Genomic DNA, 57099 nt, shown 5'->3' on the forward strand with positions numbered 1-57099 from the left:
GGGTCTGCCTGCGGCAGCCCGCGTTCAATCAGGTGCGGCGATCGCTGGGCCGCTTTACATCGAGGCTAGCACCAATCCGCGCAGCGGTTCGTGCACCGGCCAGAGTTGGATTAAGGATCGTGCGAGAGAAAGTTACATGCGAGCAAATCAGGCGAGGGCTTGAGATCGGGGGCGACGGACTGCGACCGATGGATGAGGGCTGTCTTCTTCGAAGCGCGAAATCTTGTCGGCGAGCGACAGCGTGATATCGATTTCGTCGAGCCCGTTCAGCAGGCAATATTTGCGGAACGGATCGATTTCGAAATCGAAGATGTCTCCGGCGGATGAGGCGACCCGCTGCGCCGCCAGATCGATCACGAAGGACTGTTCGGATGCGATTGCCATCAAATGGTCGACTACCTGCTGGGGAAGCGTCAGCGTCAAGATGCCGTTCTTGAAGGCGTTGCTCGAAAATATGTCAGAGAAGCTGGGAGCAACGATGGCTCTGATGCCGAAGTCCGCGAGCGCCCATGCGGCATGTTCGCGGCTTGATCCGCACCCGAAATTGTCCCCGGCGATCAGGATCGGGCTGCCCGCATATTCGGGGGCGGCGAGGATGTGGCCGGGCATGTCGCGCAGCGCCGCGAAAGCCCCGGTGCCGAGACCCTGGCGGCTGATGGTCTTCAGCCATTCTGCACCGATGATCACGTCGGTATCGCAGTTTTTCATCCCAAACGGATAGGCGCGGCCGGCGATGTGCGTCAGCGGCGCGTTCATCGCTCGTCGCCCACAAGGTTGCGCACGTCGGCCAGACGTCCGGTCACAGCAGCAGCGGCGGCCATCGCGGGGGACATAAGATGCGTGCGCGCGCCCGGACCTTGCCGCCCCATGAAGTTGCGGTTGCTCGTAGAGGCGCAGCGCTCGCCGGCAGGGACCTTGTCGGGGTTCATTCCCAGACAGGCTGAACAGCCGGGCTCGCGCCATTCGAAGCCCGCTTCGACGAAGATGCGATCCAGTCCTTCTTGCTCAGCGGCGCGCTTCACCAGACCCGACCCCGGCACGACAAGGGCCTGACGGACCGACCCGGCGATACGGCGCCCGCGCAATATGGCGGCAGCGGCGCGCAGATCCTCGATCCGGCTGTTGGTGCAACTGCCGATGAAGATATTCTCGACCGCGACGTCCTGCATCCGCGTTCCAGGGACGAGACCCATATAGGCTAGCGACTTGCGCGCGGCGTCGCGCTTGGCGTCGTGCGCGAAGCTTTCGGGGTCCGGAACGACGCCTGTAATGGGCACGACATCCTCGGGACTGGTGCCCCATGTCACGCCGGGCGCGATGGTGCCGGCGTCGATGGCTATCGACTTGTCGAAGGTGGCGTCGGGATCGGTGGTAAGTGCGCGCCAGTACGACAACCAGCGATCCCATTCCGTCCCGGTCGGTGCCATCGGGCGTCCGCGCAGATAGGCGAAGGTCGCCTCGTCCGGGGCGAATAGCCCCGAACGCGCGCCCGCCTCGATCGACATGTTGGCGATGGTGAGGCGGCCCTCGATCGACATGTTCGCCATTGCAGAACCGCGATATTCGATGACATGGCCGGTGCCGCCGCCGGCACCGACCCGGCCGACAATGGCCAGCGCGACATCCTTTGGGCTGACCCCGAAGCCGAGCGTGCCGTCGATGCGCACTTCCATCGTGCGCGATTGCTTGAGAAGCAGCGTCTGCGTCGCAAGCACATGCTCGACCTCCGACGTGCCGATACCGAAGGCGAGGGCGCCGAGCGCACCGTGCGACGATGTATGGCTGTCACCGCAGACCAGCGTCGTGCCGGGCAGGGTGAAGCCCTGCTCGGGGCCGACGACGTGGACGATGCCCTGTTCGGGATCGGCGTCGCCGATGTAGCGGATACCGAACGCCGGAGCATTCGCCTCGAGCGCGGCGAGCTGCGCGGCGCTTTGCGGATCGGCGATCGGGATGCGCGCACCGCTTTCATCGCGGCGCGGCGTCGTCGGCAGATTATGGTCGGGCACGGCAAGCGTCAGGTCGGGCCGGCGCACTTTCCGCCCGGCGAGCCGCAGGCCCTCGAACGCCTGCGCGCTCGTCACTTCGTGGACGAGGTGTCGGTCGATGTAGATCAGGCACGTCCCGTCGTCGCGGCGATCGACGACATGTGCGTCCCATATCTTCTCGTAAAGGGTCCGCGGCGGAGCGCTCATATCGCCTTGGCGGCCTTCAGTTCGGAGATCTCGGTCTCGGTCATGCCCAGCAGGCCGCGATATATGTCGTCATTGTGCTGGCCGACCCGTACGGGAGCGGGCGTGCGGATGCTGCTCGGCGTGCCGGATAATTTGGGGAAGGCGTTCTGCATCCGGAACTTGCCCCAGCGTTCGCTCTCGACTTCAACCAGCGCCTCGCGCGCGGCGAAATGAGGATCGTCGAGCATTTCGGGCGCGCGATAGATTTTACCGGCGGGAACGCTGTGTTCGATCATCAGCGCTTCGAGTTCATCGACGGTCAGCGTCCGCGTCCATTCTGCGATGATTTCGTCGAGTTCGTGCAGGTTGTTGGCGCGGGCAATATGGGTCGCATACCGATCGTCGGCCGCGAGTTCGGGCCGGCCCATCGCGGTGCAGAGCCGCGCGAAGACCGCATCCTGATTGGCGCCGATCAGATATTCCCCGTCGCTGGTCGGGTAGACGTTCGACGGAGAGACGCCTTCGAGGATCGATCCGGTGCGTTTGCGGATGTGGCCGGATACCAGATATTCGGGCACCAGGCTTTCCATGACCTGAAGCACCGCCTCGTATAGCGCGCTGTCGACAACCTGGCCCTTGCCGTTGCGTTCGCGCGCGTGGAGCGCGGCGAGGGCGCCCATGCAGCCATAAGTGGCGGCCAGGCTGTCGCCGATCGATACGCCCATCCGGCTGGGTGCGCGATCGGGATCGCCGACGATATAGCGCCACCCGCCCATCGCTTCGCCGATACCGCCGAAGCCCGCGCGGCTCGAATAGGGTCCGGTCTGACCATAGCCCGACACCCGCACGATGATGAGGTGCGGGTTGATTTCGTGCAATATTTCGGGACCGAGACCCCAACGTTCGAGCGTCCCCGGCTTGAAATTCTCGATCAATATGTCGGCGGTCGCCGCGAGCTTGCGCACCAGTTCCTGTCCCTCCGGAACGCGAAGGTTGGCGGACACCGACTTCTTGTTGCGCGAGACGACCTCCCACCACAGCTTGGCGTCGCCATGGCCCCAGTGGCGCATCGGATCGCCGCCACTCCTGCCATTCGGGCCATCGACCTCGGGGGGCTCGACCTTGATGATCTCGGCGCCCATATCGCCCAAAAGCTGGCCGCAGAAGGGTCCAGCGATCAACTGGCCGAGTTCGACCACCCGGATGCCCTTCAGGGCACCCTCGTTCGTTTCATCCGTCATTTTCATGCCTTCCGCGATTATTCCGCCGCGACGTGATAGTCCGCCCAGCGCGGCTGCACCGGAGCGGGCAGGCCGGTCTCGGCCTCGCAATTCGCGCGCAGCGTTTCGATGTCGGGTCCGAAGTCAAACACTTCGATCGCTCCGCGCTCGCTGCGCATCGCATCGCGCAGCACCGTGGTCGCGGCGGCATCGACCCCGCCGTCCTTCCCGATCACCACGCCATAGGCCCGCGCGCCTTCGACCGAGACCAGCCCCTGCACGACCTCCTTTGCGACCAGCCCGGGGTCGCGGTCCAGGGGATCGCCCCAGCCGCCGCCGCCCCAGGTGACAAAGTGCAGCACATCGTTGGCTTCGACCTTCACATCCTCGACCTTGTTGCCCAGGATGATCTGCGATCCGTCGGGCTTTTCGAGTATCTTGCGCGCGCGCGCGCCCGGCTTGCCGCCATTGACGCCCCATGGCGGCACGAACCAGCGGTCGTCATGCAGCGCGATCACGCCGGGTTCGAGGAAGCGATACGACATGATGATGCCGTTGCCGCCACGATTGAGGCCCGCGCCGCCCGAATCCGCGACGGTTTCGTAACGTTCGATGACCAGCGGAAAATATCGTTCGAGAAATTCGTTGGGGACGTTGGTAAAGCCCGGCCACAGCGAATGGCCGTCGGGCCCGTCGCCCATCGGGCGGCCCGGAATACCGCCGAAACCGATCTGGAACAGCTGGAACCAGTCGCCCTTCTGGTCGGTGCCCGCATAGAAGAGGTGCGGCGATGAGGAGAAACCCGCGGCGTTGAGAAACTCCGGCGTTTTCTGGCCGAGCAGGCCGCCGAGAATGTCGAATATGCGGCCGAGCGCGTGCGTGCGACCCGACAGCGCAGCGGGAAATTTCGGCTTGAGCAGCGATCCTTCCGGAATGCGGACCTCGATCAGGTCATAGAAGCCGTCGTTGAACATGATCTGCGGGTCGAAGACCATGATCATGTAGATGCCGAAGAACATCTTGAACATATTTTCGTTCATATAGAAGTTGATCGACGCGATGGATTGCGGGTCGGTGCCGTCGAAATCGAGGATGACCGTCTGCCCCTCGCGCCACATCGTGCATTTGAGACGATAAGGCCCGAACCCCATGCCGTCATCGCACAGATAGTCCTGAAAGCTGACCTTCTCTTCCGACACCGCCTGCGACAGCAGCGTCTTCATCGCCCGGTGGTTGCGCGCGAGCAGTTCCTCGGTCGCCGAGGTGTAATTATCGATCCCGAAACGGTCGGCCATTTCCTCGACGCGGCGCGCGGCGACGCGGCACGACGCGATCAGCGCATTGAGGTCGGCGGCGCACCATTGGGGTGTCCGCGATTGGTGCAGCACCAGCTTGACCAGATCCTCGTTATATTCGCCGCCGCGATAGATTTTGACGGGCGGGATGCGCACACCTTCCTGAAAGATGTTCGTCGCGTGGATCGGCATCGATCCCGGCACCATGCCGCCGATGTCCGACTGGTGCCCGAACATCGCGGTGTAGGCGAGCAGGCGGCCATCCTTGAACACGGGCAGCAGGACCAGCCAGTCGTTCGAATGGCTAATCGCGCCCTCTACCGAATAGGGATCTGACAGGAAGAACATGTCGCCTTCCTCCACCGTGCCGTCGTAGCCGCGCAGGAAGCCGCCGATGAAGCTGCCGAACTGGCCGACGATCATCCGGCCCTCGTGGTCGGCGATCAGCGGAAAGGCGTCTCCCTGTTCGCGAATGCCGGGGGACATGGCAGTGCGCACCAGCGTCGCATCCATCTCGACGCGCGCGTTGCGCAGCGCATTTTCGATGATGTCGAGCGTGACGGGGTCGATCGCTACCTTGTCGAACGGGGTGTCGTTGGTCTGAATGATCCGTGCGGGCATGGTCTGGTTCCTCCTATTCGGATCAGGCGAGATTGATCAGGATGTTGCCGACGGCATCGACCGTCGCGATGCATCCGGTTTCGATCAGCGTGGTCGAGTCCATCTCGGTCACGATGGCGGGACCGGCGATGCGGTCACCCTGGCGCAGCTTGGCGCGGTCGTAGATCGCGGCCTCCCGCATGGCGCCGTCCATCCACAGATGGTGATCGCGGATCTTCGCGGCGGACGGGTCGCCATCGCCCTTGGGCAATTCGGCAGCGGGCAGGTCTAGCGTCTGGCCGAGGGCGACCGCGCGCAGGTTCACGATCTCATGCTCCGCCTCCATGTTGAATGTGAAGAGGCGATGATGCTCTTCATCAAAGCGCGCTGTGATGGCGGTAATGCCGCCGATGGCAAGGTCGGCCAGTGTGACGTCCATCGGCACCTCGAACGCCTGACCGGCATAGCGAATGTCGATTTCGAACTGGATCGTCACATCGTCGGGCGCGATGCCTTCCTGTTCCAGTTCGCCGCGGGTTTGCGCCGCCATCTCGTCGAGAACGGCGGTCAGTTCGGCGAGCGTGGTGTGCGACGCGAGGCGCGAGAAGCTGCGCGCGCTTTCGGTTCGCATGCGTGTCGTCGCGTCGCCAAGTGCGCAGAGGACGCCGGGCGACACCGGCGACACCGCGGGCCAGCTGCCCATCAGTCGCGCGACGGCATTGACGTGGAGCGGACCCGCGCCGCCGAAACCCATCAGTGCGAAATCGCGCGGGTCGTAGCCTTGTTGGACCGAGATCATGCGCAGCGCGCCGAACATATTTTCGTTCGCGATGTCGATGATGCCGCGCGCGGCAGCGTAAAGGTCGATGCCGAGCGCGTCGGCGATCGTCTGAACCGCCGCGGTCGCGCCCTCCTTGTCGAGCTTGAAACTGCCGCCGAGGAGGGCTTCGGGCAGGTAGCCAAGCACGACGTTGGCGTCGGTGACGGTGGGCTGGGCACCGCCCTTGCCATAGGCGACGGGCCCCGGAACCGCGCCCGCCGACTGCGGTCCGACGCGCAGGGCGCCGGTGAGTTCGGGGACATAGGCGATCGAGCCGCCGCCTGCGCCCACCGTCTTCACGTCGAGCGCGGAGGCACGCACCGACAGATGCCCGACCTCGGTGGTGCGGACGCGGCGCGCTTCCAGATTTTCGATCAGCGCAACGTCGGTTGAGGTGCCGCCGACATCGAGGGTCAGGATATTGCTGATCCCCGCGTTGCGTCCGACCCAGATCGCGCCGGTCACGCCGCCCGCCGGGCCCGACATCAGCAACGATACCGGATGTTCCTCCGATTTTTCGGAAGTCATGAGTCCCCCATCGGAGCGGAGCAGCGACAGCTTGCCCGCCATCCCAGCGCCGCGCAGCCGGTCGCGCAGTTTGCGAACATAGCGGCCGACGACCGGGCGCACTGCGGCGTTGGCAACGGTGGTGAGTGTGCGTTCATATTCCTGCATTTCGGGCAGGACGATATGGCTCAGCGACACCGGAATATCGGGCATGATCTCCGCAGCCAGTTCAGCGACGCGCGCTTCGTGCGCGCCGTTGAGATAGGCATTCATCAGGCTGATCGTCAGCGCCTCGACGCCCTGCTCCTTCAGCTTCAGCAGCGCCCCGCGGATGTCGCTGTCGTCGGTCGGGCGCAGTTCGGCGCCCTGTGCGGTCATGCGCCCTTTGATCTCGACCGTATCCTCGAGCGCGGCGAGCGGCTGCGGCTTCGGCCAGACGATCCAGCCCGCGAGACCGCCGGGCACGAAGCTGCGCGCGATCTGCATGATCTGGCGATAGCCCTCGGTCACGATCAGGCCGACGCGCGCGCCCTTACCCTCCAGCACCGCGTTCGTCGCGACGGTGGTGCCGTGCAGGAAGACCTCGACATCGGCGGGGGTGATGCCGGCCTTTTCGCAGATCGCATCGACCCCGTTCAAAATGCCTTCCGAACTGTCGTGCGGAGTCGAAGGCGTCTTGTGACGCCAGAATTCGCCGGTCTTTTCCTGGAACAGCAGCAGGTCGGTAAAAGTGCCGCCGACGTCGACGCCGAGACGATATGTCATGGGGTAAGTCCTTATGCCTGCAAGTTCGGAAAGGGGCCGGCGCGGCTGACGAGGGCAGGGAGAGGCGCTTCCATCTCGCCCGCGAGCCAATGCGCGGTGTCGATCGTCCGGCCGAGGTCGTAGCCGGTCGCGATGCTGGACCGGTCCAGCATGTAGAGCAGGTCTTCGGTCGCGATGTTGCCGGTTGCGTCGGGTGCAAAGGGACAGCCGCCGATGCCCCCGACGGACGCGTCGAGTGTTGCGGCGCCCGCTTCGATCGCCGCCCATGCATTGGCGATACCGGTGCCGCGCGTATTGTGAAGGTGGACGCGAACCGGAACGGCGCCGATCTCGGCGCGCACTTCGGAAACCAGCGCGAAAATCTGCGCGGGCACCGCCACGCCGATGGTGTCGGCGAGCGCGATTTCGACCGGGCCCGCGTCCGCGAGGCGCGCCGCGAGGACGATGACATGCGCCGGATCGACCTCGCCCTCGAACGGACAGCCGAAGGCGGCTCCGATCGCGACCTGCGCGCGGCGCCCCTCGCTACGCGCAAACCGGACGACGTCGGCGGCCATGTTGGCAGAGTCCAGCGACGTCTGACCCTGGTTGCGCTGCGCGAAGCTGTCGGATGCGACGCAGACGGCGCCGATTTCCTTCACGTTGGTATCAAGCGCGCGCAAGGCGCCTTTCTTGTTCATCACCAGCCCGATGGTGACGACATCATCGGGCAGCGAAAGGCCGGCAATGACCGCTTCGGCATCGGCCATCTGCGGCACCCGATCGGGGCGGGCAAAGCTCGCCACCTCGATGCGGCGCGCGCCTGCCGTGACCATGCGCTGGATCAGGTCGATCTTCTGCGCGGTCGTGAACAGGCGCTTTTCATTCTGCAGCCCGTCGCGCGGCGCGACCTCGACAATTTCGACTGCCGTCCGCATCAGGTCTGTCGGTCCAGCGACGCCAGATAGTGAATGGCATCGTCTTCCGCGACGACGTCGGCATATTTGGCTTCCATGTCGAACAGGTTGGCGTTGTGCGGATCGGGGTGGCGGTCACCACATGCGTCGGCGATGACGATGGTGCGAAAGCCGTGCGACATCGCATCGACGCAGCTCGCGCGCACGCAGCCACTGGTCGAAACGCCGCCGAGCAGAACGCTGTCGATGCCCAGCGCCGTCAGTGTGGAGGCGAGCGAAGTGCCGAAAAAGGCGCTCGGATATTGTTTCGACACGATCAGTTCGTCGGGTCGCGGCGTCAGTCCTTCGGGCCAATCACCCATCGGATTGCCCTGAATAAAATAGCGCAGCGGCTTCGATTTTTCGAAGAAGCGCCCGCCGTCGATCGCCGTGGGATGGTAGACGACGTTGGTCAGGACGACGGGAATGCCGGCCGCATGAGCCGCCTCGCGAACCCGCAACGCCGATGCCAGCGATGCGTCCGATTCCATATAGAGGTCGCATTCGGGGTCGTAATAGGCGCGGCACAGATCGATCAGGACCAGCGCCGGTCGCTTGCCGAAGCCGACGCGGCGGCCAAAGGCGCGCTGGTAATTTTCGGTGAGTTCATCGGTCATGCGTCATATCCGTAAAGCCAGGGTTGCGTCTGGCGCTGCTGCGCCTCGAAGGCCGCGACGCGCGGACCTTCGCGTTCGAGGATCAGGTCGATGTCGTCCCAGCCTTTGAGCAATCGCTCGCGGTCGCCCGGGGCGATGTCGAAGGCGAGGCTTTCGTCGTCGAAGGCGATCGTCTGCGCCGCGAGGTCGATATCGAGCGGTCCGCTCGCGGCTGCGAGGCGCTCGATCAGCGCGCGTGGCTGCGCGATGGCGAGGACGCCGTTGCGCAGACAATTAGCGGCGAAAATCTCGCCGAAGCTTTCAGCAATCACGCACCGGATGCCAAATCCGGTCAGCGCCCATACCGCTTGTTCTCGGCTCGACCCGCTGCCGAAATCGGCGCCGGCGATCAGGATCTGTGCCCCGGTGTAGCGCGGATCATCGACTGGATTGTTCGCGATCGGGGCACCGTCGGGCTCGAACCGGCGGTCGTGAAAGAAATAACGTCCCATGTCGCCGCGCCGCATCAGCAGCAGGAAGCGTGCGGGGAAGATGACGTCGGTGTCGATCCGGTCTTCCAGCAGCGGCAATGCGGGCGAGGAGAGGGCGGTAAAGGGCGTCATGCCGCAACCTCGCGCACGTCGGCGAGGTGGCCGGCAATCGCCGCGGCCGCCGCCATCGCGGGGCTCATCAGGTGCGTGCGGCCGCCCCGGCCCTGCCGCCCCTCGAAATTGCGGTTCGAAGTCGAGGCGCAGCGTTCGCCGGGCTGGAGGCGGTCGGCATTCATCGCGACGCACATCGAGCAGCCCGCATGACGCCATTCGAAGCCGGCGTCAGTGAAGATGCGGTCGAGACCCTCGGCCTCGGCCTGCCGCTTCACTGCGGTTGATCCGGGCACGACAATCGCGCGGGTGGTCGAGGCGACGCGGCGCCCGGAGGCGACTTCGGCGGCTATACGCAAATCCTCGATCCGGCCGTTGGTGCAGGACCCGATGAAGACGTGATCGACCGAGATGTCGCAAAGCGCCATCCCCGGCGTCAGGCCCATATAGGCGAGCGCGCGGCGGCGGCGCTGCGCCTCGCTTTCGTCTTCGGCCTCGTCGGGGTGCGGCACGCGCGCATCGATGGCGATCGCATCTTGCGGGCTGGTGCCCCAGGTAACTTGAGGGGCGAGGCCGGTGACGTCGAGCGTCAGCGAGCGATCATAGGCGGCGCCGGCATCGCTTGCCAGCGATCGCCAGTAATCGACCGCCCGGTACCACATCGCGCCCGATGGCGCGTAGGGCCGGCCGCGCAGCCATGCGAAGGTCGTCGCGTCGGGCGCCACCATGCCGATACGCGCGCCGGCCTCGATCGACATGTTGCACAGGGTCATTCGGGCTGCCATTGGCATCGCCTCGACCGCTGCGCCGCGATATTCGATTGCATGGCCCGCCGCGAAGCCGGTGCCGTGGCGCCCTATGAGCGCGAGCGCCAAATCCTTTGCACCGACCCATGGGCCAGGCGTGCCCTCGATACGAATTTCGAGCGTCCGTGCCCGTTGTTGCACCAGGCATTGGGTGGCAATCACCGTTGCGCAGTCGCTGGCGCCGATCCCGAACGCCAGCGCGCCGAACGCGCCGTGGGTCGATGTATGGCTGTCGCCGCACGCCAATGTAATGCCGGGTAGCGTCAAGCCCTGTTCGGGACCGATGACATGGACGATGCCCTGTCTTGCATCCTCAAGGTCGATGTGGGCGATGCCGAAGTCGCGGGCGTTGATCTTGAGCGCCGCGATCTGCGCCTCGGCGAGAGCATCGACGATCGGCCCACCGCGCGCGTCGGTCGGGACGGCATGGTCGGGCACCGCCAAATGCGTTTCAGCCCGTCGTGCGGCGCGACCGCTTTCGCGCAGCGCCGCGAACGACTGGTGGGTGCTCGTTTCCTGCAACAGATGGCGGTCGACATAGATCAGCGCCGATCCATCGCCGAAGTCGCGTACGACATGCGCGTCCCACAATTTCTGATACAGGGTGCGGCCGCTCATCGCGCGCCGCCGATATCGATGAGGAATCGGCCGATGTCTTTCGCTTCCTCGCCCGCAAGGCGCGTAAAAGCGTCCGCCGCGCATTCGAGCGGAAAGCGGCCGCTGACGGTCGATTGCAGGCTGAGCTTACCGCTGGCGATCAAGTCCATCGCCCTTGCCTGATGGTGTCCGGCGCGCACGCCGACGATGCGCAGTTCGCGGTCGACGACGTCCCAACTGGTCAGCGGCAATTGCCCGCCGCCGGTGAGCGCGACGATCGCGCCCGGCGCCGCGACGGCAAAGGCCTGAGCCATGCCCCAGTCGGATGCCGTCGTCTCGATGATCGCGGGAAAACCGCCGGGGCGATGCGCCATGGCGCGCGGCGCGAGGTCTTCGCCATGATGGGCGATTGACAGTGCCACCGCGCCCAATCCCGCTGCAAGCTTGGAGCGCCCGCCTGTTCCGCCGAGCGCGGTGACGTGCAGGTCCAGTGCGATCGCGGTTGCGATCGCGCCCAGTCCCATCGCCCCGACGCCGACGACTGCAACGTTATCGCCGGCGTCGAGACCCATTTGTTCATAAGCGTTGAGCGCATCGACGATGCCTGCGAGCATCGCCGCATCCTCGAACGCCACATTGTCCGGCAGCACGGCAAGTTTGCGCGCGGATACCAGCGTATATTCCTCGCAGCACGTCTGGCGGACGAGGGTGGCAAACGCCGGATCGAGGCACAGGTTGGTGCGGCCCGACGTGCAATTGGCGCAGCCCCCACAATGATCGAGCGCCAGCGCGGCGACCCGGTCGCCCGGCGCCAATCCCCCGACGCCGGGGCCGCAGGATTCGACGATTCCCGAAAAATCGGCCCCGATGCCGACCGGATATGCGGAGACATAGCGGCCATGGCGGTTCAGATAAGTCCCGACATCGGTGCCATATGGCGCATAGGTCATGACGCGCACCAGGACCTGGCCCGGCCCAGGGACGGGCACGGGCAGGTCGACGATCCGAAGATCGCCCGGTCCGAAAAGGCGCGCAGCGCGCATCAGGCCGCTCGGTCCGGCGCGAAAAGCCAGAGGATGAGCCGGCAGCCATTCTCGCTCGACAGCGCGCCGAAAACCTCGGTACCCGCGGGCCCGGCGCTATAGTCGCCGACTGCGAAATCCGCTTTTTCGCCCTTTACGCCGCCATCGAGTAAGCAGGCTTCCCATGCTGCGGGGCGCCCGGTCCCGCTCGCCGTCCAGCCGGCGGGAATATCGACCATCACCGTCCGTGCCCCGTCGCGCGCATCGGTCGACAGCGGCCGGATGCGCCATTCGGCAGGGAATTCGGGGTCGGCGATCCATTCGACCTCGTCGACCGGCAGGCTGTAAAGGTGACCGCGGCCATCGTCATAGGCGGGGAGGGGATATTCGTCCGGCTCGTCTGGCTCGTGGATCAAGAGCAGGGCAAGCGGACCGTCGCTGCGGATCAATGCGGTCGCACCCTCTTCGGCGCGTTCGTCATGTCCGTGGACAACCTGCGCGGGACGATAGAAATAGTCGCCGGCCTTCCAGTAATGCGTCCCCCCCACGGTCACCGACCCGGAGAGCATAAACACTTCCTCGAACGCGTGATGATAATGGGCGATGCCGCCGCCGTGCCAGCCAACGGGGATGTTCACCAGCGCGGTGACATAGCCCGACGCTTCGTCATAGCCGAGCCGCTTGCGCGTGATGCCATGCGTTCCGAGCGCCTCCCACTCGATTTCCGAGGGGCGGATGCGGGTGAGCGGCTCGGCGATCATCTGAGGGGCGGCCATGATCAAAACTCGCTCATCAGGCGGCCAAAGCCGTGGACGCGCTCCCCGATCCCGTTGGCGCGCAGCGCGTGCCAATAGGTGGCGGTGTTGATCGCGATGACGGGCTTGCCGAGCCACAGTTCGGCGGCGGCGGCGGCGCGCATCGCCGAGATATTGGTACCGCACTGGATGATCGCGTCGACATCGTCGCCGTCGAGGGCCTTGAAGGTGTCGATGATCCGCCGCTCCGACACTTCGGCGATTGCGGTCCACGACGGGCATTGCAGCGGAATGTCGCGCACCGTTTCATAGCCGTGATCCGACAGGAAATTGCGGACCTCTGCGTTGGCCGTCGGATAATAGGGCGAGAAGAAAGCGACCTTTTTGATGCCGCCATATGCCGCGAGCGCCGCAGCGGTGGCTTCGGACCCGGTCGATACGCCCAGGCCCGAGACCTGCTCGACATTCTCGCGCCATTTGACCGCCCCCTCGGCCCCGCCGAAGAATGTGACCGCCGACATGCCCATGACAAGATAGTTGGGCTTGCAGGTCAGCACGCCCTTCACGGTCTCGATCGTGTTGTCGCTGATCTCCCACGCTCCGGCCATGAAGCTTTCGTTCGACACCGCCTTGGTGTCGTTGACGACGATGCGGCTGTAGTGATTGGTCACGCCATGGACGCGCAGATCGTCGAAATCGGGCTGCACGACCGTGTTGGTCGATGGGCCAAGGACGCCGAACTTGATGCGATAGCCGAGCTGGTCGGCGTTGGGACGATCTTGACCTGTCATTGGATCTTCTCCGCGTCTTCAAGGCTTTCGAACATCGCCTGGCGCAGCAGATACTGGCGGCGCTGGGCAGGGTCGGCGTGAATAGCGGCCATGCGGTCGAGCCGCGCGCGATGCGACTCGCCGGCGCCCTGTTCGATGAAGGCCTTGTTGGCGATCGTCTGCGCCTGGATGAATTCGCGCGTCGCGTGACGGCGCTGGCGGTCGAACAGGCCTATCAGTTCGGCGTCGCCGCCCTTGCGCAGGATCCTCCACAACTTGTCGGCGAGGTTCCAGGCATCGTGGATGCCGCTGTTCATACCGAAGCCGCCCAACGGATTGTTCAAGTGCGCGGCATCGCCGATCAGCATCACGCGGCCGCGCGCAAAGCTCTCGGCGACGCGCTGGTGGACGCGATAGATGGCGCGGTGCGAGGTTTCGACGCGGTGCCCGGGAACGATCCGCTCAAACACTTCGGCGGCGCGCGCGTCGGATTTCAGCAGTTCATCGCTGTCGTCGACGCTGGCCGGCACCAGAATGCGCCACAAGGCCGGGACTCGCAGCAGCACGAGCCATTCGTCGGGGTCGGAGATGTAATTAACGTGCGCAAGGTCAGTGATAACCGTTTCGATCGGAAAGCTGGTCGAAAGGCTCAGGAATTTCTCGTCATAAGTGAAGCCGTCGAACTCGACGCCGATCTGCTTGCGCACCACCGATCGCGAGCCGTCGGCGCCAATCAGGAATTTCGCACGCACCTGTTCGTGCGCGCCATCCTTGTTCTCGAAGGTCGCTGTTACGCCTTCGCTATCCTGCTCGACCGCGACAAGGCGGGTGTTGAAGCGCACCTCGGCATTGGGGAGCTGGGGCAGCCGCTCGGTGAGCAGCAGCGACATATAATGTTGTTCGCATTGCAGGCGGAATGGGAAGCGCGCGCGGTCGGCGATTTCGCCCAGATCGAACTCGATATGCTCGCCGCTGCGACGGTCACGCATTTGATATATGGGCGCCTTCAATCCCCGATCGATCAGCGGCTGGGCCGCATCGATTTCATCGAGCATGTCCAGCGTCGCTGCATGGAAGGTCGATGCGCGCAAGTCGTGCGCGCACGTCTCCTCGGCTTCACAGATGATCACGTCGATTCCCATCGCCGCCAGCCGCGCCGCGGCTACCGATCCTACCGGACCGGCCCCGGCGATAATTACTTCCGTCTGTTGCACTGACCACCCTCTTGCGACGCAGCGCCAGCGCGCCGCCGTTGCCGTGACTTTCAGGTGCGGGCTATCGGTTTGCCACTGCGCCGTGGCCATTTGTTCGCCTGACGAATATGATAGCCCGACGCTCGCTTGCGGCGCGGTCGCCGTGCTAGCCTCACAAAGGTGGGAAGATTGATGGATCAGGAAAACAGCATCCGCTCGATTTCGCGCGCGCTCGCAGTGCTGCGCGCGATTAACCGGACCGGCTCGCTGACGTTGACCGAGATCGCGCAAGCGACCGAGGTCCCGTATCCCACGGCGCTGCGTATCGTGCGCGCGCTGGTGGAAGAGGGAGTGATCGAGCGCGAACCCGACCGTAAGCGTTATCGGCCGACGGCGCTGATCCAGGGGCTGTCTTATGGCTTCCAGAACCATGACGAGTTAGTGGTGACCGCGCGCCCGCACATCGTCGCGCTGACGCAAAAGGTCCATTGGCCGATCAGCATCGTGACGCGCGTCGGCAACGCGATGGTCGTACGCGATTCGACGAGCACCCAGACGCCGCTCACCTTCAATCATTATTATCCGGGCTGGCAGGTCCCGCTGACCGTATCCGCGTCAGGGCGCGTGTTTCTTGCGCATTCGTCGCCGGAAGTGCGGAAGGAACTGATCGCCTATTATCGCACTGACGCGGCCGGCGCGGAAGCTGCGACGCTGACGGCGTTCGAAGAGCAGGGCGAGGCGGAACGGATAGTGGCGCAAGGCTATGCCGCAGTCGCCCGCACCGGCTATTCGGCGAACCCCGGTCGCACCTCGTCGATCGCGGTTCCGCTGTTCATCGGCGACGCGCTGTTGGGCACCTTGACCCTGGTGTTTTTCGCTGCCGCGATGCCGCTTTCGGAGGCGGTGGATCGCTTCGTCGCGCCACTGCGTGAGGCGGCGGCGCGGATCGGTGCCGACATGCTGAAGCGTGCGCCGTCCTGATCAGCCGGCAACCACGCCGTCGTCGCGAATGATCGCGATACGGCGGAACGCCAGCGTCGCTAGGATCGAAACGATCAGCAGGCCGCAGCACAGGATGAAAGCCATCTGATAACTGCCGAAGCGGTCGGCGGCCGATGCCGCGATCCACACGCCGCTGCCGGAGGCAATCGCCTCGAACACGATAAAACCCCCGGCGATCCGCCCGAGGTTTGGCCCCGCGAAGACTTCCGAAATGACGACCTGCGTCAGGACATAGCATCCGGCCCAGCCGAGTCCGAGCAGTATGAGGCCTGCAAAGACGATCGACGGCATTGCCAGACTGAGGATAGCGGCGCCGGCGAGCAGCACGCACTGTTGGCTGGTCCAGACCGCGTGGACGCCCCATCGTTCGGCCGCGATGCCGACCAGCACCTTGCCGACCAGGCCGACGACGAAGACGGTGCTGACCCCGGTGGCGGTCAGCCGCGCCGACAGGCCGATGTCCTGCAGATAAAGGAAGAGATTGAGCAGGAAGGCGGTCGAGGAAAAGAAAGTCGCAAAGATCGCGACGAGCAGCAGCGCGACGACGACCGGCGAGCGGCGATACTGCGTCACGAGCTGTACCGGAACCGGCGGTGCGGGGTTGAGCGTCTCGCCGACGCGGAGCCGCGGCAGCAGAAACGCGACGATCGGCAGCAGCAGCAGCGGCAGCACGGCGAGGCCGGTCAGTACCTGTCGCCAGTCATATTGTTCGAGCGCGAGGACGATCAGGCTCGGAAAGATTGCCGAGCCGATGCTGGTCCCCGACAGCGCCACCGATATGGCGAGCGCGCGCTTTTCGTTGAAGCATTGGCGCACCATCAGCACGACGATGACGACATGCGCGCTGGCGTAACACATGCCGAGCAGGGCGTAGAGGAGATAGATCTGGCCGATTGTTTGCGCGTGACCATAGAGGGCAAGCGCGATCGCCAGCAGCGCGAGACCTGACAAGACGATCGTTCGCGGCGCGACGCGCGCGGTCAGGAAGCCGATGCCAAGGCCCGAAAGGCCCGACGCCATCAGGAAGATGCTTTCGCGCAGCTTCAGGTCGGCGCGCGAAATGTCCAGGCTTTCAAGCAGGGTCGTGTCGAGCGCGGGCAGGCCCGACGTGATAACGCCGTGGCAGACCGTCATCACCAGCAGCAGGGCGGACACTACCACCCAGCCGCTCCGCTCGCGTTTCATCGTGTCTGCCATGCTTGCCAATGCTGTGCCCTTCTTTCGCGGGAGAGGGAAGGATGATCGCTATGCGGTGGCGGCGCTACACCGTCGTCACCACTGTTCGTCAGGCGAATATTTCCGGCTCGCCGAATTGTCGATGACCGGGGCGGCCATAGAAGCAGGGGCGCTCGATCCGGCCCCATGACGCGGCCCGGCGGGCACATGGAGCATAATCTATGGCATATCCCGGTTTGCGCGCCCGGCTTGCGGCAGGTGATTTTATTGTGGCCCCCGGCATTCAGGACATGATCACCGCCGTCCTTGCCAACGACGTCGGCTTCGACGCCGTCTATGGCTCGGGCTATTGGCTGACGGCATCCGCGCACGGCCTGCCCGATGCAGGCATCGCCTCGGTGACCCAGATGGTCGACCGCATGGCAACGCTGGTCGAGATATCCAATGCGCCGGTGATCGCCGACGCCGACACCGGCTATGGCGGCCTGCTCAACGTCCATCATACCGTCCGCGCCTATGAAAAGGCCGGGGTCGCCGCGCTCCAGCTCGAGGATCAGGAGTTTCCGAAAAAGTGCGGTCACACGCCGGGCAAGCGGATCGTGTCTGCCGAAGAAATGGTGGAGCGCATCCAGGTCGCGCGCGATGCGCGCGGCAGCGACGACCTCATCATTATTGCGCGCACCGACGCGCGGCAGATCGAAGGTATGGATGGCGTGATGCGCCGGATGGAAGCCTATACGAAGGCAGGCGCAGACGTGCTGTTCCCCGAAGCCCTGGTTTCCGAAGAGGAAATGGCCTCGGTGTGCGCCGCTTTCGACCAGCCGGTGCTGGCCAACATGGCGTCGGGCGGCGTGACGCCGATCCTGTCGACCGACCGGCTGCAGGCGCTCGGCTTTTCTATCGCGATCTTCCCGGCGCTCGCCAGCCTCGCGGCGGCGGCGGCGGCGCATGCGGCGCTTACCGCGCTCAAGGACAAGGGCACCGGTACCGATCCAGCCGTCCCGCTCTACGACTTCCGCCGTTTTTGCGAGCAGATCGGCTTCAGCGACGTGTGGGATTTCGAAAAACGCTGGGCGCGCGACTGAGCCGCGCCCTGGATTGAACGAACAGATATCAGGAGGAACATATGGCCACTTGGCTGAAGCGCGGCGCCCCCCAGCAACAGCGGGCGGACATCCAGAAGAGCGTATCCGAAACCGTCGAGCGGATTTTGGCGGACATCGAAGCGCGCGGCGACGCCGCTGTGCGCGAACTCTCGCAGAAATTCGACGGTTGGAACCCCGAATCGCTCGTGCTCAGCGATCGCGAAAAGCAGGATTGCCTCGACCAGCTATCGAGCCAGGATTTGAAGGACATCGAATTTGCGCAGACGCAGGTGCGCAATTTTGCACAGATCCAGCGCGATAGCATGCTGGAGGTCGAGGTCGAGACGCTGCCCGGCGTCGTCCTCGGTCACAAGCATGTGCCTGTCAATGCCGCGGGCTGCTATGTCCCCGGCGGCAAATACCCGCTGCTCGCCTCGGCGCATATGTCGGTCATCACCGCGAAGGTTGCGGGCGTACCGCGCGTTATCTCATGCGCGCCGCCGTTCCAGGGCAAGCCCGCGCCGGCGATCGTCGCCGCGCAGGTGATGGCGGGTGCCGACGATATATATGTGTTGGGCGGGGTGCAGGCGATCGGCGCGATGGCGATCGGCACCGAGACGATCAAGCCCGTCGACATTCTCGTCGGTCCTGGCAACGCCTTCGTCGCCGAAGCCAAGCGCAAGCTGTTCGGGCGCGTCGGCATCGACCTGTTCGCCGGCCCGACCGAGACGCTGGTGATCGCCGACGAGGTCGGCGCCGACGGCGAGCTTTGCGCGACCGACCTGCTCGGGCAGGCCGAACATGGCCCCGATAGCCCGGCCATCCTGCTCACGACGTCGGAGAAACTTGCACGCGAGACGATGGCGGAGGTCGAGCGGTTGCTCCAGATCCTGCCGACCGCCGATCATGCACGCAAGGCGTGGGAAACCTATGGCGAAGTCATCGTCGCCGACAGCGACGAGGAAATGGTCGCGATCGCTGACGACATTGCATCGGAGCATGTCCAGGTGATGACCGCCGATCCCGACTATTTCCTGAAACACATGACCAACTATGGCGCCCTGTTCCTCGGCCCGCGCACCAATGTGAGCTATGGCGACAAGGTCATTGGCACCAATCACACGCTGCCGACCGGCAAGGCGGCGCGCTACACCGGCGGGCTTTGGGTGGGCAAGTTCCTCAAGACCTGCACTTACCAGCGCGTCACCAGCGATGCGGCGTCGGCGATGATTGGCGAATATTGCAGCCGTCTGTGCGCGCTCGAAGGCTTCGCCGGGCACGGCGAGCAGGCGAATATCCGTGTGCGCCGTTATGGCGGCCGCGACGTGCCTTATGCCGGACGCGCCGAGCCTGTGGTCGCCTGACCCGATCGACTTCCGCAGGAGGAAGTTGGCCCGCATCCCAATCGGGGTGCGGGCCCTTTTTTGTCAGACGCGGTGCAGGTCCCACGGACCGTCGTGCCATTCGAGGAGGACGCAGCCGCCCCGCGTCACTTCGTCGAAGCCATGGATGCTGCGCGCCGGGTTCCAGAGATAGGAGCCTGCGCGCATCGGACGCGTCGCGTCGGGCTGGATATCGCCTTTGAGGCAGAATATTTCCTCCTGCACCGGATGCCAGTTCGGGCCGCTGCCGCGAAAGCCCGCTGGAACGCGCAGCATTCGCGTATCGGCCCCCGTCTGGGGGTCGAGCCACAGGACGCGCCGCTCGAAACCGTCAAGCGGGACTCCGTCGATCACCGGGGTGAAGGGCGCGATGGCGGAAATGTCGGACGTCACGATGGCACCATGCGCTTCGGCGACGGGGCGATAGGCCTGTTTTGGGTCCTGGATCAGGATAAGCTCGCTTGGCTCGATCGCTTCCATCGTTGGCATCGCTGCGCCGGTGGGGACGACGACGAAAGCGCCTGCGGCAAGGTTGTGATCGCCGAAGCGGACGCGGCCCGACAGCAGCGCGAACTGCTGGACGGTGGAAACGGCAAGTGCCGTCGGGCTGGCCCAACCGGCGCGCAAGGTCACAATGGCACTGCGCAGGCTGCCGTCGTCGAGGCGGCGCAGCGCGCGAAGCTCGACGGGATCGTCGCCCCACAGCGCGGCAGTCTCGGGCGCGATGGCGTCGCGGTGGATGCATACCGAAATATCATGGGCAAGGTCGTCAGGCGTTGTCATCGCGGCATCTCCTTTATCAGCCGACGCGGATTGTTGCATGCCGTTGTGGACCGAACGATCATTGCTGCCTCTTTGCTCGCCTGGCGAATAAATTGCCTTTCGGTCGGGCAGGGCTTGGCGCGACGCCGCTAAAGTCGGATATTTCCGCAACGATAGGAGCGTGAAAGTGAGACCGAAAATCGTCGGGCTGGATGTCGATGCAATGGAGTGGGCGCCGTTGGGCCCGCCGGGGTTGTTCAGCAAATTGCTCAGCCGCGATCCCGATACGGGCGCGCGGACCGCGATGCAGCGGATGGATCCGGGACTGGGTTATCAGCCGCCGACGATCGCGCACTTCCACACGACCTATGAGGAAATCCTGGGAATAGCAGGGCGTTTCACCTTCGATCAGCGCACCTGGGTCGTGCCCGGCGCCTATGTCTTCCATCCGCCGCGCACCGTGCATGGCTTCGCGAGCCAGGTTCCGCAGGAAAGCCTCTTCCTCTCGCGCGTCGGCCGCGACCTCGACGTGAATCTGGTTCACGAGCCCGCGGACAATGATCTCTATGTGATCGAAGGCGACGTGCCGCCGCGCGTCCCCGCTGCGTTTGGGGATGCGAGAGTGATGGTCGGATGGAGCGAAGCGACGCTTCTCGGCCAGCCTGTCAGCGCCTGCCTGCTCAGCCGCGACCCCGAGACTGGCGAAGGCTCGGCGCTGGTACGGCTACCGCAGGGCTGGGAAAGCCCGTCGCAGTATCGCGACGATTATCTCGAGGTTTTTGCGCTCGGCGGCGGCCTTTCAGCCGATGGTGCGCCGGCGATCGCCGGGCGCGCCTATTTCTTCATCCCGCCGGGGGAGGCGATCCCCGCCTTTCGCGCCGAGCGCGACTGCGAACTCTATGTCAACTTCGGGAGCGCGTTCGCATGAGTGGAACTGCCATCGTCGTTCGTCCCGCGTCGGCGCTGGGCGCTCGCGCGGTTGCCGCGCTGACGGCGTCGGACTGGACGGTCATCGAGCTCGACGACGGCGACGAAGCGGGATGGGACGCCCTGATCGCGACGCTCGAACGACGCGGCGACGCGGTGCAGCTCATCGTGACCGCGCCGCCGGGGAGCGCGCCCGCCGACGACCCGGACCCTGCGATCGGTATCGCGTGGCGCGGCGCGAAATATGCGCTCCCGCTGTTTGCGCAGAGGGGCGAGGGCATATTGCTGACGCTCGGCTTCGTGCCGGAACCCGGTGGCGCCCTGCCGGGCAGCGACGCCGCCGCAGAGTCGATCCGCCTGCTGACCGCCGCCGCGTTGCTCGATGCCGGTAAAGCCGGCATCCGCCTGCGTTCGAACCGGCTTTTTTGCGCGCCCGATGCGGCGCCCGCGGCGATCGAGGAGGCCATCCGAATGTTCGCCGACGACCGCGGTCGATTCATGGCCGGCGCGGAGATAAGCCTGCGGCGCGGCGACGGCCCGGCCCGGCCCGGCCTCGCCGACAAGACGCTGCTGGTTACGGGAGCGACGTCGGGCATCGGCCGCGCCGCAGCGATCGAGGTCGGTCGCCAAGGTGGCTGGGTCGCGGTCGGCGGACGCAAGCTCGACCTTGCCGAAGAGACGCTGGCAGAGGTGCGCGCGGTCGGCGGCGACGGTATGGTAATCCGGCTCGACGTCACCGACGGTGCGGCGTGGGAGGAGGCCGCGCGTACGATCGGCTCGGTTCGCGGCGCGCTGCATGGTCTCGTCAACAATGCTGGCGAGGCGCGCAACCGGCCGATCGGCGAGTTAAGCTCGGACGATCTGGCCTTTCTGACCGGGATCAATTGTCGCGGTGTCCGGACGGGTATCGACGCCATGACGGCATTGCTCGCGAAGGATGGCGGATCGGTACTCAATATCGCTTCGGTCGCCGGCCTGCGCGCCGGGCCGGGCGGATCGGCCTACAGTGCGTCGAAAGCAGCGATGGTGGGCCTCTCTTGTGGTTTCGCGGCACGCTTTGCGGCCGCCTCTGTTCCCGTGCGGGTCAATAGCCTTTTGCCCGGCCTGATCTGGAGCGACAGCGTCGCCGATTCATTAGGGGAGCAAGGCGCGCGTGCCTTTCGCGCCATGATCGAACCCAAGACCCCGCTCGGCCGCGTCGGCGTGCCCGAAGAAGTGGCGAGCGTGATCGCCTACCTCCTGTCTGATGCCGCCGCCGCAGTGTCGGGACAGACAATCACAGTATCGGGCGGGCTCGAACTCGGTTTTCCCTGAAATCTTCCGCCGCACCTTAGCCGACAAAAAGGGGGCGCCGTTCGCAAGATACGGCGCCCCTTTTTTGCGCGACGAAAGGAAAGGCGGAACCCCGGCCGGATTGTGACCCGGTCCTGGGTTCCCAGTGGGAGAGCTCAGAAATCCTTGCTGAAGCGCAGCCCGAACGCCCGCTTGGCCGGTGCGGCGATGAATTCGCCATTGGGGCGGCTCGGGTTGAAGTTCCCATAATAGCGCGCAAAGTCCGGCGTCAGCTCGTTGAAGATATTGTCGACGAAGAAGAGCGCGGTCCAATCGTCCCCTTTGAAGCCGAACTGCGCGTCGGCAACCGTCTTGCTGGCCAGCATCACGCGATTATCGAAGCGGGCGTATCGCGACGAGCGGTAACGGCCCGACAATTCGACGAAGGCAGATGCGTCGCTGGTGACCGGCTGTTCGACGCGGATCGATCCCGAAAGCGAGTGCTTCGGAACCAGCGGCATGCGGTTGCCGCCGAACTGGCGGTCGGTGCCCGCGGGTGCCGGGTAGACGTCGCGCGCCGCGAAATCGACGAAGGTCGAATCGGCATAGGCATAGTTGAAGGTCAGCGTGAGTGCATCGGCCGGGCGAACGATGACGCCGATCTCGGCCCCCTTCACCTCGGCCTTGTCGGCGTTGATGATATAGTTGAGGCTGACCGCGGTGGCGTCGGGGCATTGCGCTTCGGGCCCGAACGGGCTGGCGGTGCCGTAACAGATCGTCGTCACCTGCACGTCGCGCCAGTCGGAATAATAGAGCGACGCGTCGAAAGAGATCAGGCGACCGCCGATCCGGCCCTTGGTCCCCAGCTCATAGGTCCACACCGTTTCCTGGCCGAAGGGGCGCAGCTCGTCGCGCACCTGCCCGACGTTGAAGCCGCCTGGCTTCGCCCCCTTGGCGATGCTGCCGTAAAGGTTGATGTCGTCGGTGATCGCGAGCTTGGCGTTGACGCGTGGCAGCCAGCTGTCGAAGGTCTCCTTGCCGCGGAACGTGATGTCGGTCGATCCGGTCTGGAAAAGGATGTTGAAGCCGGTCGCCGCTTCGGCGCGGATGATTTCGTGGTTGAAACGAAGTTCGCCGGTCAGCGTCAGGCCGGGCAGCACATCGGCGTCGACCGACCCGAACACCGAATAGGTGTTGGTGTTCAGCCGCGACGGACGGGGCGTGATACCGTCGCGCGTCTCGGTGACAAAGGCCTGCGATCCGATAAAGCGCGTATAATCGAGTTCCTCGTAATTTTCGTCGAAGATATAGCCACCAATGAGCAGGCGCAGGTTGTCGCTGTCATAGCTCAGGCGAAGTTCCTGGCTGAGCTGCTGCAGATCGGTGTCGAATTCGGCGATCCCGACGCACACGCCGGGCAGGCAATTGAGCAACCCGCCGGGAAGCGCCGTGCCCGAAGGGACATTGTCGCGCTTCGTGTCGAAATCGAACTGGATCGTCGATCCGACCTTGTTGATGCCGGTGACCGACGCGAGCGACAGCCCGCCGCCAAGATCGAGCGACATATTGGCAATGCCGCGCCAGGTTTCCGAGACATTGCCCTTGTAATCCATGTGCGACGAGATGCCGACCTGGCTCGGATCGAAGAGATCCTCGTCTATCACATTGACCCCGGTCAGGCTGATGTCCGGACGCTCGATCACATAAGCCGCGCTCGGCGTGACATGTTCGTCAACATAGTTGAGCGAGAATTTGCCCTCGAAGGGCCCGCTTTCGACGAGCACCGAGCCGCCGACGCCCCAGACCTCGCTGGCGCCCAGTCCCTGATGGTTGCCGGGATTGTTATAAAAGCCACCGAAATTTCGATAGGTGGCCGAAAGCTTGGCGGCGACCGTATCGCCGATCACCGGGCCAGTGATATGGGCCGCCAGTTCGCGCCGGTCATAGTTGCCGACCGCACCACTGACGCTGCCGCCGGTCGTGAATTCGGGATTCTTGCTGATGAACTGGATCGCACCCGCGAAAGCACTGCGTCCGAAATAGACGGTCTGCGGTCCCTTGACGACCTCGATCCGCTCGAGGTCCATTAGCGCCGCCGCCGTTTGCGAGCCGCTACCGCCGACCGTGGTGTTGAGGCTGACGCCGGTCACGTCGATGCCATCCACGATGATCGCGACGTTCGACCGCCCTTCGATCAGCGAGATGCCGCGCAGGCTGGGGCGGATGTCGGCAGGGGAGGCGCCCTTGTCGAATTGCAGCCCCGGCGTGAGCTGGGCGACCGCATCGACGCTGGCAAGGCCGCGATCCTGGATCGTCTCCGAGGACAGCGCGGTGATCGCGATCGGCACGTCGGTCAAGCTTTCGGTGCGCCGACGCGCGGTCACGACGATATCGTCGCCGGCGTCATTCGCGCTTGCCTGTGGCGCGGTTTCCTCGGCAGTCTGGGCCCGTGCGGCCACGGGCGTAAACCCGGCGACGATGGCGATGGCTGCCACGCCTTGAACGAGATTCGATTTGCGCATTCCCCATTATCCTTTTCTATCTGGACAGGGGAAACCTATGTTTCGCGCCGGATACGACCTAACAGCCTGCTGCATTTTGTTCGCAGTGCGAACAATCTTGTTCGCTCGGTCATAAATCTGCTCTCAGCGATAGGCTAGGTAAGAACATTTAAGTCATGATTATTACAGCCAATTGTCCGGTAGCGACAGCTAACCTGCGAATGTGAGGCTTTAGAAGCGGGAGCGATTGAGCACACACCATCGGGCGCATCTTGCCTTCCGAAACATTGTCCAATGCATTGGTGGGCGGCAGAAGGTGGAAGGTGATGTGCCGCGGCTGCGTTGAGCCGGTAGTCTTTTCGACCACTTTCGTGGCTTTCGAGATAGAACCGGACAGTCTCCAACCGGCCAACCTGAGTCAGGGAAGAGTGTTGACCCCGGCTATTTCGCGATGCCGCGGCAAATCCTGAAAGCTCAGAGTTGTCGAAAACCTGCAGATGTAGCGATCAGGGCGTCGGAGCACCCTCAGACCACGTCTTCGCAACGGCGAGATTGTCCTCCATATAGGAGATCAGGCGCCGCGACCCGTGGCGCCAACGATGTTGGGAAGGGCGGACAGGAGCTGATGCACAAAGCCGGTTGAAACCGCCTGATCAGGAAAACCCACTTTGGCCGGTGCACCTCGAGTGCGAGCAATTGGTCGGGACCCGATCCGCGCGAAAGGCATCATGGCCAGCGGCGCACCACAATGCCGCATCATAGGCCGGACACATGGCCGCACCAACCAGCAGGTCGCATCGTACCTAGAAACTGCTTGCCAACGGAGGGCCGTCCACACACGGCCAAGTTCGGAAATGGATATCGGATTGGCAAGTCCTGGTGCGCTAAACGGAGGATACGTTCGGCTGGCTTCGGCGCGCGCGATACGCTCGCGTCTTTTGACGGTTGCCGCAGCCGGTCGAAGAACACCAGCGGCGCGAACCCGGTTTTGATCGATCAAGAAACACCCATCCGCAATCTGGATCGGCGCACGCTTTCAGCCGGTCGAGTTGTCCCGTGATCGCAAGCAAATGGAACTGGACCAGCACCATGCCAAGGGTATCGGCGCCCGCCTGCGGAATGAGGTTTACTCGGCCTTCTGCATCAGTCTCGACCCTCAGTCCGTAGATCGATGCCGCAGTGTCGAGTGCCGGCGCGGCCGCCCTCCGCTCGGGTGGTGGAAGTTTCAGATAGGATCGCAGCGCGTTCCTGAGCGCAACGGCGTCGTGCCAAGCTCCGGCATCCACGTGTTCGCTCAGATCGTGCTGTTTGAACCAAGCGCCGAGACGAGCCGGCGTCTCGATTGCATCGCCACCGGTAAGGCGCATGTGGTCGACAACATAGCGCCGCTCGTCGAGCGTGTTGGCGAAATCATAGAGCAGCGCGGCGCCGGGCGGCACTTCATATCGGTCGGACAGCCTCATGACACCAGTATAGGAGTTTTTGTGGTTGACTCCAAGAGACACTATTAAATATGTTTAAATGGTGTCAAAGATTGTCTCACCCATTTCGACCCCAAGCCGTCCGTTCCACTTTCTGGAACTGCACGAGCTTGCCCATTCCATTCGCAGACGCGACATTTCGGCGACAGAGGCAACATCCTGCCTGCTAACTCGAATCGACGCACTGGACAGTCAGCTGCACAGCTTCGCCGCAGTGATGGCCGCAAGCGCTCTTGACCAGGCAGCGCATGCGGATGCGAGGCTCGCAGCCGGTGAAGCGGCGGGGCCGCTCCTCGGCGTCCCTGTGGCGGTCAAGGATTTATGCTGGACTGCTGGCCAGGCGACCGCTGCAGGCATGCCCCTTCATCGCGACTTTGTGCCGACCATCGACGCGACCATCGTGTCTCGCTTGCGCGCCGCCGGGGCGGTCATCATCGGCAAGACACAGCTCACCGAAGGCGCCTATTCGGATCACCATCCCGACATCGCCGCCCCGCGCAATCCTTGGGGAGGCGACTATTGGCCGGGCATTTCCTCAAGCGGCTCCGGGGTCGCGCTCGCAGCGGGCCTCTGCTACGGCGCGATCGGCACCGACACGGGCGGATCGATCCGCTGGCCGTCCGCGGCAAATGGTGTGACGGGGCTCAAGCCGACGTGGGGTCGGGTTAGCCGTCACGGCATATTTGCGTTGGCGCCATCGCTTGATCATGTTGGTGTGATGGCGCGCAGCGCCCGCGATGCAAGCTATCTGTTCCAGGCGATCGCGGGTTCCGACCCTCTCGATCCCACGGCCGTTCAGGCACCGGTCGCCGATTATGTCGGCGCGATCGATGCGGGCCTCGCTGGACTGCGTGTCGGCATCGATCCGGACTGGGTCGAGGCCGGAATTGATCCGGAAGTCGCGGCGGTCGTAGCAGACGTCGCCAGAGAGTTGGCAGCTTTGGGTGCGACCCTCATCGATGTGCGGCTGCCCGACCCTGAACCGGCCGTTGCGGCCTGGTTTCCGATCTGCGCTGTCGAAGCCGCGGTGGCGCATGAGGCGACTTACCCCAAGCGGGGCGCAGTCTATGGTCCGGTTCTTGCCTGGGTTCTCGACGCGGGCCGCGCGCTCTCCGCAATGGCCTATCAGCATGCACTCCTCGAACGTGCGACGTTCCGTGGGCGGTGGGCGGCCGCCACGCAGGGTGTCGACATGGTGCTGACCCCTGCGCAGCCAATGGTGCCGCTTACGCTCGAAACGATCAGCACCCTGGGGACGCAGCCCGAGCTGGTGGCGGCGCTTCAGCGCTTCACCTGTCCGTTCAATTTGACGGGCAGCCCCAGTCTGACCTTTCCCGGCGGCGCGGCATCTTCCGGCCTGCCCATCGGCGTCCAACTGGTCGGTCAAGATCTGGACGAGGCAAGCTTGTTTCGCGCTGTCGGCGCCTATCAGTTGGTGACGGCATGGCACCGTCGCCATCCCCAACTATGACGGTCCCCGTTTTATCCCAGCCCTTTGCTGAGAGCTCGCGTGGTTGGATCGTGGTCGCTGCGGCATTCGCTATCACTTTCGTCGGCTTTGGCAGCGCATATAGTTTCAGCGCTTTTATGGCGCCGTTGGCGGCGGAGTTCGGCGGGTCGCGCGCGAGCATCTCTCTTGTGTTCAGTTTTGCCGGATTTCTCTACTTCGGACTGGGTGCGATCAGCGGACCGCTTGCCGACCATTGGGGTGCGCGCCGGTTCGCGATCGCGGCAATGGCGTTGCTCGCCGCCGGGTTGATGCTGGCAGGATGCGCACGAAGCCTCGGCGAGGTTTCTCTCGCATACGGGCTGGGCGTCGGCGGGGGCATAGGCCTTGCCTATGTACCCGTTCTGGCGGCCGTACAGCGATGGTTCGTGGCTCGCCGGGCGCTTGCTTCGGGAATTGCGGTAAGCGGCATCGGGGTCGGTACATTGGTGGTCGCGCCGCTGGCGGCCTTGTCGGTCGAGCAGTTCGGTTGGCGCCCGACATTCTGGATACTCGGGGTAGGGGCGGCCATCGTCGGCGTCGGTATGGCGCTCCTCGTGAGGGATGCGCCCCGGGATGCCACGGCAAACGCGCATGATCGCGACGCAAGCTTGCGAACTATGGTTCTTACGCCGACATTCCTTCGCCTCTATCTTGCTTGCCTCGCCTGCGGCCTTGGAACCTTTATCCCGTTCGTTCACCTCGTTCCCTATGCGCAGGACCATGGCATGACGGCTAGCGGCGCAGCAGCGCTCATCGCACTGATCGGCGCAGGAAGCACCGCCGGCCGCTTCCTGCTCGGCGGGGTCGCCGATCGGATCGGTCGCGACCGCTTTCTCGTTGCGACCTATATCGCGATGGCGCTCTCAATGGGGCTATGGGTGTCGGCTTCGAGCAGCATCGGGCTCATCATCTTTGCGGTCTTCTATGGAATTTTCTACGGCGGGTGGGTCGCGGTGCTGCCGTCGGTCGTCGCCGATCGTTTCGGTACCGCGAAACTGAGCGGGGTTATCGGTCTGCTCTACACCAGCGTGGCGATCGGAACCCTCGTCGGCCCGGTCGCGGCCGGGCTGCTGTTTGATGCAACGCAAAGCTATCACCTCGCCATCGTCGCCTGCCTTGGCGCCAATTTGATGGCCGCGGCGATCGCCGCCTTCGACAATTTTCGATCGTCGCCCGGACCGGATTTGCCGAACATGTCCACGACCGTGGACAGCTAGGCTCGCCGCCCGCATAGGTCCGGAGGTCTAGACAGCGTCTGCTTTCCTCGTTTCACGACTGAAAGCCGACAATCAACAAACGGCCAGATTTACGGTTGACTGTCGGCGCATGGCGGTCCTTTTCGGGAGCGAGCCTCACCTATCTCAAAGTGCAGGTCTGACTCCCGAATGGTCAGCCCGACCTGTCGTCTCGCACGGTATCGAGAGGAAGGGAAAGGCGCGATCCATGTCTCACCGCAATTGAGCGAATGGAGACGGACATGATACCGAAAACCAATATGCAACCCGACCGGACGGGCCTCGATGAACTGGTGCCCTCGCGCTATGCGCTTCAGGTCGGCGACATCGAAGTGCTCGTGATCAGCGACGGCGTGCTGCCGATCCCCGCCGAGGTCCTGGCGCACAATGTCGAGCCCGACGTTCTCGGTGCCTGGCTGGACGATCAGTTTCTCCCGCGCGAAGTCGCCGAGTGGCCGCTCAATGTCCTCGTCGTGCGGAGCGGCGAGCAGACCATTCTCGTGGACGCGGGCCTTGGGTTCGATCCCAATCTCGAACTGGGGAAGGCCGGTCGCCTGATTCAGCGACTGGCGGCCGCCGGCGTCGAACTGTCGTCGGTGACCGACGTCGTGCTGACCCATATGCACATGGATCATATCGGCGGACTGGTCGTCGATGGCATAAAGGAGCAGATGCGACCCGACCTGCGGATCCACGTCGCGGCGACCGAGGTCAAATTCTGGGAAGATCCCGATTTCTCGCAGACCGCCATGCCCGACGGATTCCCCGATGCGCTTCGGCGGACCGCCAAACGGTTTATGGAGCTTTATCGCAGCCAGGTGCGGACCTTCGAAGAAACCTATGAGGTCGCTCCCGGCGTCGTGGTGCAGCGCACCGGTGGCCACACCCCCGGCCATAGCGTGGTCCGCCTCGCCTCGGGTGGCGAGCGTTTGACCTTCGTCGGCGACGCCATCTTCCAGGTCTCGTTCGATCGCCCGGGCTGGTATAATGGCTTCGAGCACGATCCTGCGGGAGCTGCGCGCGTCCGCGTGGACCTGATGCGCGATTTCGCCGCCAACCGCGAGGCCTTCGTCGCAACCCATCTTCCCTTTCCCTCGATCTTCCATGTTGCGGTTGCGGGTGACGCCTTCCGCTGCGTCCCCGCGGTCTGGGATTATTGATCGCACCTTGACGTGAATCGAGACCCCGGCGGTGGCGCTGTCCACCGACGGGGTTTTTTGTTGTCGTGCGGCGTGCCGACTGCCGCGCGGTCGAGCGAACGATGAATATTGGCAAAGCGCGGCGCTTGGCTGAGACGTCTGGGTTGAGTTGGTGCTCGCAATCGAACCGTCTCGACCGATCAGCTCATGCTCGCCGCCTCAAGGATCGCTTCCGCAAATGCCTTAGGTGCTTCCTGCGGAAGATTATGGCCGATGCCTCCGCTGATGGAGCGATGCACATATCGCCCGACAAACTTGCTCGCATAGGATAGCGGATCGGGATGCGGCGCGCCGTTGGCGTCGCCCTCCATTGTCACGCTGGGCACGCGAATAGCCGGCATCGTCGCGAGCGCTTGTTCGAGCGGATCGTAGCGGTTTTCTCCCGCTGCGAGGCCGAGCCGCCAGCGATAATTGTGGATGGTGATCGCGACATGGTCGGGATTGTCGAGCGCGACCGCCGTCCGCCTGAAGCTGGCCTCATCGAACGCCCATCGGGGCGACGCGGTGCGCCAGATCAGTTCGGCGAATTGTGCACGGTACCGTTCATAACCGAGCCGACCGCGTTCGGTGGCGAAATAATATTGATACCACCAGCGTTGCTCGGCCTCGGGCGTGAGGGGGCTCTCGTTTGCATGCTGGCTTCCGATCAGATAGCCGCTCACCGAGACCATCGCCCGGCACCGCTCGGGCCAGAGCGCCGCAACGACGTTGGCGCTCCGCGCGCCCCAGTCGAAACCGCCGATCACGGCTCGCGGTATAGCGAGCGCGTCCATCAGCGCGATAACGTCGGCGGCCAGTGCCGCCTGCTGGCTGTTGCGCGCGCTCGCATCGGACAGGAACCGGGTGCCTCCGAAGCCACGCAGATAGGGGATGACGACCCGGTGGCCTGCCGCAACGAGCAAGGGCGCGACCTCCGCAAAGGCGGTGATATCATACGGCCAGCCGTGAAGGAGGATGGTCGGCAACCCGGCCCGCGGCCCCATTTCGGCATAGCAGATGCGAAGATCGCCGGTGTCGACCTCAGCGAGCGCTGTCCAGGGCAAGGTAACGGCTGGAGCGCCAGCCCATGCTCCAAACGGGACCGCGATGCCCGCCATGGCCGCGATCGCGAGGAGATTGCGGCGGTCGCTATCGATGGCCGGGCCATTCGCAAGGACGTTGTCCTGCTCGGCAAGGCGGCGGGGCGATTTGCGGTGCGGGTGATCCATCGCGAGTTCTTTCTGTCTATGAGCATCAAAAATGGCGCCGGCGATGCTCCGCGCACAGCACCGAGACTTGGCCAGGCGCCTATACTGTCGCCATCCGATCGGGGCCGGTGCGCTTCGGGCTCGTCCGGGGGGGGGAGGGCGGGTCGGGTAGGTTGCGAAAGAGGGGGAGCCGGACAGATTGGATGCTCGACTGCCATTTCGTTGGCCGCAGGGTGAAACGGGAAAAAGCCGCTGCGTTCACCATCTCTGTCGCGTCCGGTTAACACGGCTCCCCAGTTCGCCCATGATCATGGCGTCGATGACCGGGATGCGCCGCTCTCCTGAGCGATCTTCGGGGGTTGATCGCGCCTGCCTCGCATCGCCGGTCACAGGCCGATCTAAAGCAACGTGAAAGGAGACGGGGTAGGTCCGAAAACCGTCCGGCGCACTGTACCAAGCAGGCTTCCGGCATCCCGGTTGGTACAGCAGGTTGGGCAGGTCTCGGGTCTGCAGCGTTGCGGCCAGCTCCTCTAATCCGATTGCAGGAGGCGCAGACCGCGCCGGCAACGGAAGGGCAAGCCGATGAAGATCGTCGTGATTGGAGGAACCGGGCTGATCGGTTCGAAGGTCGTCACCAAGCTGAACGACGCAGGGCATCAGGCGATTGCCGCGGCGCCCAACACAGGGGTCAACACGATCACCGGCGAGGGCCTCGCCGACGCACTGGCCGGCGCCGAAGTCGTCGTCGATCTCGCCAACTCGCCGACCTTCGAGGACGAGGTCGCGATGGACTTCTTCCAGACCGCGGGGCGTAACCTCAGCGAAGCCGAGACGGCCGCGGGCGTGCGCCATCATATCGCGCTGTCGGTCGTCGGCACCGAGCGCCTGCAGGCCAGCGGCTATTTCCGCGCCAAGCTCGCGCAGGAAACGCTGATCCAGGATGGCCCGATCCCCTACACGATCATCCATGCGACCCAGTTCATGGAGTTCCTGCGCGGCATCGCCCAGTCGGGGGTCGTCGGCGACGAGGTCCGCCTGCCGCACGCCTTCATCCAGCCGATGGCCGCCGAAGATGTCGCCGAGGCCGTGGCAGCCGTTGCGCTCGCCGAACCCGCGAACCGGACCGTCGAGATCGGCGGTCCCGAGAAATTCCATCTCGACGAGCTGATCGCCCGCGTCCTGCAATATGACAAGGATCCGCGCCCGGTGGTTGCCGATCCCGCTGCGCCTTATTTCGGCGTCATGATCGACGACAATTCGCTCATTCCGGGACCGGCGGCGAAGCTCGGCGCCACCCGCTTCGACTGGTGGCTCGAAAACGTCCCGCCGCCGCCGCGCAAATAAGCGGGCGAACAGCCCCGTCGCCGCTCGTCACGCTCGTTCGGAAAGATCCCGTCATGCTCAGATATTGCTGTCTCAGCCTTGCTCTCCTCATGGGGCTCGGTGCGATCGCCAACGGTTTGTACATGCTCGTCGCACCCGCCGGCTGGTATTTCGCGGTGCCGGGGGTGACCACGACCGGCCCGTTCAACCAGCATTTCATCCGCGACATCGGGCTGATCTTTATTTCTCTCGGCGGCGCCTTTCTGCTGGGCACTGTGCGGTCCGAGCATCGCGTCCTGTTCTGGACCGCGCCGACGCTCTGGCTCTGGGGCCACGCCTTGTTCCACTATTGGGAGGTCGCGGTCGGGATTTGCGGACCCTCCGCGCTCGCGCGCGATTTTCCCGCCGTCACGCTCCCCGCCATTCTCGGCACGCTGCTCGCGGGCTGGGCGGTGGTCGACGCCCGGCACCGCCGCGCGCGCAGCATGATGACGCTTTTCATTCCCCAAGCCAAATGAAGGAAAATCTGATGACCCCCCGTATGAACATATTCCAGACCGCTCCCGAAGCCATGAAGGCGATGCTCGAAGTCGAGAAGGCGATCGAAGCCTCGGGCGTCGATCATGGGCTGCTCGAGCTGGTCAAGCTGCGCGCATCGCAGATCAACGGCTGCGCCTTTTGCATCTATATGCACAGCAAGGATGCGACCAAGCATGGCGAAAGCGACATGCGCATCCATCTGCTCGACGCCTGGCGCGACTCGCCGCTGTTCACCGACCGCGAGCGCGCGGTCCTGGGTTGGACCGAATCACTGACGCGGGTCGCCAAGACGCACGCCCCCGACGCCGATTACGAGCTGCTCAAGGCGCATTTCGACGACAAGGAAATCGCGCATCTGACCGTCGCGATCGCCGCGATCAATTTCTGGAACAAGGTCCAGATCGGGCTGCGCGCGGTTCATCCGGTCGAAGCCGCCGCCGCCGCGGCCTGAAGCCCCCCCGACATCGGAGCGCCTGACCCTGTGCTCCGATGTCGACCCGGCCGCTGGGGTGCCTCCCTCCTCCCCGGCGCTCCAGCGGCCCCCTTGCAGGATCCTGTCCGATGAAGCTCTATTATTGCCCCTGGGCATGCAGCCTTGCCGCCCACATCATCCTCCACGAAGCGGGTGAACCGTTCGACAGCGAAAGCGTCGACCTCAAGACCAAGATCACCGCGAGCGGCGCCGATTTCAACGCGATCACGCCCAAAAGCTATGTGCCCGCGCTGCGGCTCGACGATCAGGAGCTGGTGACCGAGAATATCGCTGTGCTCGATTATCTCGCGCAGATCTATCCCGGTTTCGGCGTGCCCGGTGCGCTGGGCCGGACACGGCTGCTTGAGGCGCTCGCCTATATTTCGACCGAGATCCACAAGAGCTTCAAGCCCTTCTGGCATCAGGGAAATGACACCCAGAAGGCGGCTGCCAGCGCCTATATCACGGCGCGGCTGCGCTATCTCGGCGAGACGATGAAGGGCGCCTATCTGTTCGGCGATGCGCCGAGTGCTGCCGACTTCTATGTCTTCGTCATGACGAAATGGGCCGAGCGCTTCGGCGTCGAGCTGCCAGCCGAAATTGCCGCCCTGCGCGACCGACTGGCGGCGCGGCCCGCAGTGGCGGCAACGCTCGCCGCCGAGGGACTGGCCTGATAGGGGCCGCGAGGACGGCGTGTCGGACAGCGGCTCTTCGGGCGGCGGCACCGGGACGCGACGGGGCATGCCGTCGGCGCGGATGGAAGCGCTGACCGACGGCGTGGTCGCGATCGTGATCACGGTGATGGTCATCGAACTGCGCGTTCCCGGCGACGGGTGGGCCGGCGTCGCCGCGAGCATGCCGCTGCTCCTCGTCTATGCGCTGAGCTTCGTCAACGTCGGCCTCTTCTGGAACAACCATCACCACCTGCTGCAGGCGACGGGGCGCATCGACGGCCGGGTGCTCTGGGCCAATCTCTTCCACCTCTTCTGGCTCAGCCTCATTCCCTATACGATCCGCTGGCTCGACGAGAGCGGCTTTGCCGCGCTCGCGGTGGCGGCTTATGGCATCGTCCTCGGCATGGCGTCGATCGGCTACGAACTTCTCGTCCGCGCGATCATCGCCTCGCATCCCGCCAATGCCGCGATCGCCCGCGCGGTCGGCCGCGATATCAAGGGCCGCGTCAGCGTCGCGTCCTATGCGGTCGCGGCGGCGCTAGCCTTGGTGCATCCCGGGATCGCGCTTGCGATCTACCTGTCTATCATCCTGCTGTGGTTCGTGCCCGACCGCCGGATGGAGCGCATTTTGCGCGACTGACCGCGCGGTCGCTCCGGCTTGGTACAGTCGCCTCGACCAATCTTGCGCCTGCCGCGCGCGCGGCGTCCGGCTATTTTGATGGCATCTTCCGGCGCGAGCGATGGACCCTGCGATGAGTTTTCCCTGGGCGAAAAATTACGAACCCAAGCATCCGCTCATGCGGTGGCTCGACGAGAAGCTGCCGCTCCCGCGCTTCGTCTACAACGCGACCGGCGGCGGTTATCCGGTGCCGCGCAATCTCAATTTCTTCTGGAACTTCGGCGTTCTCAACGGGATGGCGCTGGTGATCCAGATCGTCACCGGGCTGGTGCTCGCGATGCACTACGCCGCCAACAGCGGCATCGCGTTCAACTCGGTCGAGCATATCATGCGCGACGTCAACGCGGGTTGGCTGATCCGCTACATCCATATGAACGGCGCATCGCTGTTCTTCACGTCGGTCTACATCCACATGTTTCGGGGGCTCTATTACGGATCATACAAGGCGCCGCGTGAAATGGCTTGGCTCATGGGGCTCGTTATCCTCCTCCTGCTGATGGCGACGGCGTTCATGGGTTATGTCCTGCCATGGGGCCAGATGAGCTTCTGGGGCGCCAAGGTCATCACCGGGCTATTCAGCGCGATTCCGCTTGTCGGCGAGCCGATCCAGACCTGGCTCCTGGGTGGCTATGCGCCCGACAATGCCACGCTCAACCGCTTCTTCGCGCTGCATTATCTGCTGCCCTTCGTGATTGCCGCGGTGGTCGTGCTCCATATCTGGGCGATTCATATTCCGGGATCGAACAACCCGACCGGGGTCGACGTCAAGGGTCCGCAGGATACGGTGCCCTTCCATCCTTTCTATACCGCCAAGGACGGCTTCAGCGTCGCGCTGGTATTGACGCTGTTCGCCGCGCTCGTCCTCTTCTTCCCCAATGCGCTCGGCCATCCCGACAATTATGTCCCGGCCAATCCGCTTTCGACGCCCGCGCATATCGTGCCCGAATGGTATTTCTGGCCCTTCTACGCGATCCTGCGCGCCTTCACGGTGGATCTCATCCTCCCGGCAAAGCTGCTCGGGGTGCTGGCGATGTTCACCTCGATCTTGCTGCTCTTCTTCCTGCCGTGGCTCGATACCTCGCCGGTGCGCTCGGGCAATTATCGCCCGCTGTTCCGGAAATTATTCTGGTTGGGTCTCCTGCCCTGCGTGTTCGTCCTCGGCTATTGCGGCGGCGCGCCCGCCGAGCAGCCCTATGTCGTGATCTCGCAGATCGCCGCCATCTATTATTTCGCGCATTTCCTGATCATCCTGCCGATCATCGCGAGAATCGAGAAGCCGCTGCCGCTGCCGACCTCGATCACCGCATCGGTGCTTGGCGTTGCGGGTGAGCACGCCGTCGATGTTACCGCACAGGGCGGGGAATGACCTGATTTCCGGAGACTGCAACAATGCCCACCCGTCCGTTCGACTTCCTCAATGCCGCGGGCGAGCGCCTTTCGGGCCGTCTCGAACTTCCCGTCGGACCGGCGCGCGCCTGGGCGCTGTTTGCGCATTGCTTCACCTGCGGGAAGGACAATATCGCTGCCGTGCGTATCTCGCGCCGTCTCGCGGGCGCCGGCGTCGGTGTGCTGCGCTTCGATTTTACCGGGCTCGGGCGCAGCGAAGGCGATTTTGCCGACACGAGCTTCAGCCTCAATATCGCGGACCTCGTGGCCGCCGCCGACGCGATGGCCGCGGCCGGCATGCCGGTGCTGCTGCTTGTCGGCCATAGTCTCGGCGGCGCCGCAGTCATGGCGGCGGCGGGATCGCTGCCGGATGTCCGGGCGGTTGCAACGATCGCGGCGCCGTTCGATGTCGCGCATGTGCTGGCCCAGCTCGACCCCGACGCACTGGCGCGGATCGAGGCCGACGGAGAGGGCGTGGTGGCGATCGCCGACCGGCCGTTTCGCGTCGGCCGAAAGCTGATTGACGATTTGCGGCAGCAGGAACAGGGTGCCCGCATCGCCGCATTGAGGCGCCCGCTGTTGCTGCTCCATTCCCCGACCGACGCGGTGGTCGGCATCGACAATGTGACGAGCATCTATCTTGCCGCCCGCCATCCCAAGAGTTTCGTGTCGCTCGAAGGCGCCGACCATCTGCTGACCAATGGCGACGATGCTGCCTTCGCGGCCGACATGATCGCCGCCTGGGCCGGGCGCTACCTGCCGCCGCCGCTACCGACGGCGACCGGGCCGTTCGATGCCGAAGCCGAAGAGACGGGGCTCGGCAAGTTCCAGCTCGCGATGCGCGCTGGCAAAGCGGCGTTTATCGCCGACGAGCCCGAGAGCGTCGGCGGATTGGGATCGGGACCGACGCCCTTCAACCTGTTGTCCGCCGCGCTGGCGGCGTGCACGACAATGACGCTGCGGCTTTACGCGACGCGCAAGGGCTGGCCGGTCACGCGTATCAGCACCGGTGTGCGCCACCACAAGGAGACCGGCGCGACGCTTCCCGACGTGTTTTCACGGCGCATCGAGATCGAAGGCGCGCTCGACGAAGCGCAGCGCGCCGAGCTGGCCCGTATCGCCGATCGTTGCCCGGTCCACCGCACGCTCGAGACCGGCGCGCGCTTCGAGCCGACCGAAGCGGGCTGGGCGGTGACGTCGCAGCGCGAAGACTGATCAGGAGCAGACCATGAAAATCACCGTCATCGGCGGGACGGGACTCGTCGGCCGCCAACTCGTCGAACGCTTGCGCCAACAGGGTCATGACGTGGTCGTCGCGGCGCGCTCGACCGGCGTCGACATCGTGACCGGCGAAGGGCTTGCGGACGCGATCGAAGGCGCGGGGATCGTGATCGATACCTCGAACTCGGGTTATGCGCGCGCCGACGACATGGCGCATTTCTTTGCAGACGCCGGTCGGCGGCTGCTACGCGCCGAGCGCGAAGCGGGTGTGGCCCATCATGTCGTCTTGTCGGCAATCGGTACGAACCGGCTCCACGGCGGTTACTTCGTCGCCAAGAAAGCACAGGAGGAACTGGTGCGGGATTCGGGACTGGGCTTCACCATCGTCCGTTCGACCCCTTTCTTCGAATTCATCTACAAGATCGTCGATGCCGGCGGCGAGGGCGACGGCGTTCGCATTCCGCCGGTCCAAATGCAGCCGGTCGCTTCCGCCAGCGTCGCCGCCGCGCTCGCAGATATCGCCCTCGAGCCGCCGGCCGGCGGCGTTGTCGAGGTCGTCGGCCCCGATCGCCGCATGCTTCCCGATCTGGCGCTCGAAATCCTGACCGCCAACGAGGATCCGCGCCGGGTTATCGTCGATTCCGAAGCGCTCTATTTTGGGGCGCGCTTCGAGGGCGAGCCGCTGGTCGGCGGCGAGCGCCCGCGCATGGCGCCGCTCGATTTCGAGAGCTGGCTTCGCGCGTGGATCGCCTCGGCATGACCGAAAGGCGCCGGTTCGCCGGGCGTCTAGCCTTTCGACGCGATTCTCTTCGCGGTTGAGCATCGCCCGCTCGCCTGGCGGCGATGGTCGGCTCAGCCTGCAATAATCTCCGCATATCCGGGGTGATCGCGGAAGAAGCTCTGCAGGAAGGCGCAGCGCAGGATCGCCTTGCGGTCGGACTGGCGGATCAGGTCGAAGGCGCCCGCCGCGAGCTGGGTGCCGATGCCGAGTCCGGAAAATTCGGACGGCACGTCGGTGTGAAAGAGGACCAACCGGCCTTCCTCGTCGAGCCGGTAATAGATTCCAGCCGTGCTGCCGTCGGGCAGGTCGAGCTCGAAGCGATGTTCTTCGACATTCTCGAAGACGTTGATGTCCATGGCAAATTCTCCTTCAGCGCTATCGCAAAAAGACTAGGCGCTCCGGCGTCCGCCGACAGGCCCAAGCATTGCCGAAGTCGCTGTACCGTCGCAGCCCGAGCGATCCTTTCAGGCGGCGCGGGCGGGGAGGGGCACCGCCGCGGGGCAGTCGATGAGGCGAGCAAGCGCCTCGCAGGCCTTGGCGGCGATCGGCTCGCGCATGTTGGTGATACCGAGCACGAGGCCCGGACGCGCCTTGCCGGGGTCGGCGCTCCACAGCGATAGCGGCGCGGGGGCAATGCCGAGCGCTGGCGCTTGGGCGGCGAGCGCGACGTCGTCGGTGCCTGCGGGAAGCGGCATGATCGCCGCAAGCCCCCCATTCTGGTCGAGAAGGATGGCGTTACCCAGATATCGTGCAAGCATGTCGCGGCGCTCGCGATAAAGTGCTTTCATATGCCGCATGTGGCGCAGGAAATGGCCGTCGCCGAGAAAGTCGGCGAGCGCGAGCTGGGTCGCGGGATTGGGCGCGGGATTGAGATGCGCGGCCACCTCCGCGAACTGCGCCGCGAGCGCGATGGGTGCGACCAAATAGCCGAGCCCGAGCGCGCCGCTAATCGTCATGTCGAAACTGCCGATATGGATGACGCGACCGGCGGGATCGTTCGCCGCAATCGCCGGAGGCGCGCGGCCATCGAGGAGCAACTCACTGGCCTGGTCATGTTCGACGATCCAGCCCCCTTTGCGCTCGGCCCAGGCAAGCAGCGCCGCGCGCCGCTCGGCCGACAATGCTGCGCCGCCGGGGCCTTGCAGACCCGAGGTGACGATCGCCAGCGCCGCATCCGGGGCAGCGTGAATGGCGCGATCGACCCGCAGACCCTGCGCATCGACCGGAACCGGCATGGTATCGACGCCGGCAAGGCGCAGCGCCTTACGTGTCACGGGACAGCCCGGATCTTCGACCCAGGCGCGGCGCCCGGCCATGCCGAGCGTGCTCAGCGCTAGGCCGAGGCCGCCCCGATAGCCGCTGGTCAATATGATCTGGTCGGGCAGGCACCGGATGCCGCGGGTGATCGCCAGCTGCGCGGCAATCTGGGCCCGCAACTCGGGCGTCCCGCGCGGATCGGAGGCGGTGACGGGCGCGATGGCGTTGGCGCGCACGGCGCGGGTGCGAAGCCGGGCCCAGAGTTTGGCGGGAAACGCATCCTGCGCCGGCACCCCGATCTGGAAGGGCAGCGGTCGCAAGCCGAATTCGCGCCCGGCGTCCTGGAGCGGGCAGGCGATCTCGACCGTGCGGACCGCGACCGGGCGCGGCGCCGGCCGATCGGCGACCCGGGTACCGGCAGCTCCGGCGGAAAAGACCAGCATTTCGTCGATCAGCGTCTCGTAAGCCGCCTTGACCGTTCCCCGCGAGACCCCCAGCTGGGTCGCCATGTCGAGCCACGACGGCAGCCGTGCACCGGGGCGGAGCCGCCCCTCGACGATCGCGCTGCGCAACGCGGAAGCGATCTGCTGGGTGAGCGGCACGGCGCGCGATCGATCGATAGCGAGGCCGGCTGCTGCCGGATTCCATGGTATAGTCATCGCTCAACCTCATGGTGCTGGTAAGACCGGGTGATGCCCAAAAACTAGGGTTCGCCCGCCAGCGCTGTCGAGCCGGGGGGGACCTATGCGATGGTTGGGGGTCGGCTGCCTTCGGGACTAGGCCCGGTTGAGCGCAGACGAAGCGCGAGCGGTCCGCTTGGTACAATCGCTTCGGCGCCACTCGCGTCTGCCGACGCGAATTCGGCCCCTTTAGACTTGTGCGCACCGGGACCGCCCAAGGTCCGCCGCAAGGGGTTAGCCAGATGCCGGAGATCGATGCGCTGAAAAGCGCCAGCCGCGAGAAGCTGCTGCACGCGCTCTACGAAGCCGCCGAGCTCGAACAGAATCTGATGTGCACCTATCTCTACGCCGCCTTCAGTCTGAGGGACGGCGAAGCCGAAGGGCTGAGCGGCGCGGAAGCGGAGGCGGTGGAACGCTGGCGCCGGGTCATTCTCGACGTGGCGATCGACGAGATGAGCCATCTCGTCGCGGTGTGGAATATCACGGCAGCGCTCGGCGGCGCGCCGCGGTTCGGGCGCACCAACTTCCCGCTCGCGCCCGGATATCTGCCTGCCGGCATTTCGGTAAAGCTCGCGCCGTTCGGCGCGGCCGTGCTGCAGCACTTCATTTTCCTCGAGCGGCCCGAAGGGTCGGGTGAGGCCGATGGCGATGGCTTCGCGACGTTGAACGGGTCGACACGGACCCCGATCGCGCCGCGGCTGACGCCGGCGGCGTTTGATTATGCGACGATCGGATCCTTCTATCAGGCGATCGAGTCCGGCCTCCGCGCTTTGGTCGCCGAGCGCGGCGAAGAGGCGGTTTTCTGCGGCGATCCCGCGTTGCAGCTGTCGCCCGACGAAACCACGCTCGCGGGCGCCACTCCCATCTCATCGCTTGACGCGGCGCTGGCCGCGCTTGCCGAAATCGTCGTCGAGGGCGAAGGCGCACCCAGCGACCGCGCCAACTCGCACTTCCAGCGATTTCTCGGCGTGCGCGAAGAACTCCGGGCCTTCACGGCCGAAAACCCGAGCTTTGCCCCGGCGCATCCCGCCGCGGTCAACCCGGTGCTGCGCAAGCCGCCCGAGGCCGCAGGGCGCGTCTGGCTCGAGGACGCCGACGCGGTCGCGGCGGTCGATCTCGCCAATGCGATCTACGCTCTTTCACTGCGCCTGCTTGCCGGCGCCTATGGGCTCGTTAGTCCGTCTTCCGACAAGTCACTCTACGTCGGCTGCGCGATCGGGCTGATGCATGCGCTCGGGGCGATCGCCGAACGCGCCGCCCGGCTTCCTGCCGGACCGTCGAATCCGCACTGCCATGCCGGCGTCTCGTTCACGGCGCTGCGCGAGGCCGCCGCACTGCCCCAGGGTGTGAGCGCGCGGCAGATCTATGTCGAGCGGATGGACGAACTGAGCGCGGTCGCCGCCGCTCTCGATCCGGCCGACCCGCGCTGTGCACACGCGGCCCGGATTCTCGAAAAGCAGGCCGACCGGCTCCGCACTGCGCCGGGTCCGGTGCGCGCAGCGAATGAACCCGCTTCGCGCCCGTCCGATCAGGCCGCCTCAAGCGCGGGACCGGTGCAGACTGACGCGCAGGACCCCGCCGATGGCCGCGAGGTGACGGTCTATTTCGATGGCACGCGCTGCATCCACGCCCGCGTCTGCGTGACGCAGGCGCCTGCAACCTTCCTGGCCAATGTCGAGGGACCATGGATCGTCGCCGACGCCACCGATGCCGAGCAGCTCTGCGGCGTCATTCGCCAATGCCCGTCGGGCGCCTTGTCCTACGCGCGGCGCGGCGGTGCTGCGGAGCCGGTGCCGCCCGTCAATCTCGTCACGCTGCGCGAAAATGGTCCTTATACCGTGCGCGCCGATCTACAGCTGGCCGGTGAAAAGATCGGCGTTCGCGCGACACTGTGCCGCTGCGGCGCGTCGAAAAACAAACCCTATTGCGACAAATCGCACGATCATGTCGGCTTCGTCGCGACGGGCGAGCCGCCGAGTATCGATACGCGCAAGCTCGCAGACCGCGGCGGCGTGCTGGCGATCGAGCCCGAAGACGACGGCCCGCTGCATGTGACGGGCAATCTGGAAATCCTCAGTGGAACGGGACGAACAATCGCTTGCGTGCCCAAGGCGCGGCTCTGCCGATGCGGCGGCAGCGCCAACAAGCCTTTTTGCGATGGCACGCACCGCCGGATCGGTTTCCGGACATGAGCCTGTCGGGTTCAGGTCCGGTGCGGCGCCAGCGTCTCGGCGAGAAAATCGGTAAACACCCGCAGGCGCAGCGGCGCGAAGCGGCCGAACGCGTGCAGGGCCCGGACGGGGACCGGCGCGAGCGGCGCATGCGTCATGATTTCGACGAGCCGGCCGGCGGCAAGGTCGTCGGTCACCGCGATACGCAGAAGCTGCGCGATGCCGGCGCCGTTCAAGGCCGCGATCCGCATCGCCTGCCCCGAGTCGGTGTCGAAGACCCCCTCGGGCAGGAGGCGGGTGCCATCGGCGAAGCGGATCGGATAGGCCTGCGCGCGCAGACGGTAGCGAATGTGGGCGGTGGCGCCCAGTTCCTCTTGGGTGGCAGGCGTGCCGGCGCGCGCGAGATAGGCCGGCGCCGCGACGAGCACGAGCGGCAAGTCTCCGAGCGGGCGCGTGATCCAGTCGCTGTCCTCGACCGGCCCGGCGCGGAGCGCCACATCATAGCCTTCGCGGACCAGATCGACATGACGGTCGGTGATGCTGATTTCGAGACGGATATCGGGAAAACGCGGCAGGAAATCGCGCGTGAGCGCGTCGACGAGCGCTGGGCCGAGGATGCCGGGGAGGCTGACCCGCAGCGTGCCGCGCGCCTGTCCGGTCTCGGCGAGCGCCTCGTCGGCGTCGTCGAGCGCGCGCAGCAGCGGCGCAACCCGTTCGTAATAGGCCGTGCCGTCGAGCGTCAGCGCGAGCGAGCGCGTCGAGCGGAGGAACAGTTTGACGCCGAGCCGCTGTTCGAGACGCTCGACGCTCTTCGAAACCGCAGACGGGGTAGTGCCGGCGCGGCGCGCCGCGGCGCTGAACGATCCGGCTTCGACCGTCCGGACGAAGGCCTGCAGGCCGGTGGCGTGTTCGGGTCCTACTGTCATTCGATAGCTTATGGCAAAGACGATGTGCCACCGTCCAATCTAATCTTCCATCATGGAATGCACATATCCGCCTCTCCCAGCAACGAAAGAGGTGGTTCATGACCAGTTTGAATGGAAAGATTGCCGTCATTACCGGCGGCAACAGCGGCATCGGCCTCGCGGCAGCGACGCTTTTTGCTCGCGAGGGCGCCGAAGTGGTGATTACCGGTCGACGTCAGGACGCGCTCGACGCCGCGGCGCATACGATCGGACCGAGGGCGACAATCGTCCAGGGCGACGTCGCCGATCCCGCGCATCACGAACGGGTGGCGGCCGTCGTCGCGGACCGATTCGGCGGCGCCGACATCTATATGGCGAACGCCGGCTTCAACACCATCACCGCGTCGCACGCGGTGTCCGAAGATGAATATGACGGGCAATTCGGGATCAACGCGCGCGGCACTTTTTTTGGCGTGCAGAAGATTGCGCCGCTCCTGCGGGATGGGGGTTCGATCATTCTCGTGGGCTCGCTCGCGAGCGACAAGGTTCTCGACGGCCATGCCGTCTATGCCGGCACCAAGGCCGCGATCGGCGCCTTTGCCCGCAGCTGGGCGCTCGAATTCAAGTCGCGGCGGATTCGGGTCAACATGCTCAGTCCCGGGCCGACCGAGACGGCCATCCTCGAGAAGCTCGGCGTTCCCGCCGCGGAGCGGGCGTCGTTCATCGACATGATGGCGGGCGCCATCCCGCTCGGGCGCCTCGGCCAGCCCGAAGAACTGGCGCGCGCCGCGCTTTTCCTCGCGTCGGACGCGAGCAGCTTCGTCACCGGCATCAACTTGCGCGTCGATGGCGGCATGGCGCTGCTCTGATTTTCCCGATCTTCGCTTCGAACAGAAAGACAGAAAAATGAACATTCCTCCCATCGACCCCGCGATCGAAACCTTGATCCACGACGTCGTTCACGACGGCAGTGCTTATGACATCGAGAGCATGGAAACGCATTATGCCGCCGATCAGAGCTTCCTGATCCTCGGTTCCGACGGTCATGTGACGCGCGTCGCGCGCGACGACTCGATCGCCGAGTTCCGAGCCCGCCGCGATGGCGGTGAACCGCCACTCTCGACCGAGCACCGCGTGCTGCACGTCGAGCAGCAGGGCGATCACGCGACGGCGATCCTGTTTCGCCGCATGAGCCCCGAGGCGCCCCCGGCCATGTACGAGCTGCGGCTCCGCAAGGACGGCGATCGCTGGATGGTCGCGGGTGAAACCGTGACGCCCTGGCCCGGCGGCATCGACGGCAACTTCCTTCCGCCCCGCCAAAACGCGGGCTGAGAAGCCGGCGCGGTCCGCGCGTCCAGGCTGCCCGCCCGCGATTGGGGGCAGCCTGGAGGCAGGGGCTGCGGCCAAATCCGACGCCAACGAACAACGAAGAAAGACCAGAATATGAAGCCTTATTTTCTCCCCCTCTCGCTTGGCCTCGCATCGCTCTGTGCGATCGCGACGCCGGCTTCCGCGCAAACCTTCGAGGGTCCCTATGTCGGGGCACAGGCGGGCTGGAGCCAGAACAAGCTCGGCACTGTCGAAACCGACGGCGGCGCCGCCCGGATCGATGACTCGCGCGACGCCGCGACCGCCGGCATCTTCTTCGGCTATAATATCCAGCCGGCCAACCGCATCGTGCTCTCGGCCGAAGGCGCGGTCAATTTCGGGTTCGACGACGGCGTCAGCCGTTCGCAGAGGGATGCAAACGCGCGCATCAATCCCGAATATGGTTTCGATCTCGGCGTTCGCGCCGGCTATCTGGTAACCGACAACACGCTCGTTTATGCGCGCGGCGGTTATGAAAATATCCGTGCCTCGGTGCGGCTGCGCAACATTCAGGGCGCCTATAGCGACAAGGACAATTTCGACGGCTGGTCGGTGGGTGGCGGTGTCGAACGCGCCGTGACTGACCGGATCTCGGCGCGCGTCGAATATCGCTACAGCGACCTTGGCGGCAGCGGGACGAAGTTCGAGCGCCATCAGGCGCTGTTCGGCATTGCTTATCACTTCTGATCGCCCTTGGAGCCCGCTGCGCCCGGCGTCGGAGATGATCCGGCGCCGGGCGAGGTGGGCGCCGCGTCGCTTGTCTCAGCAAACATGGAGTAGTATAGTCGAAGTTATGGCTCATCTCACCGCCAGCGTCGAATATGGTCTCCATTGCCTGCTAACGCTTGTCGACGCGGGTCCGGCGCCGCGCAGCGGCAAGGACCTCGCGCTGTTCCAGGGCATATCCCCGACGTTCGTCGCCAAGATTCTCGCGAAGCTGGAGAAGGCGGGAATCGTTCGAGCGGCCGAAGGCGTGCGCGGTGGTTATCTGCTCGCCCGGGCGCCCGACACCATCAGTGTCCTCGCGATCGTCGACGCGATTGAGGGACGCAAGCCGCTCTTCGAATGCCAGGAAATCCGCGCCCGCTGCCCGCTGTTCGGCGCGGAGCCGCCTGTGTGGGCGAGCCGCGGGGTCTGTTCGATCCACGCGGTGATGCTCAAGGCCGAGAAGGCCATGCGCGATGCCTTGGCGAGCGAAACGCTTGCCGATATTGCCGGGCAGGTGGACCGCAAGGCGCCGGTCGAATTCGGCGCCGAAACGAAGACATGGTTCGACCAGCGGATCGCGGCGCGCCTGCCGCGGCGTCCCGCCCCTTCGAAAGCGCTCGCGACATGATCAGCACCCTCGCCGAAGAAGATCCCCCGCTCGTCCTCGTCGTCGACGATGACGAGGATGTGCGCACCGCGATCGGAGAACTCATGCTCTCGGTCGGGATCGAGGCGGTCTGTTACGGATCGACGCGCGAGCTGATCGAGTCGCCGGTACTCGATCGCGCGGGTTGCCTTGTGCTCGACGTCCGCATGCCCGGATCGAGCGGCCTCGATCTTCAGCAGCATCTTGCGACCGCGGGGATTGCGAAACCGATCGTCTTCCTCACCGGGCATGGCGACATTCCGATGACCGTCCAGGCGATGAAAGCGGGTGCGGTCGATTTTCTGACCAAGCCGGTGCGCGATCAGACCTTGCTCGACGCCGTCACCGCGGGTCTCGAACGCGATATCGCCGAGCGGGCGAGCGCCGAGGTCGTGCAGCAGCATGTCGAACGTTTTGCGACGCTGACGCCGCGCGAAAGCCAGGTCATGCGCGAGGTATCGATGGGCCGTCTCAACAAGCAGATCGCCTACGACCTTGGTATTACCGAGATTACGGTGAAGCTTCATCGCTCCAACGTGATGAAGAAGATGCAGGCTGCATCGGTCGGCGAATTGATCCGCGCCTGGGAAAAATTGCCGCAGGAACTGCGCGAAACCGCCGCAGCCTAGCCTTTGGTATGGTTATAATGACGGCCAAGCTGCGCGACATGGAGACCTCCGGCTTCGAGGGCCGTGTCAGAGAGGATCGAGCCGCTTGCCCGAGAATTATTGCATCGCGATCGTGGACGACGATGAAGCCATTCGCGACGCCCTGTCGGATCTTCTGATGGTGTCGGGATTCGCCTGCGTCGCCTATGATAGCGCGGCCGCCTTTCTGGCGGGCTCCGCCGCTCGTGATTTTGCATGCCTTGTAACCGATGTGCGGATGCCCGGCATGAGCGGGATCGAGCTGCTCGCGCATCTTCACGACACCGGCGCCTCGCTGCCGGTCGTTGTCCTGACGTCCGTTCTCGACGACACGACGCGCGCGCGGGCGCTGGCGCTTGGCGCGCATGCCTGGCTGACCAAGCCGGTCGCCGACGATCGGCTGCTCGCAGCGATCGGGTCGGCGATCGAAGCTGGCGCCCTTCCATGACGGCGCTGGTATCGCCCGCCGCTCCTGCGCCGGACGATCCCGGCTTCGCCGAATTGGCATCCGAAAGTGTCATCCTGTTCGATATGACGGGCCGGGTCCGGTACTGGAATCCGGCCGCGGAAATCCTGTTCGGCTGGCCGCCGCTGGCAATTGTCGGACGAACGCTCGCCCATCTTTCGCCGCCCGCGGACGCCGGCGGCGGCTGGCGGCAGCTCCTTCAGGAGGGGCGCTGGCAGGGCATTGTCCAGCGCCGCAGTCCGGCAGGCGCCTATGTCGGGGCAGCGGTGCGCCAGCATGTCCGGTATCATGATGACGGTACGCCGCGCGACATCGTCGAATATGGACAGGGCGTCTCCAATGGCAAGCGCCCCGGCTACCCCGACGACCAGGTCAACGACGCACGGCTTGCCGCGACATGGGAAGTCGACATTTCCGGCGCCTGGGACGCGATCGCTTCGGTCGCGGGGCAACACGAGGCGTTCGAGCCAGCCGCGCTGGACTCGCGGCTGCGCGCCGTAGTCCAGGCCGCCCGCATCGTCGAGGTCAATGATCGGACCGCGCGGCTCGTGGGCGGGAATCGTGGGCGCGGCCTGATGGTCGGTCAATCGGTCGCCGATTTCTGGCCGGTCGGCAGTCGCGCGACGCTGGGCGAGTTGATCGTCGAGGCCGCCTGCTGCGGGACCGACGACGCGGTGCACCGGCGCGCGCTCGCTTCGGACGGAATCCTGCGCGATCCGACGCTGAGCGTCTGGCGGACAGGCAGCGATGCGGAGCCCGACCGGCTCTTTGTAGCCGTCAATGGCGCGGCCGACGACGACCGCTCCTATCCCTATCTGCGCGCCAGCGAGGCCCGCTACCGCAAGCTCATTCATTTCATGCCGGTGGCGTTCTGGCAGGTCGATGCCAGCCGGATGGGCAAGATTTACGCCGAGCTGCGCGCGCGCGGCGTGACCGACTTCGAGCGCTATCTCGAGGAGCATCCCGAGCTTGTTGAACTGGCCGCGACGACTGTCCCGGTGACCGACGTCAATCGCAGCGCGATCCAGCTGATCGGGGGATCGAATGCTCAGGATCTGATCCAGCCCGTCGGCTACCTGTTCGCACAGAGCCTCGACTCGCTTCGGCGGGTGATGATCGGGCGATTCAGCGGGCGCCAGAATTATAGCGAGTTCATGAAGGTCCGCCGCCTTGATGGCCGCATCCTCGACGTGCGTTTTTCGGTGACCTATCCCGAACCGCTGCTTGAGCTCGATACGACCATCTTCAGCCTCGAAGACGTGACCGACCGATTGCGGATGGAATCGCAGCTGCGCCAGATCCAGGCCGACTTCAGCCACGCGGCCCGCATTTCGACGTTGGGCGAATTGACCAGTTCGATTGCGCACGAAGTGAACCAGCCGCTCGCGGCGATCATGACCAATGCCGAGACCAGCCTGCGCTGGCTGGCGCGGTCCGACATCGATCTCGAAAAAGTCCGGCAATTGACCGCACGCATAGCCGCGAGCGCCCGTAGGGCGGACGACATTGTCGGCCGGATTCGCGGCATGGCGGCGAAGCAGCCGCCCGAGCTCGTTGCGCTCAATCTGAACGAGGTTGTCCAGGAGAGCCTGCTGTTCGTCCGTCATGAGGTCGATACACGCGCGATCCGCGTCATGGCGAGCTACGCCCGCGGGCTCAAGCCGGTGACCGGCGACCGCATCCAGTTGCAGCAGGTGGTCGTGAACCTGCTGATCAATGCGATCCAGGCGGTCGAGGCGCGGGGTGAGACCGACCGCGAGATCGCCCTTGCTACCGGCGCCGATCCCGATGGCGTGATATGGTTCAGGCTGCGCGATACGGGGCCGGGTGTGGCACCCGAGCATCTCGGCCGGATATTCGAGGGCTTCTTCACGACCAAGGACGACGGCATGGGTATCGGTCTTGCCATCTGCCATTCGATCGTCGCCGCGCACGGCGGATCGATCACGGTCGAAAACCGGCCCGACGGCGGAGCGGAATTTCGGGTCTCGCTGCCCGGCGAAACCCGCGCGGCGCGCGGCGGTCAGGCTGCGGAACGCAAGGCCAGGACGAGCGCTCCGACCGCACCGTCGGACGACTGAATTTTCGCTCGATTGCCATGGGACGCAGGTTGGTCGTCGCTCGCGTCTTCCACCGCGGGGAGCCGCAGCTGAATGCTGGTTCCGCCGCCTGGCTCGCTGTCGATCGAAACATTGCCGGCGTGATCGTGCGCAAAGCGCTCGACCGTGGCGAGGCCCAGCCCGGTTCCCGCTTCGCGCGTCGTGAAAAAGGGCTCGAATGCGCGGGCGCGATCGTCTGCGCTCATTCCGGCGCCGCTGTCGGCGACCTCCAGTAGAACATGCCGGCGGTCACGATCGGTGCTCACCGCTACGACGATCAGTCCTCCATCGGCAATCGCTTGGTTGGAATTGCGCACCAGGTTGAGGAGAGCGCTTTCGAGCTGCTGGCGATTGCAGCCAAGCTGCGGCAAATCCGGCTGCAGATGAACCGAGAGTATGACGTCGGCGGCGATGCTCCATCGCAGCAGCGGTTCGATCGCGCGGATGCACTGTGCCGGGTCGAAAGCTGAGCGGTCGTCGGGCTGCGAACGCACAAAACCAAGCAGCGCCGTCACCATGGTCTCGACATGGCGGAGCGCGACGGCGGCGCCGGCAAGCGTCGGTCGCAGGTCTGCCGTATTGGCGACGAGATCATGGGCCTGCAGGATGTTGCCGGCGCTCGTCAGCGTCTGGACGCTGTTCGCGAGATCGTGTGCGAGGCCCGCGGTCATTAGTCCGACCGCCTCGAGTCGGCGCTGCTGATCTGCCCGTGCATCGATCGCCAAGTCCGTAGCTGACATCTGCCTTCCTTTCCCAAGCCGTTGCCCCAACGTGGCAGCGTTTCTCGTTGGGGGGCAGTCGCCTCAACGGCGGGGAGAGATCGTACCGAGGCAGGTCCGCGCCGGCTGCTGCGACGCACCGACCTATGCTTCGGTATGGGGTCGCCGACACCAAAGTTGCGGTCGGGGGATGCTTTGACTGGATAGGCGGCGAAGCGGCATCGCGGCATTGCGGTCCCACGGATTTCAATCGCTTCGACAGAAAAGGCAGGGACGGCTGCTATGGCAACGCTTCGCACCTTCATCGCCGCACGGCGCAAGACGGCCGGTGTGCTCCTTCTTCTCACCGCGCTCGGCGTCGGGGTCGCGGCCTGGCTTTGGGCCAGCGCCGGCGCGGCGGCTTCGACCGACAATGCCTATGTGCGCGGCGACATCACCTCGCTTGCGCCGAAGGTCGCGGGCTATGTGACCGCCGTCGAGGTCGCCGACAATCAGGCCGTGAAGGTCGGCGATATCCTCTTCCGAATCGACGATCGCGACTATCGCGCGAAGCTCGCGCAGGCCGATGCGAATGTCGAAGCGGCGCGCGCCCGGCTGGCGAATGTCGCGCAGGAGACCCTGCTCCAGCAAGCGTTGGTGCGGCAAGCCGATGCCCAGCGCCGTGCGGCGGTCGCCGATCTCGGACTTGCCAGAAAATCAAGCGCGCGGCGGCGCGATCTCATTGACGGCGGGGCGGTCAGTCAGGCGCAGGTCGACGAAAGCGATGCCGGACAGAGCCGGGCGGAGGCAGGGGCCGCCGCCTCGTCTGCGACCGTCGAGGCGCAGCGGCAAAAGATCGGCGTACTCGGCACGCAGCGCGAGGCGGCCATCGCGGCGGTCGCGCAGGCCGAGGCCGCGCGCGACCTAGCGCGGATCGATCTGGAGAACACCGTAGTGCGGGCGCCGATCGCCGGCGTCGTGGGAAATCGCCAGGTTCGGGTCGGGCGGCTCGTAGCGCCCGGCAGCGCGCTGCTCGATATCGTGCCCGTCGCCGCGCTCTATGTCGTTGCCAATTTCAAGGAAACCCAGCTCGAGCATATCCGCCCCGGCTTGCCGGCGCGGATCGAGGTCGATGGCTACCCCGGCGAGACCGTCGAGGGCGTCGTCGAGAGTCTTGCGCCGGGCAGCGGCTCCGCATTCAGCCTGATTCCCTCCGACAATGCGACCGGCAATTTCGTGCGGGTCGTCCAACGTGTGCCGGTGAAGATCCGTCTGCGCGGCAATCCGCTGCCGGGTCGGCTCGTTCCCGGCTTGTCGGCGCGGGTGGAGATCCGGCGCGGCAAAGAACCGTGACGGCGTTCGCCGTCCCAGGCGCTCGCGTCGAGACCGCGCTGTCGCGCGGCCTGTTACTCGTGGCTGTCATATTGGCGAGCCTCACCGAGGCGATCGCCAGCACGCTGCTGTCGCTTGGCCGCGCCGACATCATCGGCGATATCTATGCGACGCCCGACGAATTCGCGTGGCTCGACGGCGGCTACACCGCGTTCAAGCTGATCGGCTTTGCGTTGGCGCCCTGGCTGCTCACCCGCATTGAAGCGCGTCGCACCTTGCTCGGCGCAACCTTGGTCATGGGGGTCGCCTGCGCGCTCGGGGCGCTTGTCGTGCATCTCGATATCCTTATTTTTCTGCGCCTTGTGCAGGGACTTGCCGGCGCGATCCTGCTGGTCAGCGGCCAGGCGCTCCTGTTCTGGAGCTTTTCCGCGGCCCGCCAGCCGGCCGTGCAGGCGCTGTTCGCGATGGGAGCGGTGGTCGCGCCCGCGACACTCGCGCCGGTTCTGCAGGGATGGCTGATCGACACGCACGACTGGACCTGGATCCTGTTCGGGGTCTTCCCGGTAGCGCTCGCGGCAGCTGGTCTGTTGCTGCTGAGCGAAGCGCCGCCGCCACCGGCCGTACCGCATCGCGACCTCGACTTGGCGGGTCTCGCGGGTCTGGCGACCGCACTCTTCGCGGCAGCCTTTCTCCTCAGCCAGGGCAACCGTTGGGACTGGCTCGAGGCGAGCCGGATCAACTGGTCGATCGGTCTCGTCTTCCTGGGCGGGGTGCTGTTCGCCGTCCGCCAGCGCCGCGCTGCTGAGCCGCTGTTCGATCTCGCAGTATTCCGGACCGAGGATTTCGCCTTTGCCTTTGTCGTCAGTTTCGTCGCGGGCGCCGCGCTTTTCGGAAGCGCGTTCCTGATACCCGCCTTTGCGCTTTCGGTGCTGGGCTTTACGGCGACCGAGGCGGGGGCATTGCTGCTGCCGAGTGGAGCGCTTTTCGCCGCGACGCTGCTGCTCGCCGCCACGCTCATTCAAGCGCGCTGGATTTCCCCGCTTATGACGGTGCCCTTCGGTATCCTGACCGTGATGACGGCGATGTGGATGCTTTCGGGATCGTCGGGCGAAAGCGGTGCGCACGACATGATGCCGGCGATCCTGCTGCGCGGTTTCGGGCTTGGCTGCCTGTTTCTCTCGATCACCTTGATCGCGTTCAGCAAATTGCCTCCGGCGGCGCTCGCTTTCGGGATCGGCATCTTCAATATCGGGCGCCAACTCGGCGGACTGATCGGTGTCGCCGGGCTCCAGACGTTGATCGACCATCAGACGGTCGCGAACCAAGCGGTCCTCGGCGCCGCGATCAGCTCGGGCTCGACCGCAACGGGCGAGCGGCTGTCGGCGATCACCACGATGCTGGTCGCGAGGGGGATGGACGCTGCGCAGGCCACCAAAGCAGCCGGCGCGATGCTCGGACGCAGCGTGGCGGGGCAGAGCGCTGTGATCGCCTTCGACACAGCGTTCAACGCGGTCGCGCTCCTCTTTATCGTCGCTGCACCGGTCATCGTCGCCGTCAAGAAAGGCCTCGCCCGTTCGGCGGCGCGCCGCGGCGCAGCGGAATCGCACAAGGACAGGATATCATGACGACTTCCCACCGGCGCCGTGCGCACTTAGGCGCTGTGCTGCTTGCTTTCGCGCTCGGCGGATGCACCGTCGGTCCCGACTATCGACCGCCCGAAACCGCAATCAGCGAAAGCTGGCTCGCGCCCGTTGGAGCCGGTGAGGTGGACGCGGCGTGGTGGACCGCTTTCGGCGACCCGCTGCTTACCGAACTGGTCGAGGCCGCCCTCGCCGGCAACAAGGACCTTGAAGAAGCTGAAGCGCGGTTGCGCGAGGCCCGCGCCTTGCGCGATGCGGTGCAGGGCCGGGCTTTGCCGCAGGCAGGCGCTTCGGCGGTCGCGACGCAGAACCGCTTGAGCGAAAATGGCCAGCTTCCCGTCGGCAAGGTTCCCGGCCTTGGCCGCGACCTCGCGATCTTCGACGGGGGGTTCGACGCTTCGTGGGAGATCGATCTCTGGGGCGGGACGCGGCGCGCGATCGAAAGCGCCGAGGCACGCACCGGCGCGGTCGAGGAAGCACGCCGCGCGGTCGTCATTCAGGTTATCGCCGAAGTCGTGCGCGCCTATGTCGACTTGCGAACCGCGCAAAGCCTGCGCACCAATGCCGCGGCGGACGCGGCGGCGCAGGGCGAGGTGGCGCGGCTCGTCGGCGATCGGCTCCGCGTCGGGCTGGCGTCGCGCGCCGATCTCGCTCGCGCAAAGGCGCAGGCGCGCGGCAGCGCGGCGAGCGTGCCGCAATTTGGCGCCGATGCCGATGCCGCGGCGTTCCGGCTGGCGCTGCTCCTCGGGCAGCCGCCCGAAGCCTTCTACGCACGGCTGCGAGCGCCGGCTGCGCTGCCCTCGATCGATCGCGCCGTTGGTGCGGGGTTGCGCTCGGACCTCCTGCGTCGTCGTCCCGATATTCGGCGCGCCGAACGCGAACTGGCTGCGGCGACCGCCGACGTCGGCGTCGCGACCGCAGAATTGTTTCCGCGTTTCTCGCTTCTCGGCGGGGTCGGGTTTCAGGCGCGCGACGTCGGCGATCTGTTTTCGGGCGACAGCCTGCGCTTTCAGGTGGGGCCCTCGCTTCGCTGGCCGATTTTTTCGGGTGGACGCATCCGCGCCCAGATCCGCGCCGCAGACGCTCGCGCCGACGGCGCGCTTGTCCGCTACGAGCGCGCTGTCCTTGCCGCGCTTGCCGATAGCGAGACCGCAATCAACCGTTATGCGGCGGCAGGCGAGACACGCGCCGAGCGCGATGCAGCGCGCGCGGCGGCGGGTGAGGGGGTCGATCTGGTACGGCGGCGCTATCGCGCCGGTGAAGACGATCTGACCGCGCTTTTGCAAGCGCAACTCGCGAAGAGCGCGGCCGAGCGGCTCGAAATTCAGGCTCGTAGCGCGGAGTTGCAGCAGTTTGCGGCGCTGTACAAGGCGCTCGGCGGCGGATGGGAAGTCGCCGAAAATATGCCGAAACGCTGATCCATGGGCCTATACCTTGGCACAGATGCCGCCGCGTTCGCGTGGCGATATCCTCCCTTCACCGGGAAAGGGTCCTCAATGGTTCACATCGATACGCGCCGTTCCCTTGCTATCCTGCTCTGCGCTTCGCTGGCTGGACTGCTCATGGCCTTGCTCGGGGAAGCCGCTGGACTGCTCGCGCCGCTCACCGCGCTGTTCCTCGTGGCGCCCCGCTTGCGCCGCCCGCTCATGGGCGGCCTTGCCTTGTTGCTCGTCGCGGCGCTGTCCGCGCCGCTGCTCGGCGGTCCACGAGAAGTCTTGCTGTCCTGGGCGGCGCTTTTGATCGTGGCGCTGTGCATCGGTGCAATCTCGAGCCGCATGCCGATTGCCTTTGCCGAGCGTGAGGCCCCGCTCGATTCTGACGATCGCGAGCCGATTGCGCAGGCTCTCGACATCCACCCCGATGATGCCGCCGCGGTTGCGCAGGCAAAGGCGCGCGCCTTCTGGGGCGGCGTGCCGCAGGTGGTGAGTTATCGCCGGCGCCTTGCCGAAGGCGAGTGGCAATGGGCTGAGTTTCTCGCCGAGCCGCCGCGCGGCAGCCGTATCCGTGTCGATCCGATCGTGCATGCGCCGCATCAGGCCTGGACTGTCGCGGAGTCGCTTGGCGAGACGGTCGACGCCGTCCATGCCGCCAAGATATTGGAGTGCCTTTATGGCGCGGCATTCGCCTTCGACGCGAGCGGGCAGTTCACCTATGCCACCCCGATGGCGCAGACGTCGATCTCGATGACGCTCGAGGATCTCAACCGGCCGCTCGGAGACGACACTTTTGTCGACGGAGGGGATTTCGGATGGAAACTCGGTGTTCATCCCGACGACTATCCGGAAGCCGCGCGCGAACTTCGGCGGTGCCTGCGAACCGGCGATCACTATAATTACGAGTATCGCGTTCTGCGCGCGACGGGACTGTATGTCTGGCACCGTTTTGCCATCCGCCCTACGCGCGGGCCGGATGGCGCGATCACGGGTTGGTTCGGCACGGGTTTCGATATCGACGTGTTTCGTAAGACCGAGGAAGCGCTGCTCGAGAGCGAGCGGTCGCTACGCGAGTTGATCGAGACCGCCCCCGCGCTCATCTGGTGCATGACCCCCGAGGGCGAACCCGTCTATTTCAGCCGCCACTTGCGCGAGTTTTTCGGGTTCGATGTCGAAGACCGGGACCTTCCCGGCAAGACCCGCCTCGAGAGCGTCTTAGGCGCCGTCATCCATCCCGACGATCTCGACAAGGTCAATCGGCGCTTTGAACATTCGCTCCAGACCGGCGCTTCCTATGCGCTGACGCACCGGCAGCGGCGCTTCGACGGCGTCTATCGCTGGGTCGAGACGCGCATCGCCGCGATGCGCGGCGAGGATGGCGAGATTGTCCAGTGGAACGGCGTCTGCCTCGACATCGAGGAGCAGGTGCGCGCGCAGGAAGAGTTGCGGCAGGTACAGGAGAAGCTGGCCCGCGCGGCGCAGGCGGCGAGCCTTGCCGAGCTGTCGGCATCGATCGCCCACGAGGTCAACCAGCCGCTGGCGGCGATCATGACCAACGCGCAGGCATGCCGGCGATGGCTCGCTGCCGAGCCGCCGAACCTCGAGCGCGCGCGGGCGATCGTCGAACGGATCACGCACAGTGCCCAGTCGGCGGCCGACGTGGTGAGCCATGTCCGCGCGCTGTTCAGTCAGTCGTCCGAACCGCGGACAGTCAGCGCGATAGAGCTCCTTGTGAGCGAGGTCGTCGATCTTCTGTCAGAAGATGCGTCGCGCCGCAGCGTGCTGATCGAGATGGATGTAGCGAAGGACTTGTCGCCGGTCGCCATCGACCCGATCCAGATCCAGCAGGTGTTCGTCAATCTGCTGCGCAACGGGATGGAAGCGATGGAGGATGTGGCGGGCGACAAATGTCTCTCGCTATCCGTGCGACGCGCCGAGGATGGCATGTTGCGTATCGAGATTGCCGACAACGGGTCCGGCATCGACGACCCCGAGAACATGTTCGATCCCTTCTTCACCACGAAGGCGAACGGCATGGGAATGGGGCTGGCGATATGCCGGTCGATCGTCGAGGCGCACGGCGGCAAGCTCTGGGCGATGGCGAATGCGCCGACGGGCGCCCGGCTCATCTTCACTCTGCCGAGCGTACCGGCGGAAGTTTCAGCGGTAGCCGCCTCGTGAGGCGGGATCGCCGCGCGGCGATACTTGCCGTGGCCGCGCGGCATTTTTTGGGCGAGGGCTTTTCGGCCACCACCATGTCGTCGATCGCGGCGGACGCCGGCGGTTCGAAAGCCACGTTGTGGAAGTATTTCCCGTCGAAAGAAGTCTTGTTCGAAGCCTTCGTCGATGCGGCGACAGAGCGGCTGCACTGCGATGTCTTGGCCCAGCTCTCGGCGCCGGGCGAGCCGCTTGCCGTTCTCCAATCCTTCGTCATCTCATTGACCGATGTCCTGCGTTCGAACGACAGCCTCTCCCTGCAACGCGAGGTCGGGGCACAGGCGGTTCGTCTTCCCCGCGTGGCAGCCTTGCTTCGTCGTCGGCTCGTGGACAATCTTGAGGCGCCGCTATCGGAGTTTTTCGCGGCGCACATGGCTAGCGGCGCGCTGCGCGGCGACAAT

51 protein-coding genes (1 of these 51 only partly in view) are annotated in these 57099 nt (G+C 65.2%); 29 read left to right on the forward strand and 22 right to left on the reverse strand.

Going from position 1 to position 57099, the window contains the following annotated elements:
* Positions 1-147: 147 nt before the first annotated feature.
* The 13 genes from leuD (HDC29_RS17745) to HDC29_RS17805 are packed head-to-tail and all read right to left on the reverse strand — an operon-like array spanning position 148 to position 14948.
* A complete protein-coding gene (leuD, locus tag HDC29_RS17745) occupies positions 148-756 on the reverse strand; it encodes a 3-isopropylmalate dehydratase small subunit (protein WP_179499631.1) in 609 nt (202 codons plus the stop codon).
* Positions 753-2195: a 3-isopropylmalate dehydratase large subunit gene (gene leuC / locus HDC29_RS17750; RefSeq protein ID WP_179499632.1), complete on the reverse strand. Its 1443-nt coding sequence runs from the start codon at positions 2193-2195 to the stop codon at positions 753-755. The genes leuD (HDC29_RS17745) and leuC (HDC29_RS17750) overlap by 4 nt, the downstream gene beginning before the upstream one ends.
* Positions 2192-3415 (reverse strand): CaiB/BaiF CoA transferase family protein, encoded by a 1224-nt coding sequence (locus HDC29_RS17755; RefSeq protein ID WP_373562833.1) that lies wholly within the window; start codon positions 3413-3415, stop codon positions 2192-2194. The genes leuC (HDC29_RS17750) and HDC29_RS17755 overlap by 4 nt, the downstream gene beginning before the upstream one ends.
* Before the next feature lie 17 nt (positions 3416-3432).
* A complete protein-coding gene (locus HDC29_RS17760; protein ID WP_179499634.1) occupies positions 3433-5310 on the reverse strand; it encodes a hydantoinase B/oxoprolinase family protein in 1878 nt (625 codons plus the stop codon).
* A gap of 22 nt (positions 5311-5332) precedes the next feature.
* Positions 5333-7381, reverse strand: a complete 2049-nt coding sequence (locus HDC29_RS17765) for a hydantoinase/oxoprolinase family protein (protein ID WP_179499635.1) — start codon at positions 7379-7381, stop codon at positions 5333-5335.
* 11 nt (positions 7382-7392) lie between these two features.
* On the reverse strand, positions 7393-8298 hold the full coding sequence (locus HDC29_RS17770) for a hydroxymethylglutaryl-CoA lyase (protein WP_179499636.1): 906 nt from the start codon (positions 8296-8298) through the stop codon (positions 7393-7395).
* On the reverse strand, positions 8298-8933 hold the full coding sequence (locus tag HDC29_RS17775) for an isochorismatase family protein (RefSeq protein WP_179499637.1): 636 nt from the start codon (positions 8931-8933) through the stop codon (positions 8298-8300). The genes HDC29_RS17770 and HDC29_RS17775 overlap by 1 nt, the downstream gene beginning before the upstream one ends.
* Positions 8930-9535 (reverse strand): 3-isopropylmalate dehydratase small subunit, encoded by a 606-nt coding sequence (gene leuD / locus HDC29_RS17780; protein WP_179499638.1) that lies wholly within the window; start codon positions 9533-9535, stop codon positions 8930-8932. Before leuD (HDC29_RS17780) ends, HDC29_RS17775 begins: the two co-directional genes overlap by 4 nt.
* Positions 9532-10938: a 3-isopropylmalate dehydratase large subunit gene (gene leuC / locus HDC29_RS17785; RefSeq protein WP_179499639.1), complete on the reverse strand. Its 1407-nt coding sequence runs from the start codon at positions 10936-10938 to the stop codon at positions 9532-9534. Before leuC (HDC29_RS17785) ends, leuD (HDC29_RS17780) begins: the two co-directional genes overlap by 4 nt.
* Entirely contained in the window at positions 10935-11960 is a 1026-nt protein-coding gene (locus HDC29_RS17790; RefSeq protein WP_179499640.1) for a zinc-binding dehydrogenase, read from the reverse strand. The genes leuC (HDC29_RS17785) and HDC29_RS17790 overlap by 4 nt, the downstream gene beginning before the upstream one ends.
* Positions 11960-12715 (reverse strand): cupin domain-containing protein, encoded by a 756-nt coding sequence (locus HDC29_RS17795; RefSeq protein WP_179499641.1) that lies wholly within the window; start codon positions 12713-12715, stop codon positions 11960-11962. The genes HDC29_RS17790 and HDC29_RS17795 overlap by 1 nt, the downstream gene beginning before the upstream one ends.
* Before the next feature lie 2 nt (positions 12716-12717).
* Positions 12718-13485, reverse strand: a complete 768-nt coding sequence (locus HDC29_RS17800; RefSeq protein WP_179499642.1) for an arylmalonate decarboxylase — start codon at positions 13483-13485, stop codon at positions 12718-12720.
* Positions 13482-14948, reverse strand: coding sequence for an NAD(P)/FAD-dependent oxidoreductase (locus HDC29_RS17805; protein ID WP_257018363.1), 1467 nt, complete (start codon positions 14946-14948; stop codon positions 13482-13484). Before HDC29_RS17805 ends, HDC29_RS17800 begins: the two co-directional genes overlap by 4 nt.
* On the opposite strand from HDC29_RS17805, the gene HDC29_RS17810 reads away from it, so the two are divergent.
* Entirely contained in the window at positions 14931-15638 is a 708-nt protein-coding gene (locus tag HDC29_RS17810) for a helix-turn-helix domain-containing protein (RefSeq protein ID WP_257018365.1), read from the forward strand. The two genes, HDC29_RS17805 and HDC29_RS17810, sit on opposite strands and share 18 nt — an antisense overlap.
* Here the strand turns inward: HDC29_RS17810 and HDC29_RS17815 are convergent, their stop codons facing one another.
* Positions 15639-16856 (reverse strand): MFS transporter, encoded by a 1218-nt coding sequence (locus tag HDC29_RS17815; protein WP_179499644.1) that lies wholly within the window; start codon positions 16854-16856, stop codon positions 15639-15641. It abuts the gene before it with no gap.
* 200 nt (positions 16857-17056) lie between these two features.
* Between HDC29_RS17815 and HDC29_RS17820 the strand changes: the two genes are divergently transcribed.
* Together HDC29_RS17820 and hisD are read left to right on the forward strand one after the other, a co-directional pair.
* Positions 17057-17920, forward strand: a complete 864-nt coding sequence (locus tag HDC29_RS17820) for an oxaloacetate decarboxylase (RefSeq protein ID WP_179499645.1) — start codon at positions 17057-17059, stop codon at positions 17918-17920.
* 41 nt (positions 17921-17961) lie between these two features.
* Positions 17962-19284, forward strand: a complete 1323-nt coding sequence (gene hisD / locus HDC29_RS17825) for a histidinol dehydrogenase (protein ID WP_179499646.1) — start codon at positions 17962-17964, stop codon at positions 19282-19284.
* A gap of 63 nt (positions 19285-19347) precedes the next feature.
* Here the strand turns inward: hisD and HDC29_RS17830 are convergent, their stop codons facing one another.
* Positions 19348-20085, reverse strand: a complete 738-nt coding sequence (locus tag HDC29_RS17830) for a cupin domain-containing protein (RefSeq protein ID WP_179499647.1) — start codon at positions 20083-20085, stop codon at positions 19348-19350.
* A 166-nt stretch (positions 20086-20251) separates the two neighbouring features.
* Between HDC29_RS17830 and HDC29_RS17835 the strand changes: the two genes are divergently transcribed.
* Both HDC29_RS17835 and HDC29_RS17840 read left to right on the forward strand, forming a co-directional pair.
* Entirely contained in the window at positions 20252-20992 is a 741-nt protein-coding gene (locus tag HDC29_RS17835) for a cupin domain-containing protein (protein ID WP_179499648.1), read from the forward strand.
* Positions 20989-22305, forward strand: coding sequence for an SDR family NAD(P)-dependent oxidoreductase (locus HDC29_RS17840; RefSeq protein WP_179499649.1), 1317 nt, complete (start codon positions 20989-20991; stop codon positions 22303-22305). Before HDC29_RS17835 ends, HDC29_RS17840 begins: the two co-directional genes overlap by 4 nt.
* 134 nt (positions 22306-22439) lie before the next feature.
* On the opposite strand, the gene HDC29_RS17845 is transcribed toward HDC29_RS17840, so the two are convergent.
* Positions 22440-24785: a TonB-dependent receptor gene (locus HDC29_RS17845; RefSeq protein ID WP_179499650.1), complete on the reverse strand. Its 2346-nt coding sequence runs from the start codon at positions 24783-24785 to the stop codon at positions 22440-22442.
* Positions 24786-25648: 863 nt separating this feature from the next.
* The gene (locus tag HDC29_RS17850; protein WP_056376001.1) at positions 25649-26227 is read right to left on the reverse strand and encodes a CGNR zinc finger domain-containing protein; all 579 of its coding nucleotides are present in this window, start codon (positions 26225-26227) and stop codon (positions 25649-25651) included.
* Between the two features lie 58 nt (positions 26228-26285).
* Here HDC29_RS17850 and HDC29_RS17855 point away from each other — a divergent pair, with 58 nt between their 5' ends.
* The 3 genes from HDC29_RS17855 to HDC29_RS17865 all read left to right on the forward strand — a co-directional run bounded on the left by HDC29_RS17855 (position 26286) and on the right by HDC29_RS17865 (position 30129).
* Positions 26286-27716: an amidase gene (locus tag HDC29_RS17855; RefSeq protein WP_179499651.1), complete on the forward strand. Its 1431-nt coding sequence runs from the start codon at positions 26286-26288 to the stop codon at positions 27714-27716.
* On the forward strand, positions 27689-28951 hold the full coding sequence (locus tag HDC29_RS17860; protein WP_218844750.1) for an MFS transporter: 1263 nt from the start codon (positions 27689-27691) through the stop codon (positions 28949-28951). Before HDC29_RS17855 ends, HDC29_RS17860 begins: the two co-directional genes overlap by 28 nt.
* A gap of 260 nt (positions 28952-29211) precedes the next feature.
* A complete protein-coding gene (locus tag HDC29_RS17865; protein WP_257018367.1) occupies positions 29212-30129 on the forward strand; it encodes an MBL fold metallo-hydrolase in 918 nt (305 codons plus the stop codon).
* Positions 30130-30308: 179 nt separating this feature from the next.
* Here HDC29_RS17865 and HDC29_RS17870 read toward each other — a convergent pair whose 3' ends face one another.
* Positions 30309-31376, reverse strand: a complete 1068-nt coding sequence (locus HDC29_RS17870) for an alpha/beta fold hydrolase (RefSeq protein ID WP_257018368.1) — start codon at positions 31374-31376, stop codon at positions 30309-30311.
* A gap of 561 nt (positions 31377-31937) precedes the next feature.
* Between HDC29_RS17870 and HDC29_RS17875 the strand changes: the two genes are divergently transcribed.
* The 8 genes from HDC29_RS17875 (at position 31938) to HDC29_RS17910 (ending at position 38410) form a co-directional block, all read left to right on the forward strand.
* Complete coding sequence (locus HDC29_RS17875) at positions 31938-32699, forward strand: SDR family oxidoreductase (RefSeq protein WP_179499653.1); 762 nt, start codon at positions 31938-31940, stop codon at positions 32697-32699.
* Positions 32700-32752: 53 nt separating this feature from the next.
* A complete protein-coding gene (locus HDC29_RS17880) occupies positions 32753-33196 on the forward strand; it encodes a hypothetical protein (protein ID WP_179499654.1) in 444 nt (147 codons plus the stop codon).
* An 11-nt stretch (positions 33197-33207) separates the two neighbouring features.
* The gene (locus HDC29_RS17885; RefSeq protein ID WP_179499655.1) at positions 33208-33669 is read left to right on the forward strand and encodes a carboxymuconolactone decarboxylase family protein; all 462 of its coding nucleotides are present in this window, start codon (positions 33208-33210) and stop codon (positions 33667-33669) included.
* Positions 33670-33779: 110 nt separating this feature from the next.
* Positions 33780-34364, forward strand: coding sequence for a glutathione binding-like protein (locus tag HDC29_RS17890; RefSeq protein ID WP_179499656.1), 585 nt, complete (start codon positions 33780-33782; stop codon positions 34362-34364).
* Positions 34365-34383: 19 nt separating this feature from the next.
* Positions 34384-35004, forward strand: a complete 621-nt coding sequence (locus HDC29_RS17895) for a TMEM175 family protein (RefSeq protein ID WP_373562834.1) — start codon at positions 34384-34386, stop codon at positions 35002-35004.
* A gap of 112 nt (positions 35005-35116) precedes the next feature.
* Positions 35117-36409, forward strand: a complete 1293-nt coding sequence (locus tag HDC29_RS17900; protein ID WP_179499657.1) for a cytochrome b N-terminal domain-containing protein — start codon at positions 35117-35119, stop codon at positions 36407-36409.
* A 23-nt stretch (positions 36410-36432) separates the two neighbouring features.
* Positions 36433-37644: a bifunctional alpha/beta hydrolase/OsmC family protein gene (locus HDC29_RS17905; protein ID WP_179499658.1), complete on the forward strand. Its 1212-nt coding sequence runs from the start codon at positions 36433-36435 to the stop codon at positions 37642-37644.
* Between the two features lie 13 nt (positions 37645-37657).
* Positions 37658-38410 carry an SDR family oxidoreductase gene (locus HDC29_RS17910; RefSeq protein ID WP_179499659.1) on the forward strand — a complete coding sequence of 251 codons (753 nt, stop codon included), beginning with the start codon at positions 37658-37660 and terminating at the stop codon, positions 38408-38410.
* A gap of 92 nt (positions 38411-38502) precedes the next feature.
* Here HDC29_RS17910 and HDC29_RS17915 read toward each other — a convergent pair whose 3' ends face one another.
* Complete coding sequence (locus HDC29_RS17915) at positions 38503-38787, reverse strand: GNAT family N-acetyltransferase (RefSeq protein WP_179499660.1); 285 nt, start codon at positions 38785-38787, stop codon at positions 38503-38505.
* A gap of 108 nt (positions 38788-38895) precedes the next feature.
* Complete coding sequence (locus HDC29_RS17920; RefSeq protein WP_179499661.1) at positions 38896-40347, reverse strand: PLP-dependent aminotransferase family protein; 1452 nt, start codon at positions 40345-40347, stop codon at positions 38896-38898.
* Positions 40348-40610: 263 nt separating this feature from the next.
* On the opposite strand from HDC29_RS17920, the gene HDC29_RS17925 reads away from it, so the two are divergent.
* Positions 40611-42560: a ferritin-like domain-containing protein gene (locus HDC29_RS17925; protein WP_179499662.1), complete on the forward strand. Its 1950-nt coding sequence runs from the start codon at positions 40611-40613 to the stop codon at positions 42558-42560.
* 11 nt (positions 42561-42571) lie between these two features.
* On the opposite strand, the gene HDC29_RS17930 is transcribed toward HDC29_RS17925, so the two are convergent.
* The gene (locus HDC29_RS17930; protein ID WP_179499663.1) at positions 42572-43465 is read right to left on the reverse strand and encodes a LysR family transcriptional regulator; all 894 of its coding nucleotides are present in this window, start codon (positions 43463-43465) and stop codon (positions 42572-42574) included.
* 98 nt (positions 43466-43563) lie between these two features.
* Between HDC29_RS17930 and HDC29_RS17935 the strand changes: the two genes are divergently transcribed.
* The 7 genes from HDC29_RS17935 to HDC29_RS17965 all read left to right on the forward strand — a co-directional run bounded on the left by HDC29_RS17935 (position 43564) and on the right by HDC29_RS17965 (position 49360).
* Positions 43564-44313: an SDR family NAD(P)-dependent oxidoreductase gene (locus HDC29_RS17935; RefSeq protein ID WP_179499664.1), complete on the forward strand. Its 750-nt coding sequence runs from the start codon at positions 43564-43566 to the stop codon at positions 44311-44313.
* 37 nt (positions 44314-44350) lie between these two features.
* On the forward strand, positions 44351-44776 hold the full coding sequence (locus HDC29_RS17940) for a hypothetical protein (RefSeq protein ID WP_179499665.1): 426 nt from the start codon (positions 44351-44353) through the stop codon (positions 44774-44776).
* Positions 44777-44887: 111 nt separating this feature from the next.
* The gene (locus HDC29_RS17945; RefSeq protein ID WP_179499666.1) at positions 44888-45499 is read left to right on the forward strand and encodes an outer membrane protein; all 612 of its coding nucleotides are present in this window, start codon (positions 44888-44890) and stop codon (positions 45497-45499) included.
* 106 nt (positions 45500-45605) lie between these two features.
* Entirely contained in the window at positions 45606-46148 is a 543-nt protein-coding gene (locus HDC29_RS17950) for an Rrf2 family transcriptional regulator (RefSeq protein ID WP_179499667.1), read from the forward strand.
* Positions 46145-46795 (forward strand): response regulator transcription factor, encoded by a 651-nt coding sequence (locus HDC29_RS17955; RefSeq protein WP_179499668.1) that lies wholly within the window; start codon positions 46145-46147, stop codon positions 46793-46795. Before HDC29_RS17950 ends, HDC29_RS17955 begins: the two co-directional genes overlap by 4 nt.
* Positions 46796-46880: 85 nt before the next feature.
* On the forward strand, positions 46881-47261 hold the full coding sequence (locus HDC29_RS17960) for a response regulator transcription factor (protein WP_218844753.1): 381 nt from the start codon (positions 46881-46883) through the stop codon (positions 47259-47261).
* Positions 47258-49360, forward strand: coding sequence for an ATP-binding protein (locus HDC29_RS17965; RefSeq protein ID WP_179499669.1), 2103 nt, complete (start codon positions 47258-47260; stop codon positions 49358-49360). Before HDC29_RS17960 ends, HDC29_RS17965 begins: the two co-directional genes overlap by 4 nt.
* Here HDC29_RS17965 and HDC29_RS17970 read toward each other — a convergent pair.
* The gene (locus HDC29_RS17970; RefSeq protein WP_179499670.1) at positions 49303-50118 is read right to left on the reverse strand and encodes a sensor histidine kinase; all 816 of its coding nucleotides are present in this window, start codon (positions 50116-50118) and stop codon (positions 49303-49305) included. The two genes, HDC29_RS17965 and HDC29_RS17970, sit on opposite strands and share 58 nt — an antisense overlap.
* Before the next feature lie 261 nt (positions 50119-50379).
* Between HDC29_RS17970 and HDC29_RS17975 the strand changes: the two genes are divergently transcribed.
* The 5 genes from HDC29_RS17975 to HDC29_RS18000 all read left to right on the forward strand — a co-directional run.
* Positions 50380-51429, forward strand: a complete 1050-nt coding sequence (locus tag HDC29_RS17975; RefSeq protein WP_179499671.1) for an HlyD family secretion protein — start codon at positions 50380-50382, stop codon at positions 51427-51429.
* Positions 51426-53033, forward strand: a complete 1608-nt coding sequence (locus HDC29_RS17980) for an MFS transporter (RefSeq protein WP_179499672.1) — start codon at positions 51426-51428, stop codon at positions 53031-53033. Before HDC29_RS17975 ends, HDC29_RS17980 begins: the two co-directional genes overlap by 4 nt.
* Complete coding sequence (locus HDC29_RS17985; protein WP_179499673.1) at positions 53030-54466, forward strand: efflux transporter outer membrane subunit; 1437 nt, start codon at positions 53030-53032, stop codon at positions 54464-54466. Before HDC29_RS17980 ends, HDC29_RS17985 begins: the two co-directional genes overlap by 4 nt.
* A gap of 78 nt (positions 54467-54544) precedes the next feature.
* A complete protein-coding gene (locus HDC29_RS19325; protein WP_257018371.1) occupies positions 54545-56662 on the forward strand; it encodes a PAS domain-containing protein in 2118 nt (705 codons plus the stop codon).
* A protein-coding gene (locus HDC29_RS18000) for a TetR/AcrR family transcriptional regulator (protein WP_373562835.1) crosses the window boundary here: on the forward strand, positions 56659-57099 show its 5' portion. The gene runs 150 nt beyond the window's last position; the window shows 441 of its 591 coding nt (coding positions 1-441); its start codon is at positions 56659-56661; its stop codon lies beyond the right edge, outside the window. The genes HDC29_RS19325 and HDC29_RS18000 overlap by 4 nt, the downstream gene beginning before the upstream one ends.

It is taken from the genome of Sphingopyxis sp. JAI108, assembly GCF_013410105.1.
Classification (GTDB): Bacteria; Pseudomonadota; Alphaproteobacteria; order Sphingomonadales; family Sphingomonadaceae; genus Sphingopyxis; species Sphingopyxis chilensis.

Coding starts and splice junctions, on each gene's coding strand:
- HDC29_RS17845 (WP_179499650.1), bottom strand. CDS start 24,785: ATGCGCAAATCGAATCTCGTTCAAGGCGTGGCAGCCATCGCCATCGTC.
- HDC29_RS17950 (WP_179499667.1), top strand. CDS start 45,606: ATGGCTCATCTCACCGCCAGCGTCGAATATGGTCTCCATTGCCTGCTA.
- HDC29_RS17800 (WP_179499642.1), bottom strand. CDS start 13,485: ATGACAGGTCAAGATCGTCCCAACGCCGACCAGCTCGGCTATCGCATC.
- HDC29_RS17815 (WP_179499644.1), bottom strand. CDS start 16,856: ATGGCAGACACGATGAAACGCGAGCGGAGCGGCTGGGTGGTAGTGTCC.
- hisD (WP_179499646.1), top strand. CDS start 17,962: ATGGCCACTTGGCTGAAGCGCGGCGCCCCCCAGCAACAGCGGGCGGAC.
- HDC29_RS17975 (WP_179499671.1), top strand. CDS start 50,380: ATGGCAACGCTTCGCACCTTCATCGCCGCACGGCGCAAGACGGCCGGT.
- HDC29_RS17920 (WP_179499661.1), bottom strand. CDS start 40,347: ATGACTATACCATGGAATCCGGCAGCAGCCGGCCTCGCTATCGATCGA.
- leuC (WP_179499632.1), bottom strand. CDS start 2,195: ATGAGCGCTCCGCCGCGGACCCTTTACGAGAAGATATGGGACGCACAT.
- HDC29_RS17955 (WP_179499668.1), top strand. CDS start 46,145: ATGATCAGCACCCTCGCCGAAGAAGATCCCCCGCTCGTCCTCGTCGTC.
- HDC29_RS17840 (WP_179499649.1), top strand. CDS start 20,989: ATGAGTGGAACTGCCATCGTCGTTCGTCCCGCGTCGGCGCTGGGCGCT.
- HDC29_RS17870 (WP_257018368.1), bottom strand. CDS start 31,376: ATGGATCACCCGCACCGCAAATCGCCCCGCCGCCTTGCCGAGCAGGAC.
- HDC29_RS17945 (WP_179499666.1), top strand. CDS start 44,888: ATGAAGCCTTATTTTCTCCCCCTCTCGCTTGGCCTCGCATCGCTCTGT.
- HDC29_RS17795 (WP_179499641.1), bottom strand. CDS start 12,715: ATGGCCGCCCCTCAGATGATCGCCGAGCCGCTCACCCGCATCCGCCCC.
- HDC29_RS17790 (WP_179499640.1), bottom strand. CDS start 11,960: ATGCGCGCTGCGCGCCTTTTCGGACCGGGCGATCTTCGGATCGTCGAC.
- HDC29_RS19325 (WP_257018371.1), top strand. CDS start 54,545: ATGGTTCACATCGATACGCGCCGTTCCCTTGCTATCCTGCTCTGCGCT.
- HDC29_RS17855 (WP_179499651.1), top strand. CDS start 26,286: ATGGTGTCAAAGATTGTCTCACCCATTTCGACCCCAAGCCGTCCGTTC.
- HDC29_RS17925 (WP_179499662.1), top strand. CDS start 40,611: ATGCCGGAGATCGATGCGCTGAAAAGCGCCAGCCGCGAGAAGCTGCTG.
- HDC29_RS17890 (WP_179499656.1), top strand. CDS start 33,780: ATGAAGCTCTATTATTGCCCCTGGGCATGCAGCCTTGCCGCCCACATC.
- HDC29_RS17940 (WP_179499665.1), top strand. CDS start 44,351: ATGAACATTCCTCCCATCGACCCCGCGATCGAAACCTTGATCCACGAC.
- HDC29_RS17935 (WP_179499664.1), top strand. CDS start 43,564: ATGACCAGTTTGAATGGAAAGATTGCCGTCATTACCGGCGGCAACAGC.
- HDC29_RS17850 (WP_056376001.1), bottom strand. CDS start 26,227: ATGAGGCTGTCCGACCGATATGAAGTGCCGCCCGGCGCCGCGCTGCTC.
- HDC29_RS17760 (WP_179499634.1), bottom strand. CDS start 5,310: ATGCCCGCACGGATCATTCAGACCAACGACACCCCGTTCGACAAGGTA.
- HDC29_RS17775 (WP_179499637.1), bottom strand. CDS start 8,933: ATGACCGATGAACTCACCGAAAATTACCAGCGCGCCTTTGGCCGCCGC.
- HDC29_RS17770 (WP_179499636.1), bottom strand. CDS start 8,298: ATGCGGACGGCAGTCGAAATTGTCGAGGTCGCGCCGCGCGACGGGCTG.
- HDC29_RS17885 (WP_179499655.1), top strand. CDS start 33,208: ATGACCCCCCGTATGAACATATTCCAGACCGCTCCCGAAGCCATGAAG.
- HDC29_RS17930 (WP_179499663.1), bottom strand. CDS start 43,465: ATGACAGTAGGACCCGAACACGCCACCGGCCTGCAGGCCTTCGTCCGG.
- HDC29_RS17905 (WP_179499658.1), top strand. CDS start 36,433: ATGCCCACCCGTCCGTTCGACTTCCTCAATGCCGCGGGCGAGCGCCTT.
- leuC (WP_179499639.1), bottom strand. CDS start 10,938: ATGAGCGGCCGCACCCTGTATCAGAAATTGTGGGACGCGCATGTCGTA.
- leuD (WP_179499638.1), bottom strand. CDS start 9,535: ATGACGCCCTTTACCGCCCTCTCCTCGCCCGCATTGCCGCTGCTGGAA.
- HDC29_RS17910 (WP_179499659.1), top strand. CDS start 37,658: ATGAAAATCACCGTCATCGGCGGGACGGGACTCGTCGGCCGCCAACTC.
- HDC29_RS17875 (WP_179499653.1), top strand. CDS start 31,938: ATGAAGATCGTCGTGATTGGAGGAACCGGGCTGATCGGTTCGAAGGTC.
- HDC29_RS17860 (WP_218844750.1), top strand. CDS start 27,689: ATGGCACCGTCGCCATCCCCAACTATGACGGTCCCCGTTTTATCCCAG.
- HDC29_RS17830 (WP_179499647.1), bottom strand. CDS start 20,085: ATGACAACGCCTGACGACCTTGCCCATGATATTTCGGTATGCATCCAC.
- HDC29_RS17755 (WP_373562833.1), bottom strand. CDS start 3,415: ATGACGGATGAAACGAACGAGGGTGCCCTGAAGGGCATCCGGGTGGTC.
- HDC29_RS17965 (WP_179499669.1), top strand. CDS start 47,258: ATGACGGCGCTGGTATCGCCCGCCGCTCCTGCGCCGGACGATCCCGGC.
- HDC29_RS17865 (WP_257018367.1), top strand. CDS start 29,212: ATGATACCGAAAACCAATATGCAACCCGACCGGACGGGCCTCGATGAA.
- HDC29_RS17765 (WP_179499635.1), bottom strand. CDS start 7,381: ATGACATATCGTCTCGGCGTCGACGTCGGCGGCACTTTTACCGACCTG.
- leuD (WP_179499631.1), bottom strand. CDS start 756: ATGAACGCGCCGCTGACGCACATCGCCGGCCGCGCCTATCCGTTTGGG.
- HDC29_RS17985 (WP_179499673.1), top strand. CDS start 53,030: ATGACGACTTCCCACCGGCGCCGTGCGCACTTAGGCGCTGTGCTGCTT.
- HDC29_RS17880 (WP_179499654.1), top strand. CDS start 32,753: ATGCTCAGATATTGCTGTCTCAGCCTTGCTCTCCTCATGGGGCTCGGT.
- HDC29_RS17820 (WP_179499645.1), top strand. CDS start 17,057: ATGGCATATCCCGGTTTGCGCGCCCGGCTTGCGGCAGGTGATTTTATT.
- HDC29_RS17900 (WP_179499657.1), top strand. CDS start 35,117: ATGAGTTTTCCCTGGGCGAAAAATTACGAACCCAAGCATCCGCTCATG.
- HDC29_RS17970 (WP_179499670.1), bottom strand. CDS start 50,118: ATGTCAGCTACGGACTTGGCGATCGATGCACGGGCAGATCAGCAGCGC.
- HDC29_RS17915 (WP_179499660.1), bottom strand. CDS start 38,787: ATGGACATCAACGTCTTCGAGAATGTCGAAGAACATCGCTTCGAGCTC.